At 62.8% G+C, this 56416-nt stretch carries 50 protein-coding genes (1 of these 50 cut by a window edge); 31 read left to right on the forward strand and 19 right to left on the reverse strand.

Annotated elements, in window-relative coordinates:
* Positions 1-53: 53 nt before the first annotated feature.
* The 3 genes from DQ397_RS23030 to DQ397_RS23040 all read left to right on the forward strand — a co-directional run bounded on the left by DQ397_RS23030 (position 54) and on the right by DQ397_RS23040 (position 2204).
* Positions 54-1273, forward strand: a protein-coding gene (locus tag DQ397_RS23030; RefSeq protein WP_148921530.1) for an IS3 family transposase whose coding sequence is annotated in 2 segments (ribosomal slippage) — positions 54-402 and positions 402-1273 — 1221 coding nt in all. Because the reading frame shifts where the segments join, the coding sequence is not laid out codon by codon here.
* Between the two features lie 124 nt (positions 1274-1397).
* A complete protein-coding gene (locus tag DQ397_RS23035) occupies positions 1398-1919 on the forward strand; it encodes a DUF6586 family protein (RefSeq protein ID WP_043215748.1) in 522 nt (173 codons plus the stop codon).
* A gap of 51 nt (positions 1920-1970) precedes the next feature.
* On the forward strand, positions 1971-2204 hold the full coding sequence (locus DQ397_RS23040) for a hypothetical protein (RefSeq protein WP_043215749.1): 234 nt from the start codon (positions 1971-1973) through the stop codon (positions 2202-2204).
* 50 nt (positions 2205-2254) lie between these two features.
* Here the strand turns inward: DQ397_RS23040 and sulA are convergent, their stop codons facing one another.
* Both sulA and lexA read right to left on the reverse strand, forming a co-directional pair.
* Positions 2255-2743, reverse strand: a complete 489-nt coding sequence (gene sulA / locus DQ397_RS23045; RefSeq protein WP_043215751.1) for an SOS-induced cell division inhibitor SulA — start codon at positions 2741-2743, stop codon at positions 2255-2257.
* A gap of 13 nt (positions 2744-2756) precedes the next feature.
* A complete protein-coding gene (gene lexA, locus DQ397_RS23050; RefSeq protein ID WP_043215752.1) occupies positions 2757-3365 on the reverse strand; it encodes a transcriptional repressor LexA in 609 nt (202 codons plus the stop codon).
* Between the two features lie 242 nt (positions 3366-3607).
* On the opposite strand from lexA, the gene DQ397_RS23055 reads away from it, so the two are divergent.
* Genes DQ397_RS23055 through nagZ form a run of 3 tightly spaced genes read left to right on the forward strand, consistent with a single transcriptional unit; the run spans position 3608 to position 5907 of the window.
* A complete protein-coding gene (locus tag DQ397_RS23055; protein WP_043215753.1) occupies positions 3608-4321 on the forward strand; it encodes a TetR/AcrR family transcriptional regulator in 714 nt (237 codons plus the stop codon).
* Between the two features lie 39 nt (positions 4322-4360).
* Entirely contained in the window at positions 4361-4885 is a 525-nt protein-coding gene (locus DQ397_RS23060) for a L,D-transpeptidase (protein WP_043215755.1), read from the forward strand.
* Positions 4886-4908: 23 nt separating this feature from the next.
* Positions 4909-5907 carry a beta-N-acetylhexosaminidase gene (nagZ, locus tag DQ397_RS23065; protein WP_177343680.1) on the forward strand — a complete coding sequence of 333 codons (999 nt, stop codon included), beginning with the start codon at positions 4909-4911 and terminating at the stop codon, positions 5905-5907.
* A 57-nt stretch (positions 5908-5964) separates the two neighbouring features.
* On the opposite strand, the gene DQ397_RS23070 is transcribed toward nagZ, so the two are convergent.
* From DQ397_RS23070 to mfd, 3 genes are read right to left on the reverse strand one after another with little or no spacing between them, the layout of a single operon-like run.
* The gene (locus DQ397_RS23070) at positions 5965-9279 is read right to left on the reverse strand and encodes a DEAD/DEAH box helicase (RefSeq protein ID WP_080642168.1); all 3315 of its coding nucleotides are present in this window, start codon (positions 9277-9279) and stop codon (positions 5965-5967) included.
* 1 nt (position 9280) lies between these two features.
* Positions 9281-9853: a peptidoglycan binding protein CsiV gene (locus DQ397_RS23075; protein ID WP_090343881.1), complete on the reverse strand. Its 573-nt coding sequence runs from the start codon at positions 9851-9853 to the stop codon at positions 9281-9283.
* A 9-nt stretch (positions 9854-9862) separates the two neighbouring features.
* Positions 9863-13312: a transcription-repair coupling factor gene (gene mfd / locus DQ397_RS23080; RefSeq protein WP_043212862.1), complete on the reverse strand. Its 3450-nt coding sequence runs from the start codon at positions 13310-13312 to the stop codon at positions 9863-9865.
* 167 nt (positions 13313-13479) lie between these two features.
* Here mfd and DQ397_RS23085 point away from each other — a divergent pair, with 167 nt between their 5' ends.
* From DQ397_RS23085 to sthA, 3 genes are all read left to right on the forward strand, one after another.
* Positions 13480-14943, forward strand: a complete 1464-nt coding sequence (locus tag DQ397_RS23085) for a glyceraldehyde-3-phosphate dehydrogenase (RefSeq protein ID WP_043212865.1) — start codon at positions 13480-13482, stop codon at positions 14941-14943.
* Positions 14944-15063: 120 nt separating this feature from the next.
* Positions 15064-16062 carry an FAD:protein FMN transferase gene (locus DQ397_RS23090; protein WP_043212939.1) on the forward strand — a complete coding sequence of 333 codons (999 nt, stop codon included), beginning with the start codon at positions 15064-15066 and terminating at the stop codon, positions 16060-16062.
* A 202-nt stretch (positions 16063-16264) separates the two neighbouring features.
* Positions 16265-17659 (forward strand): Si-specific NAD(P)(+) transhydrogenase, encoded by a 1395-nt coding sequence (gene sthA, locus DQ397_RS23095; protein WP_043212867.1) that lies wholly within the window; start codon positions 16265-16267, stop codon positions 17657-17659.
* Positions 17660-17701: 42 nt separating this feature from the next.
* Here sthA and DQ397_RS23100 read toward each other — a convergent pair whose 3' ends face one another.
* Complete coding sequence (locus DQ397_RS23100) at positions 17702-18424, reverse strand: glycerophosphodiester phosphodiesterase (protein WP_043212869.1); 723 nt, start codon at positions 18422-18424, stop codon at positions 17702-17704.
* 31 nt (positions 18425-18455) lie between these two features.
* Positions 18456-19040 carry a PilZ domain-containing protein gene (locus DQ397_RS23105; RefSeq protein WP_043212871.1) on the reverse strand — a complete coding sequence of 195 codons (585 nt, stop codon included), beginning with the start codon at positions 19038-19040 and terminating at the stop codon, positions 18456-18458.
* Between the two features lie 93 nt (positions 19041-19133).
* On the opposite strand from DQ397_RS23105, the gene DQ397_RS23110 reads away from it, so the two are divergent.
* From DQ397_RS23110 to DQ397_RS23120, 3 genes are all read left to right on the forward strand, one after another.
* Positions 19134-20384 (forward strand): lipoprotein-releasing ABC transporter permease subunit, encoded by a 1251-nt coding sequence (locus DQ397_RS23110; protein ID WP_043212874.1) that lies wholly within the window; start codon positions 19134-19136, stop codon positions 20382-20384.
* Positions 20377-21072: a lipoprotein-releasing ABC transporter ATP-binding protein LolD gene (lolD, locus tag DQ397_RS23115; protein ID WP_043212877.1), complete on the forward strand. Its 696-nt coding sequence runs from the start codon at positions 20377-20379 to the stop codon at positions 21070-21072. Before DQ397_RS23110 ends, lolD begins: the two co-directional genes overlap by 8 nt.
* A 61-nt stretch (positions 21073-21133) precedes the next feature.
* Complete coding sequence (locus tag DQ397_RS23120) at positions 21134-22378, forward strand: lipoprotein-releasing ABC transporter permease subunit (protein ID WP_043212881.1); 1245 nt, start codon at positions 21134-21136, stop codon at positions 22376-22378.
* Positions 22379-22402: 24 nt separating this feature from the next.
* Here the strand turns inward: DQ397_RS23120 and DQ397_RS23125 are convergent, their stop codons facing one another.
* Complete coding sequence (locus DQ397_RS23125; protein WP_043212884.1) at positions 22403-23755, reverse strand: heavy metal sensor histidine kinase; 1353 nt, start codon at positions 23753-23755, stop codon at positions 22403-22405.
* Positions 23752-24432, reverse strand: a complete 681-nt coding sequence (locus tag DQ397_RS23130; RefSeq protein WP_043212887.1) for a heavy metal response regulator transcription factor — start codon at positions 24430-24432, stop codon at positions 23752-23754. Before DQ397_RS23130 ends, DQ397_RS23125 begins: the two co-directional genes overlap by 4 nt.
* Positions 24433-24631: 199 nt before the next feature.
* On the opposite strand from DQ397_RS23130, the gene DQ397_RS23135 reads away from it, so the two are divergent.
* Complete coding sequence (locus DQ397_RS23135; protein WP_043212889.1) at positions 24632-25117, forward strand: plastocyanin/azurin family copper-binding protein; 486 nt, start codon at positions 24632-24634, stop codon at positions 25115-25117.
* A 67-nt stretch (positions 25118-25184) separates the two neighbouring features.
* Complete coding sequence (gene queF, locus DQ397_RS23140) at positions 25185-26015, forward strand: NADPH-dependent 7-cyano-7-deazaguanine reductase QueF (RefSeq protein ID WP_043212891.1); 831 nt, start codon at positions 25185-25187, stop codon at positions 26013-26015.
* 118 nt (positions 26016-26133) lie between these two features.
* Here queF and DQ397_RS23145 read toward each other — a convergent pair whose 3' ends face one another.
* Both DQ397_RS23145 and DQ397_RS23150 read right to left on the reverse strand, forming a co-directional pair.
* Positions 26134-26397 carry a DUF4404 family protein gene (locus DQ397_RS23145; protein WP_043212894.1) on the reverse strand — a complete coding sequence of 88 codons (264 nt, stop codon included), beginning with the start codon at positions 26395-26397 and terminating at the stop codon, positions 26134-26136.
* A gap of 123 nt (positions 26398-26520) precedes the next feature.
* Positions 26521-27084, reverse strand: a complete 564-nt coding sequence (locus DQ397_RS23150; protein WP_043212897.1) for a phosphonoacetaldehyde phosphohydrolase-related protein — start codon at positions 27082-27084, stop codon at positions 26521-26523.
* Positions 27085-27276: 192 nt separating this feature from the next.
* Between DQ397_RS23150 and DQ397_RS23155 the strand changes: the two genes are divergently transcribed.
* Positions 27277-27984 (forward strand): VacJ family lipoprotein, encoded by a 708-nt coding sequence (locus DQ397_RS23155; protein WP_043212899.1) that lies wholly within the window; start codon positions 27277-27279, stop codon positions 27982-27984.
* Positions 27985-28038: 54 nt separating this feature from the next.
* Here the strand turns inward: DQ397_RS23155 and DQ397_RS23160 are convergent, their stop codons facing one another.
* Complete coding sequence (locus DQ397_RS23160; protein ID WP_043212901.1) at positions 28039-28338, reverse strand: PilZ domain-containing protein; 300 nt, start codon at positions 28336-28338, stop codon at positions 28039-28041.
* Between the two features lie 269 nt (positions 28339-28607).
* Here DQ397_RS23160 and rssB point away from each other — a divergent pair, with 269 nt between their 5' ends.
* The gene (rssB, locus tag DQ397_RS23165; protein ID WP_043212903.1) at positions 28608-29792 is read left to right on the forward strand and encodes a two-component system response regulator RssB; all 1185 of its coding nucleotides are present in this window, start codon (positions 28608-28610) and stop codon (positions 29790-29792) included.
* Positions 29789-30271 carry an anti-sigma factor antagonist RssC gene (gene rssC, locus DQ397_RS23170; protein WP_008099230.1) on the forward strand — a complete coding sequence of 161 codons (483 nt, stop codon included), beginning with the start codon at positions 29789-29791 and terminating at the stop codon, positions 30269-30271. Before rssB ends, rssC begins: the two co-directional genes overlap by 4 nt.
* Positions 30272-30395: 124 nt before the next feature.
* On the opposite strand, the gene DQ397_RS23175 is transcribed toward rssC, so the two are convergent.
* The 4 genes from DQ397_RS23175 to DQ397_RS23195 all read right to left on the reverse strand — a co-directional run bounded on the left by DQ397_RS23175 (position 30396) and on the right by DQ397_RS23195 (position 35729).
* Positions 30396-32282: an alkaline phosphatase D family protein gene (locus DQ397_RS23175; RefSeq protein ID WP_043212905.1), complete on the reverse strand. Its 1887-nt coding sequence runs from the start codon at positions 32280-32282 to the stop codon at positions 30396-30398.
* A gap of 121 nt (positions 32283-32403) precedes the next feature.
* Positions 32404-33330, reverse strand: a complete 927-nt coding sequence (gene tal / locus DQ397_RS23180; RefSeq protein ID WP_043212907.1) for a transaldolase — start codon at positions 33328-33330, stop codon at positions 32404-32406.
* Between the two features lie 122 nt (positions 33331-33452).
* Positions 33453-34463: a tRNA dihydrouridine(20/20a) synthase DusA gene (dusA, locus tag DQ397_RS23185; RefSeq protein ID WP_043212909.1), complete on the reverse strand. Its 1011-nt coding sequence runs from the start codon at positions 34461-34463 to the stop codon at positions 33453-33455.
* A gap of 351 nt (positions 34464-34814) precedes the next feature.
* On the reverse strand, positions 34815-35729 hold the full coding sequence (locus DQ397_RS23195; protein ID WP_043212912.1) for a LysR family transcriptional regulator: 915 nt from the start codon (positions 35727-35729) through the stop codon (positions 34815-34817).
* A 174-nt stretch (positions 35730-35903) separates the two neighbouring features.
* On the opposite strand from DQ397_RS23195, the gene DQ397_RS23200 reads away from it, so the two are divergent.
* The 9 genes from DQ397_RS23200 (at position 35904) to DQ397_RS23245 (ending at position 47701) form a co-directional block, all read left to right on the forward strand.
* On the forward strand, positions 35904-36872 hold the full coding sequence (locus DQ397_RS23200; protein WP_043212914.1) for an ABC transporter substrate-binding protein: 969 nt from the start codon (positions 35904-35906) through the stop codon (positions 36870-36872).
* A 75-nt stretch (positions 36873-36947) separates the two neighbouring features.
* On the forward strand, positions 36948-37799 hold the full coding sequence (locus DQ397_RS23205) for a proline/glycine betaine ABC transporter permease (RefSeq protein WP_043212916.1): 852 nt from the start codon (positions 36948-36950) through the stop codon (positions 37797-37799).
* Positions 37800-37810: 11 nt separating this feature from the next.
* Entirely contained in the window at positions 37811-38629 is an 819-nt protein-coding gene (locus tag DQ397_RS23210) for a glycine betaine/L-proline ABC transporter ATP-binding protein (RefSeq protein WP_371906654.1), read from the forward strand.
* A 12-nt stretch (positions 38630-38641) separates the two neighbouring features.
* Complete coding sequence (gene hutH, locus DQ397_RS23215) at positions 38642-40165, forward strand: histidine ammonia-lyase (protein WP_043212919.1); 1524 nt, start codon at positions 38642-38644, stop codon at positions 40163-40165.
* A 409-nt stretch (positions 40166-40574) separates the two neighbouring features.
* Positions 40575-41057, forward strand: a complete 483-nt coding sequence (locus tag DQ397_RS23225; RefSeq protein WP_043212943.1) for a formate dehydrogenase subunit gamma — start codon at positions 40575-40577, stop codon at positions 41055-41057.
* On the forward strand, positions 41051-42610 hold the full coding sequence (locus tag DQ397_RS23230; RefSeq protein ID WP_043212921.1) for an NADH-quinone oxidoreductase subunit NuoF: 1560 nt from the start codon (positions 41051-41053) through the stop codon (positions 42608-42610). The genes DQ397_RS23225 and DQ397_RS23230 overlap by 7 nt, the downstream gene beginning before the upstream one ends.
* Entirely contained in the window at positions 42607-45492 is a 2886-nt protein-coding gene (gene fdhF, locus DQ397_RS23235; protein WP_043212923.1) for a formate dehydrogenase subunit alpha, read from the forward strand. Before DQ397_RS23230 ends, fdhF begins: the two co-directional genes overlap by 4 nt.
* Positions 45489-45704: a formate dehydrogenase subunit delta gene (locus DQ397_RS23240; protein ID WP_043212926.1), complete on the forward strand. Its 216-nt coding sequence runs from the start codon at positions 45489-45491 to the stop codon at positions 45702-45704. Before fdhF ends, DQ397_RS23240 begins: the two co-directional genes overlap by 4 nt.
* Before the next feature lie 179 nt (positions 45705-45883).
* Positions 45884-47701 (forward strand): ABC transporter ATP-binding protein/permease, encoded by a 1818-nt coding sequence (locus DQ397_RS23245; RefSeq protein ID WP_043212930.1) that lies wholly within the window; start codon positions 45884-45886, stop codon positions 47699-47701.
* 6 nt (positions 47702-47707) lie between these two features.
* On the opposite strand, the gene DQ397_RS23250 is transcribed toward DQ397_RS23245, so the two are convergent.
* The gene (locus DQ397_RS23250; protein ID WP_043212932.1) at positions 47708-48925 is read right to left on the reverse strand and encodes an MFS transporter; all 1218 of its coding nucleotides are present in this window, start codon (positions 48923-48925) and stop codon (positions 47708-47710) included.
* Between the two features lie 144 nt (positions 48926-49069).
* Positions 49070-50353, reverse strand: coding sequence for an arsenic transporter (locus DQ397_RS23255; protein ID WP_043212935.1), 1284 nt, complete (start codon positions 50351-50353; stop codon positions 49070-49072).
* Positions 50354-50739: 386 nt separating this feature from the next.
* Here DQ397_RS23255 and DQ397_RS23260 point away from each other — a divergent pair, with 386 nt between their 5' ends.
* The 5 genes from DQ397_RS23260 (at position 50740) to DQ397_RS23280 (ending at position 55772) form a co-directional block, all read left to right on the forward strand.
* On the forward strand, positions 50740-52980 hold the full coding sequence (locus tag DQ397_RS23260; protein WP_148921632.1) for a TonB-dependent siderophore receptor: 2241 nt from the start codon (positions 50740-50742) through the stop codon (positions 52978-52980).
* A gap of 76 nt (positions 52981-53056) precedes the next feature.
* A complete protein-coding gene (locus DQ397_RS23265) occupies positions 53057-53344 on the forward strand; it encodes a hypothetical protein (protein WP_043215894.1) in 288 nt (95 codons plus the stop codon).
* Entirely contained in the window at positions 53341-54870 is a 1530-nt protein-coding gene (locus tag DQ397_RS23270; protein ID WP_043215895.1) for a PepSY domain-containing protein, read from the forward strand. The genes DQ397_RS23265 and DQ397_RS23270 overlap by 4 nt, the downstream gene beginning before the upstream one ends.
* The gene (locus DQ397_RS23275) at positions 54867-55199 is read left to right on the forward strand and encodes a DUF3325 domain-containing protein (protein WP_043215896.1); all 333 of its coding nucleotides are present in this window, start codon (positions 54867-54869) and stop codon (positions 55197-55199) included. Before DQ397_RS23270 ends, DQ397_RS23275 begins: the two co-directional genes overlap by 4 nt.
* Before the next feature lie 36 nt (positions 55200-55235).
* On the forward strand, positions 55236-55772 hold the full coding sequence (locus DQ397_RS23280) for a histidine phosphatase family protein (protein ID WP_148921633.1): 537 nt from the start codon (positions 55236-55238) through the stop codon (positions 55770-55772).
* A 74-nt stretch (positions 55773-55846) separates the two neighbouring features.
* Here the strand turns inward: DQ397_RS23280 and DQ397_RS23285 are convergent, their stop codons facing one another.
* Positions 55847-56416: the 3' portion of a sulfite exporter TauE/SafE family protein gene (locus tag DQ397_RS23285; protein WP_043215886.1), read on the reverse strand. Its footprint extends 216 nt past the window's final position; 570 of the gene's 786 nt are visible here — the last part of the coding sequence; its start codon lies off the right edge, out of view; the stop codon is at positions 55847-55849.

The raw sequence follows: 56416 nt of genomic DNA on the forward strand, positions 1-56416 counted from the left end.
TGTCCCGTCCTGAATAAGGTTTACACCTTTCCCCCGAGAATCTGGAGACCTCGATGGTGCATGGTGTGAAGCGAACACAGCGTGATTACTCGCTGACTTTTAAATTGGCTGTAGTGGATCAGGTCGAAAAAGGTGAATTGACCTGTACTCAGGCCCAGGAGCGGTACGGTATCCAGGGCAAATCTACAGTTCTGGTATGGTTGCGTAAGCATGGTCGGCAGGATTGGAGCCAAGGGGCGTCGATCCGGGCCGAGAGGAGCTGCGCGATGTCCGACCCCAAAACGCTCACTCCAGAGCAGCGGATCAAAGAGCTTGAGCAGCAGCTTGAGCTGATGAGCCAGAAGGCTCAGTTCTTTGAGACCGTCGTTGATGTCCTGAAGAATGACTACGGTGTATCGGTCGTAAAAAAGCGATCCGGCAAGTCCTCTCGCAAGGTCAAGTCGCAGGACTGAGCATTGCCAGGGCTTGTCAGTTTCTAGGCATTAGCCGGCAGGCTTATTACAAGCGCAATCGAGCTGCCGACAGTAAAGCTCATCAGGCAGATCGGGTTGTCGAGTTTGTTCAGAAAATCCGGATGCGTCAGCCGCGACTGGGTACACGGAAACTGCACTATCTGCTGCATTGCCAGCCTGATAAACGAGTCCAAGTTGGCCGAGACCGGCTGTTTGAGGTTTTGGGCGAGCGCCGCTTGCTGGTGCTGCCCAAGCGGGCGTATCACAAGACAACCCAAAGCTATCATCGCTTCTACCGTCATCCCAATCTTCTCAAAGCAGGCCCAAATCAGGTAGTTCCGTCAGGGCCAGAGCACGTCTGGGTGGCGGATATTACCTACCTGCCCTCCAGAAGCGGCCCGCTGTACCTGAGCCTGGTAACGGATGCATATTCCAGAAAGATTGTTGGCCATCATGTCCATGAAAGCCTACATGCCGAGTCGGTTGCACAAGCCTTTAGACAGGCCCTGCGCAAGCGGCGGCGCCACCAGCCGTTAGTCCATCACTCCGACCGCGGTATTCAATACTGCTCAGCGCTATACCAGTCGCTGCATACAAGGCACGGAGTTCATTGCTCGATGACTGACGGGTACGACTGCTACCAGAACGCTCTAGCCGAGCGCATCAACGGAATCCTCAAAACAGAGCTGTTGCTGAGTAACCCAGAAGATCTGGAGCAGGCACGGAAGATGGTTGATGAGGCCGTGCAGATCTATAACACGGAGCGGCCTCACATGGCCCTGAAACACAAAACGCCCGATGCGGTGCATCGGGCGTTTTGAGGCCTACCGGCCTACCTGAACAGGTGTAAACCTATTTCAGGACTAGACACATTGAGCTTGCGGCGGGGCAGGTCAATCCCTGACACTGGGATATCGCCTTGCAGCCTCAGGGAGGCCACTGAAGATGGCCCAGGAACTCTACACCCGCACCAATCAGAAACTCTTCTTCGCCGGGCTTGCCCTGGAGTCCATGGCCAAGGCTGAAGGTAGCCAGGCGATGAATGCCCAAGGCCTGATACAGGCCGAGCGCGAGTCCGCGCTGTTCCACTTGTATGGCGCTTTACTAGGGCTGTGCCATGAAATTGCAGGTTTCTACCGCTTGCCTCAGGCTGGGGCGTCGCGGGTCGAGCTATTGCTCAACGACGAGGCGCTGAACAGCATCGCCATTCCTGAGGTGGCCGAGTTGCTTGAACTGGTGCGTCAGCCAGAAACCTGGCTTGCCCAGATGCTGAGTGCTTATGCCGATTTGTTCCGACCGCCGGTCGCCAAAAAAGCCCCTAAATCCGATGTCACCCAGCCGCTGATCCAGGCCGTCAATTTGGACGAGCCCGAGCAACCAGCGCTTTCCCGGCAAGAGCTGGAAAGTTGGCGGACCAACCTCAAGGACGTGGTTCGGCGCTTTCGTGACGCGTTGAGTGAGTGCTGATAGCGCTGGCGGCTGGTACAATAATCGCCTTTCGTGAAAAGCAGGCCCTATATGTCAACGTCCTTTCTAGAAATTGTCGAGTTGCCTGATGGCCGGATCGAACTGCGCCGCGCCGAGGACGAGGGTTCCCTGGTGACCCTGGATTTCTCCGAGGACGCCAAGGCCTTCCTGCAGGGCCAGCATGTTGAAGTGGCCAAGGCCATGTTGAGCGTGGGTGTGCAGATGGCAGGTCGCCTGGTAGAGGGCGATTTCGAGCGTGACGAAGGACCGCGCGTTTTGCACTGAGCACCGCGCTCCGATTCAGGGATTGGATTGAGACAGGCAAAGCCTGAACATCAGCCGAGGCGGATGTTCAGGCTTTGTGCGTTTCCGGTGTTGGCGGCGCGGATCAATTGCTGGCGTGCATTGGCATTGACGTTGCCAAGCCAACTGACGACGGTGTGACTGTGGCCCAGGCGTAGCGCTTCACATGCCAGTTGCAAGGCGCTCTGGTTTGCGCCTGGTTGCAACAGCAGAATACGTTCGCGGTTCAGGCCGGCATCACGCAACCAGGCCTGGGTCAGGCTGGCAGGGGGCGCGATGAGCGTCAGCCAACGGGTTTCGTCCTCTTCGCTCAGCTCGCGCAGGATCGGGGCCAGCAGGCCCTGGCAATGACCTGGAGCGCCGCGCAAAGACAGTTCGCTGAACAACTCCGGCTGGGTGCCCTTGCGCGGCTGCTCACCGGCAGAGTCTCTAGGCTTGAGACCTGGCAGCGCCGGCTGGGCCAGGAAGGCTTCGAACAGCGGCAACTGGGCTTGCTGGGGTGTTTGGATGAACTGCTGCATGACGCCTCCTGGATCAGCGGCGAATGACGCCGACACTCAAGCCCTCGATCACCAGCTCCTGTTCTTTCAGGTCGACTTCGATGGGGGCGAATTCGGGATTCTCGGCGATCAACCAGACCTTGCTGCCTTCGCGCTTGAAACGCTTGACGGTCACTTCGTCACCGATGCGGGCGACCACGACCTGGCCGTTGCGGGCCTCCCGGCAGGTGTGGACCGCCAACAGATCGCCGTCGAAGATGCCGATGTCCTTCATGCTCATGCCGTGGACACGCAGCAGATAGTCGGCGCGAGGATGGAAGAAGGCTGGGTTGATGTTGCAGGATTCTTCGATGTGTTGCTCGGCGAGGATCGGTGCGCCGGCAGCGACCCGGCCGATGATAGGCAGGCTGTTCTCTTCTGCCTTGGTCTCAAGCCCTGGAATGCGAATGCCGCGGGAGGCGCCCGGGGTCATTTCGATCGCTCCTTTGCGAGCGAGCGCCTTGAGATGCTCTTCGGCGGCATTGGGCGATTTGAACCCAAGCTCCTGAGCGATTTCCGCGCGGGTCGGCGGAAAGCCGTTGTCTTCCAGGCAGCGTTTGATGAAGGCCAGGATTTCAGCTTGGCGTGGCGTCAGTTTAAGCATGGCAAGCGCTCTGTCTTTTTATACAGTGACTGGGATTATATACAGTGGCTGGCCAGCTGCAAGCACTGCGGGCCGGGAAAACACGTCACTGTGTCGTGCATATAGGGCGAAGCCTGCGCCAACCGTGGCTTGCAGCGAATGTTTCAATGCTGTGGTTAAATGGCGACTGGCGGGTCACGTGTCTTGACAGATGAAAGCTTGAAACGTATGTTTCAAACAACTGTTTGTCAGGCGGAGTAGTCATGGCCCAATCGGAAACCGTTGAACGCATTCTCGATGCTGCAGAGCAGCTGTTTGCGGAGAGGGGGTTCGCGGAAACCTCGTTGCGGCTGATCACCAGCAAGGCCGGGGTCAACCTGGCGGCGGTCAACTACCATTTCGGCTCCAAGAAAGCCCTGATCCAGGCGGTATTCTCGCGTTTTCTCGGCCCGTTCTGCTCCAGTCTCGAACGTGAGCTGGATCGTCGTCAGGCGCGCCCCGAGCCCAAACCGAGCCTGGAGGAGTTGCTCGAGATGCTGGTCGAGCAAGCGCTGGCCGTGCAGCCTCGCAGCAACAACGATCTGTCGATCTTCATGCGCCTGCTTGGCCTTGCCTTCAGCCAGAGCCAAGGTCACCTACGTCGATACCTCGAAGACATGTACGGCAAGGTGTTCCGCCGCTACATGCTGCTGGTCAACGAAGCCGCGCCACGTATCCCGCCGCTGGAGCTGTTCTGGCGCGTGCACTTCATGCTTGGGGCTGCCGCTTTCAGCATGTCGGGCATCAAGGCGCTGCGTGCCATCGCCGAAACCGACTTCGGCATCAATACCTCGATCGAGCAAGTGATGCGCCTGATGGTGCCGTTTCTCGCCGCTGGCATGCGTGCCGACAGTGGGGTCACCGATCCGGCCATGGCCACCGCACAATTGCGTCCACGCAGCAAAAGCAGCGTCGCGCCAGCGCCTGCCAAGGCCTGACACTGTGCGCTAAGAGGCGCTTGGGCTAAGCTAGCGCCCATGCCTGACCTCGACTACCTACATATCTCTCTTGCCGACCAGCGCCTCTACGGATTCACCCGTGGGGCGCTGCGTGTGCGCCTGGAGGTATCCACGGCGCGAAACGGTGCCGGGGAGCTCAATGGCTCCGGCTGTACGCCGCGAGGCCTTCACCAGGTCCGCGCCAAGATCGGTGCCGGCCTGCCGCAGGGCGCTGTACTGCGCAGCCGGCGCTGGACGGGCGAGGTCTGGTCCCTGAAGCTGCATGAGCAGTTTCCCGGGCGCGACTGGATCCTGAGCCGCATTCTCTGGCTCAGTGGTTGTGAACCTGGGGTCAATCGGCTTGGCAAGGTCGACACCTTTCGCCGCTACATCTACCTGCACGGTACGCCGGACACTGAACCTATGGGCATCCCGTTGTCCCATGGTTGCATACGTCTCAGGAACAGCGAATTGATCGCGTTGTTCGATCGGGTACCGGACCATTGCGCGGTGCGGATCGATGAGTCTGCCTGCCCGCACTGGGGCGTGCTGCCCCTCCCATGAAGGAATCCAATATGACTGCCCGCCTGCAAGGCTCCCTGATGGTGGATATCGCCGGTAAATGGCTGACCGCCGAAGACCGTCATCTCCTGCGCCAGCCCGAAGTGGCCGGCCTGATCATTTTTGCCCGCAACATCGATAGCCCTCGCCAGGTGCGTGAGCTGTGCGCCTCCATCCGCGCGGTGCGCCCCGACCTCATCCTGGCTGTCGACCAAGAGGGTGGACGGGTCCAACGCCTACGCCAGGGGTTCGTACGTCTGCCGGCCATGCGTGCGATCGCCGACAATGCCAACGCCGAATACCTGGCCGAGCAGTGTGGTTGGCTGATGGCGACCGAAGTGCAGGCTGTAGGCCTTGACCTGAGCTTCGCCCCGGTGCTTGACCTGGATCATCAGCGCAGCGCTGTAGTCGGCAGCCGTGCCTTCGAGGGCGACCCAGCGCGCGCCACCCAACTGGCGGGGGCGTTCATCCGCGGTATGAATGCCGCTGGCATGGCTGCTTGTGGCAAGCACTTCCCGGGGCATGGCTGGGCGGAAGCCGACTCTCACGTGGCCATACCTACGGATGAGCGCAGCCTTGAGCAGTTACGCCAGGCGGACCTGCTGCCTTTCATTCAGCTAAGAGGCCAATTGGCGGCTGTGATGCCTGCGCATGTGATCTACCCGCAAATCGATAACCAGCCGGCCGGGTTCTCGCGTCGCTGGCTGCAGGACATCCTGCGCGGTGAGATGGGGTTCGAGGGGGTGATTTTCAGTGACGACTTGTCCATGGCCGGTGCCCATGTGGTGGGTGATGCTGCCAGCCGGATCGAGGCGGCCCTGAGTGCTGGTTGCGACATGGGGTTGGTGTGCAATGACCGGGCAGCGGCGGAGCTGGCATTGAGCGCGGCACAGCGGCTGAAGGTCGAGCCATCGCCGCGGATCGCGAGGATGCGCGGACGTGGCTTCGCCCGCACCGATTACCGCCAACAGCCGCGTTGGCTGGAGGCGCTGGGTGCTTTGAAGGAAGCGCAGTTGGTCGATTGATTTGGGGTGCCTTGATTCGGCGCGATCTGGTGGAGCGACGAAAGCGTCCTCCACAGATCAGCGACTGCGCTTGCCAGGCAGTGGCGCAAACAGTGCCTCGATCTCCTCATCGCCCAAGCGCCATTGGCCAGCCGATCCGCCATCGAGCAGGCCGGCTGCCAGCGCTGCCTTTTCCTGTTGAAGCTGCTGGATCTTTTCTTCTACCGTGCCTCGGGTGATCAGCTTGAACACAAACACCGGCTTGTCCTGGCCTATGCGATAGGCGCGGTCGGTGGCCTGGCTTTCGCTGGCTGGATTCCACCACGGGTCGTAGTGGATCACCGTGTCGGCAGCCGTCAGGTTCAGGCCCGTGCCGCCGGCCTTGAGGCTGATCAGGAATACCTCGCTTTCGCCGGTCTGAAACTGCTGCACAGGGGTGCGTCGGTCACGGGTGTCACCGGTCAGTAGGCTATAGCGGACATTGCGCTTGGCAAGTTCGGTCTCGATCAACGCCAGCATCGAGGTGAATTGCGAAAACAGCAGCACCCGGCGCCCCTCGCTGAGCAACTCCTCAAGCATGTCCATCAAACTGCCGAGCTTGCCCTTGTCGGCCTGGTTGCCCTTGGCCTCCACGCCCTTGACCAGGCGAAGGTCACAGCACACCTGGCGCAGCTTGAGCAAGGCATCGAGGATGACGATCTGACTGCGCGCCGCCCCATTGCGGGCTATCTCGTCACGGACTTTCTTGTCCATGGCCACGCGCACGGCTTCGTAGGTGTCGCGCTGGGCATCGCTGAGCTCGACCCAGTGGATCATCTCGGTTTTGGCCGGCAGCTCGGTGGCCACCTGTTCCTTGGTCCGGCGCAGCAGGAATGGTCGGATGCGACTGGCCAGATGCGCCATGCGTTCGGTATCGCCGTGGCGTTCGATCGGTGTGCGGTAGTCCTGGTTGAAGCGCTTCAGATCGCCCAGCCAGCCAGGCATCAGGAAGTGGAACAGCGACCATAGCTCGCCCAGGTTGTTCTCCATCGGGGTGCCGGTCAGGCACAGGCGCTGGCCTGCCTTCAGATCGCAGACCGCTTGGGCTGCCTTGCTGGTACTGCTCTTGATGTTCTGCGCCTCGTCGAGAATCAGCAGGCTCCAGTGCACTGAACGCAGGTGCTCCAGATCCCGCGGGAGCAGGGCGTAGGTGGTCAGGATCACATCGTAGTCGTGCAGCGCGGTGAAGTGCTTGCTGCGGCCCGGGCCATGCAGTGCCAGGACGCGAAGTGCGGGAGCGAAGCGTTGGGCTTCATCGAGCCAGTTGGGCACAAGGCTCGTGGGCATCACCACCAGGGCCGGTTGCTCCAGGCGTGCGCTTTGTTTCTCAAGCAGCAGGTGGGCAAGGGTCTGCAGGGTCTTGCCCAGGCCCATGTCATCGCCCAGGATGCCGCCGGTGCCCATTTCGCGCAGGGCCTGCAGCCAGTTCAGGCCTTGCTGCTGGTAGGGGCGCAGCTCGGCCTTGAGCTCCTTGGGCGGCTCGATCTGCAAATCACGCGCATCGCGCAGTCGTCGGCCCAGCTCACGCACATGCTCGCCGCCTTCCCAGTGCAGGGGCAGGTGCTCGATATCGTTCAGTCGCGCCGCATCGGCACGCTCCAGGCGCAGGGATGGGCCGACAGCATCTTCATGCAGGTAGAGCTCGCCGAGGGTGCCCATCACCGCTTTGATCCGGCCATAGGGCAGGGCGACACGCAGGGCAGGGCTGTCCTGGCGGCCGCGGTTGAGGTCGATGAGCAGGTGTTCATCGTCGCTACGTCGGGCCAGTTCGCCGGCGCGCAGCAGTTCAGGACTGCTGCGCAACAGCTGCAGCACGATCGGCAGCAGGCTGTGGCGTTGTCCATCGACCACGATACCCAGCTCGAGATCGAACCATTCATGGCCCGGCGCTTCTTGGACGGTGGCGTACCAGTCGTCCACCTCCTGTAGATCGAAGGCGAAATCCCGAGGAATGTCGATCTCCCAGCCGGCCTGACGCAGTTTGGGCAGCCCTTCGCGGGCAAAGCGCAGCCAAGCCTCATCGTCGGGTAGCTGGAGCATCTCGCCTGCGCTGTCCGGCAGAGCTTTGCTCTGTCGGGTGGCAGGCTTGAAGCCCAGTTCGCGCAGGGTTTGGCGAAAGGCTTGCTCGGTCTTGGGCTGGCGACGGATGCGCTGGCTGGTTTCGCCTACCAGGCGGCTCAGGGGCTTTTCATCGGTGCCGCTGGCAAGCAGGCCGTCATAACTGAACGCCAGCGCAGCGCGATGCTGCATCTGACGCTGCATACGCCCGGTCTTGGGCATGTAGGCACTGAATTCCAGGCTGCCCAGGGTCAGGTGCGGACGTGGCTGGATGTCATCGTGCTCTTCGCTACGCACGGCGGTAGGGGTGGGGACTTGGCGGTTCAAGGCATTCAGGCGGTGACTCAAAGGGACAACCAGGTGTTCGGGTACGATGGGCGCGCGCGCCAGTTGGCTGGCGATGAATGGGTCCAGGTTATGTTGCAGCCTGCCGGTTTGGCGGGTCTGCGGATTGACGTAATACAGCGGGTCGAGCGGCAGGACCTGCAGCGGTGTGTCGCTGTCGTGATGCCAGACGCCCCGGTACGCGCCGTCCTCCAGTCGGACCCAGCGAAACTCGGCTGCCTGGTCCGGGCCAGGAGTCAGCGGCTCCTGCTGCTGGTCGAACAGCAGGTGACCGCTTGCCAATGCGTACTCGAGGAGTTCGGAACCCTTTTTCCCCTCCAGGCGGGTTACCGGCGAGACGACGTTGCTGTTCTGGGCGCTGATCAGGCGCAGCAGCCGCGCATCGGCTTCGGTTACATAGCGTGGCGTGTAGTAGATCATTTCCGGCAGCGAGGTGATCCTGCTCAGCTTCAGTGTGCCGTCGTTCTGGCGTGTGCCTTTCACCGCCTCCAGCCGACATTGCGCCTGGTTCAGGCTGATCTGGTAGTAGATGGCTGGCCCTTTGCGTGAAGGGCTTGGATTGGCCGGCGCAGACTCGGGCGTTTCCAGTGCCTTGACCCACTGGCTCAGCTCCGGGGGAAGGGACAGCCCGTCGCTGGCGTCATGGTCATCGAGGGACGCGTGCAAATGGAAAAGTGTCGCAGCGCAATGTTTGCAGTTGACGCCCACAGGACAGCTGCAGCGGCCCAGTACCCGCAGCCTGCCAGCGTTCGGCTCGAGAAGGATCTTCTGAGTGTAGCGCTGGCCTGCCGAGCCCAGGCAGGCAGCCTCTATCGTTCTGTCATGGATCGAAAGCGTTTTTGTCCGGCCCTGCGCCGCGTAGTTCTGTCCACGGGCGAGCGCTCCGTCGTCGAAGTCCGCCTTCCAGCTTTCATCGCGCTGAAGCAGGCGCCGCACATCGCTCTCGCTCACCTCACTGCTCCATCATCTCCGGATCCATCACCGGCATCTTGCGCATGCCAGCGGGTGTCACCTTCAGCAGTACGGCAAGGTGCCCGCCGTCGAGGAAGGTCAGCTGGTTGCCTTTCATGTTGCTGTTGCTCTGCTTGAACTGCTCGCTGCGCACCACGGCACCATTGCCATCGAGCTGGTTCACCCAGAAGTTGGCCTGCACGGCGATGAAGCGGCCATCGGCGATGCTCAGGTTGCCCTCGATGGGGAAATGACCGAACTGCTCCTGGCCTGCACTCAGGGCGATACGGCTCGGTTCGCTGCCCACTTCCTGCTGCCAGGCCTTGTGCATCAGCACGGTGTAGTCGGCGGTGGCTTGCAAGCGGGTGACTTCGTCCTCCAGCGCCAGTGGGCGCTCGGCGCCCTTGTCCAGGCGGGGGGCGCCGGCGCTCCAATCTTCGGGGGCGAACGGGCTGGTTACCGCAGGTACGGCGTTCTGCCGCACCAGGATCATTTCCACCTGATAAAGGCCTTCGGCGAAGGCGGCCGGCGCGAACAGCGTCAGCATCAAGGTCAGGCAACGAATGGCACGCATGGATCTTCCTTAGGCAGGCTGTGGGGTCAGGCGCTCGAACAGCGCCTCCAGGGTGTTGAAACGTTCATCGGGGCGCTCCATCGGCACGAGGAAGCGGAACTGCGTGGCGCCCTCGAATTTGTAGCGCTTGGGCTGGCCCTGGATCAGCTTGATCAGGGTCAGCGGGTCGACCGGGGTTTCGGCCTCGAACTCGAGCTTGCCGCCATTGGGGCCGGCATCGACTTTCTTGATGCCGAGTTTTTCCGCCTGCAGCTTGAGCAGGGTCAGGCGCATCAGGTTCTTGGTCGGTTCAGGCAGCAGGCCGAAGCGGTCGATCATCTCCACTTGCAGGTCCTTGAGGCCCTCTTCGTCGGCGGCCGAGGCGATGCGTTTGTAGAGAATCAGACGGGCATGCACGTCCGGCAGATAGTCCTCGGGAATCAGCGCCGGTAGGCGCAGGTTGATCTCCGGGCCGCCACCAAGCGGTTGCTCGAGGTTCGGCTGGGTGCCTTTGCGGATGGCCTTGACGGCGCGCTCGAGCATTTCCATGTAGAGGGTGAAGCCCACGGCCTGAATCTGCCCGCTCTGGCCTTCGCCGAGCAGCTCGCCGGCACCGCGAATCTCCAGGTCGTTGGTGGCCAGCACGAAACCTGCACCCAGGTCCTGGGTGTTGGCGATGGCCTCGAGGCGTTTTTCGGCATCGGCGCTGATCTGCTGGCGCGGCGGCGTCAGCAGGTAGGCGTAGGCCTGGTGGTGGCTGCGTCCGACCCGGCCGCGCAACTGGTGTAGCTGGGCCAGACCGAACTTGTCTGCGCGTTCGATGACGATGGTGTTGGCGCTCGGCACGTCGATACCCGTCTCGATGATGGTCGAGGCAACCAGCACGTTGAAGCGCTTGTGATAGAAGTCGCTCATCACCTGCTCGAGTTCGCGCTCGCGCATCTGGCCGTGGCCGATGCCGATACGTGCCTCGGGTACCAGTTCGGCCAGCTCGGCGGCGCATTTTTCGATGCTCTTGACGTCGTTGTGCAGGTAGTACACCTGGCCGCCACGCAGCAATTCACGCAGCAGCGCCTCTTTGACCGTGCTCTTGTTCTGCTCCATGACGAAGGTGCGCACCGACAGGCGTCGCGCCGGCGGGGTGGCGATGATCGAGAGGTCCCGCATGCCCGACACGGCCATGTTGAGGGTGCGTGGAATAGGCGTGGCGGTCAGGGTAAGGATGTCCACCTCGCTGCGCAGGGCCTTGAGCTGTTCCTTCTGACGCACACCGAAACGATGCTCCTCATCGATGATCACCAGGCCCAGGTCCTTGAAGCGCACGTCGTCCTGCAGCAGCTTGTGGGTGCCGATGAGGATGTCGATCTTGCCTTCGGCCAGCTCTGCGGCGGCGGCGCTGACTTCCTTGGCCGACTTGAAGCGGCTCATCACCTCGACGGTCACCGGCCAGTCGGCGAAACGGTCGCGGAAACTGTTGTAGTGCTGCTGGGCGAGCAGGGTGGTAGGCACCAGTACTGCCACCTGGCGGCCACTGTGCACGGCAATGAACGCTGCGCGCATGGCCACTTCGGTCTTGCCGAAGCCGACGTCGCCGCACACCAGGCGGTCCATCGGCTTGCCGGCGAGCATGTCGGCGCGCACTGCCTCGATGGCCGATTGCTGGTCCGGGGTTTCCTCGAACGGGAAGCCGGCACTGAAGGTGGCGTAGTCTGCGGCCGGATCGGCGAATGCATGCCCCTTGCGGGCGGCGCGCCGGGCATAGATGTCGAGCAGTTCGGCCGCCACGTCACGGACTTGCTCGGCGGCTTTGCGCTTGGCCTTTTGCCAGGCTTCGGAGCCAAGGCGGTGCAGTGGGGCCAGGGCATCGTCGCTGCCGGTGTAGCGGGCGATCAGGTGCAGGTTGGCCACCGGTACGTAGAGCTTGGCGCCCTCTGCATATTCCAAGGTCAGGAACTCGGCGGCCTGGCCTTCGATTTCCAGGGTGGCCAGGCCCAGGTAACGTCCCACGCCGTGGTCGATATGCACCACGGGTGCACCTTCGCGCAGCTCGGTGAGGTTCTTGATGACGGCATCGTTGGCCGCCTCACCACGTTTTTCGCGACGCCGGCGCTGCATCACGCGCTGGCCGAACAATGGGCTCTCGGCGATCAGGGCCAGGCCTGGGTCATCCAGCAGCAGGCCGTCGTCGAGCGGGGCGATGGTGATCGCCAGGCAGTCCTTGCCGGTGACGAAGTCGGCCCAGCCTTCGACGGTTTGAGGGCGCAGCTTCAAGCGCTCGAGCAGTTCCAGCAGCACTTCGCGGCGGCCGGCCGATTCGGCGGTGAACAGCACGCGTCCGGGGAACTGTTCGAGGAAATTCGACAGCTCCGCCAGTGGCTGGTTGGCCTTGGCTTCGATCGCCAGATTCGGCAAGGCTCGCGCCGGGAACCGTAGGCGACCCGCGCCGGTTTCGATCTCGTCGCTGCTGACCACGACCCGGGGCCACTGCTTGAGCTGGGCGAAGCAGTCCTCGACCGGCAGGAACAGCTCGGCCGGTGGCAGCAGGGGGCGGGACAGGTCGCCGCGGCGCTCTTCGTAGCGTCCGCGCACATCGTTCCAGAAATGCTCGGCTGCCTGTTCGACACCCGGCAGGGAGAACACCTGGGTGTCGGTCGGCAAGTAGTCGAAGAGGGTCGAGGTTTCTTCGAAGAACAGTGGCAGGTAGTACTCGATACCGGCGGGAATGATGCCGCTGGTCAAGTCCTGGAAAATCGCGCTGCGCCGGAAATCCACGTCGAAACGCTCACGAAAGCGCGCCTTGAAGCGGGTGACCTCGTCCTTCTGCATCGGGAACTCGCGGGCCGGCAGCAGGCGAACCGAGTCGACCTTGTCGATCGAGCGCTGGGTCTCGGGATCGAAGGTGCGCAGGGTCTCGATCTCATCGTCGAACAGGTCGATCCGGTAGGGCAGCTTGCTGCCCATGGGGAACAGGTCGATCAGGGCGCCACGCACGGCGAACTCGCCATGCTCGTAGACCGTGTCGACGCAGCGGTAGCCGCTGGCTTCCAGGCGCGTGCGCATTTGTTCGACGTCGATCGTCTGGCCCACATCCAGCACCAGGCTGCTGCCCAGCAGGAAGCGGGTCGGGGCCAGGCGGTGCAGGGCGGTGGTGATCGGCACCACGAGGATGCCGTGATCGAGCTCAGGCAGCCGATAGAGACTGGCGATGCGCTGGGAAATGATGTCCTGGTGGGGCGAGAACAGGTCGTAGGGCAGGGTTTCCCAATCGGGGAACGGCAGCACCGGCAGGTCGGGCGCGAAGAAGCGCAGCTCCTGTTCCAGGCGGTCGGCAGCCTGGCTGTCGGCGGTCAACAGCAGGGTGAAGCGACCGGCGCTGCTGGCGGCTTCGGCGATGGCCAGGCTCAGGGCGGCCCCGGGCAGGTTTCCCCAGGTTTGTTTGCCGGCCGTGGCCGATAATTGCGGTAGGCGCAGAACTGACACGGGAGATTGGACTCCAAGCGTTGCGGCAAAGAGGACAATTGTACCGGTGCTGGTGCGCGCTGTCAGGCTCGGAAGGGCTTGGCGACGGGCTCGAGCGGCGGCGACAGGCGCTCATTGCCCGATACGTCGAGGGGCGTCATAATGTAGCCCCTTTTTTCTCCCCCTACATGTGGAAGGTTCCCGTGACTCAGAAGCCCGACCAGTGTCTTGGTGAGTGGATCGATCGTGAAGCCCTGGCTGAAGCGATGATCCCGCTTATCGGTCAGCTCTACCGCAACAATAACGTGGTGAGCTCGATCTATGGCCGCAGCCTGATCAATCGTTCGGTTATCTCGATCCTCAAAGCCCACCGCTTTGCCCGTCACCGTCAGACCGACGAAACCGAGCTGTCCGTCCACGAGACATTCCCCCTGCTCAAGGCCATGAGCGAGCTGAAACTGGGCGCCGCTTCGGTCGACCTGGGCAAGCTGGCAAACAAGTTCAAGCTCGAAGGCAACGGCCGCAGCGTCGAGCAGTTCGTGCGTGAAGAACTGGCCGATGTCGTCGGTCAGCAGAACCTGTCCGCCCGCAAGGGCACCGACGTCGTCCTGTACGGCTTCGGTCGCATCGGCCGCCTGCTGGCGCGTATCCTGATCGAGAAGACCGGTGGCGGCGACGGCCTGCGCCTGCGTGCAATCGTCGTGCGCAAGGGCGCCGAGAACGACCTGACCAAGCGTGCCAGCCTGCTGCGCCGCGACTCGGTACATGGTCCGTTCGACGGCACCATCGTCATCGACGAAGAGCACAACACCATCACCGCCAACGGCAACCTGATCCAGGTGATCTACTCCAACGATCCGGCCTCGATCGACTACACCCAATACGGCATCGACAACGCCCTGCTGGTGGACAACACCGGTAAATGGCGTGACGCCGAAGGCCTGGGTCAGCATCTCAAGTGCCCTGGCATCAATCGCGTGATCCTCACCGCTCCGGGCAAAGGCGCGCTGAAGAACATCGTTCACGGCATCAACCATGGCGATATCAGCGCCGATGACAAGATCATCTCCGCTGCGTCCTGCACCACCAACGCCATCGTGCCGGTGCTCAAGGCTGTCAATGACCAGTACGGCATCATCAACGGCCACGTCGAAACCGTTCACTCGTTCACCAACGACCAGAACCTGATCGACAACTTCCACAAGGGCAGCCGCCGCGGCCGCGCCGCACCGTTGAACATGGTCATCACCGAGACCGGCGCAGCCACCGCTGCAGCCAAGGCACTGCCTGTGCTCAAGGGCAAGCTGACCGGCAACGCCATTCGCGTGCCGACGCCGAACGTCTCGATGGCCATCCTCAACCTGAACCTGGAAAAGGCCACCAACCGCGACGAGATCAACGAGTACCTGCGCCAGACCGCCATGCACTCGGAACTGCACAAGCAGATCGATTACGTCAGCTCCCAGGAAGTGGTCTCCACCGACTTCGTGGGCTCGCGCCACGCCGGTGTGGTTGACGCCGAAGCGACCATCTGCAACGACAACCGTGTTGTCCTGTACGTCTGGTACGACAACGAGTTCGGTTACAGCTGCCAGGTGGTGCGTGTTATGGAAGAGATGGCTGGTGTGAACCCGCCAGCGTTTCCACGCTGATCCGCTTGTAATGCGTTGAAGAAACGGGAACCTTCGGGTTCCCGTTTTTTTTATGCCGTGTGCGGGCATTCATGGGTAAGCCTGCGAAGAGGTCAGTACGGCCAGTCGAGAAACTTGAAATTGCGTAAAGGTCTTCTGCTCACCCTGATATTCCTGGTTGGCTGCGACCAGGCTCCGAGCCTGGAGCGCTTTGGCGGCCCGACCATGGGCAGCAGCTACAGCATCCAGTATGTCCGCGAGCCGGGCGGACCATCGCGCCTCGAGGTGCAGGAGGCAGTGGAAGCCATCCTGCGTGATGTCGACGAACACTATTCAACCTACCGTGGCGATTCTGCGGTCAGCCGCTTCAACCAGTTGCAGGCAGGCCAATGCCAAGCGCTGGGAAAGGACATGCTGGCGTTGGTCGGGTTTGGTCAGCAGTTGGCCGAACAAAGCCAGGGCGCTTTCGACCTGACCGTCGAGCCATTGCTCGATCTCTGGGGCTTCGGCCCTCAGGCGCGCCAAGAGCAGGTGCCTGACCCGTTGCAGTTGGCCCAGGCCCGTCAGCGCGTCGGCTATCACCACTTGCGCATCGATGGCGACATCCTGTGCAAGGACGCTGCAGTGGAACTGGATTTCAACAGTATCGCCGCAGGCCACGCCGTGGACCTGATCGCCGAGCGCCTAGGGGCGATGGGCGTCGCAAGCTTTCTTGTCGAAGCCACGGGCGAACTCAAGGCTGTGGGTCGCAAGCCCGATGGCGGTCCGTGGCGGGTGGCTCTGGAACTGCCGCGCGAAGACCGTCAGGTCGCGCGCCAAGTCATCGCCGTGGATGGTCTGGCTGTATCGACCTCGGGTGACTATCGGCACTATTTCAAGGACAATGGCCGGCGCTATTCGCACACCTTCGATGCCCGCTTGGGGCGTCCGGTCGAACATGACCTTGCTGCTGTCACCGTGCTCGATGCCTCGGCGCTCCAAGCCGATGGCTACTCGACCCTGTTGTTGATCCTGGGGCCGGAACAAGGCTGGGACTTCGCTGTCGCCCATGGTATTGCCGCGGTGCTGGTGACCCGGGCCGAGGGTGGCTTCGTCTCTCGTGTTACGCCTGCGTTCGAGCGGGCACTGAAAGGCGAGTGAAAGCGCAAACACGGATGATCGTCGCCAGGGAATCGGTGAATGACATGTAGTGCAGGCAAAATTGGCCTACGACGCGACCAAGGGTTAATGTGCGCGGCGTTCACGCTTGATTAGACTGCACCCGAATTTTCTCATGGCGCCCCGGCGACATGATCGTGCCCCGCGGCCATCCGGTCGGCGGGCCAGTTCTGAAGGAGTACGCATGGCTGTCTATAACTACGACGTAGTGGTGCTGGGTTCCGGCCCGGCCGGAGAAGGTGCGGCAATGAATGCCGCCAAAGCAGGACGCAAGGTGGCCATGGTCGACAGCCGTCGCCAGGTCGGCGGCAACTGCACTCACTTGGGCACCATCCCGTCCAAGGCCCTGCGTCACTCGGTGCGCCAGATCATGCAGTTCAACACCAACCCGATGTTCCGCGCCATCGGTGAGCCGCGCTGGTTCTCCTTCCCCGATGTGCTCAAGAGCGCCGAGAAGGTGATCTCCAAGCAAGTGGCCTCGCGCACCGGCTACTACGCGCGCAACCGCGTCGACGTGTTCGTCGGCACCGGCAGCTTCGCCGATGAGCAGACCGTCGAAGTGGTGTGCTCCAACGGTGTGGTCGAGAAACTGGTCGCCAAGCACATCATCATCGCCACCGGCTCGCGTCCGTACCGTCCGGCCGATATCGACTTCCACCACCCGCGCGTCTACGACAGCGACACCATCCTCAGCCTGAGCCATACCCCGCGCAAGCTGATCGTCTATGGCGCTGGCGTGATCGGTTGTGAATACGCCTCCATTTTCAGTGGCCTGGGCGTGCTGGTCGAGCTGGTGGACAACCGCGGCCAACTGCTGAGCTTCCTGGATTCGGAAATCTCCCAGGCGCTGAGCTACCACTTCAGCAACAACAACATCACTGTACGCCACAACGAGGAGTACGAGCGGGTCGAAGGCTTGGACAACGGTGTGATCCTGCACTTGAAGTCGGGCAAGAAGATCAAGGCCGATGCCTTGCTGTGGTGCAACGGCCGTACCGGCAACACTGACAAGCTGGGCCTGGAGAACATCGGAATCAAGGTCAACAGCCGCGGCCAGATCGAGGTCGACGAGGCCTACCGTACCAGCGTGCCGAACGTCTATGGCGCCGGTGACGTGATCGGCTGGCCGAGCCTGGCCAGCGCTGCCCACGACCAGGGGCGTTCCGCCGCTGGCAGCATCGTCGACAATGGCAGCTGGCGTTTCGTCGATGACGTGCCGACCGGCATCTACACCATTCCGGAGATCAGCTCGATCGGCAAGAACGAGCAGGAGCTGACTCAGGCCAAGGTGCCGTATGAAGTGGGTAAGGCCTTCTTCAAGAGCATGGCCCGTGCCCAGATCGCCGGTGAGCCTCAGGGCATGCTGAAGATCCTGTTTCACCGCGAGACCTTGGAAATCCTGGGTGTACACTGCTTCGGCTACCAGGCCTCGGAGATCGTCCACATCGGCCAGGCGATCATGAACCAGCCCGGTGAGCAGAACAATCTGAAGTACTTCGTCAACACCACCTTCAACTACCCGACCATGGCCGAAGCCTATCGGGTAGCGGCCTACGACGGCCTGAACCGGCTTTTTTGAGCGGCTCCGGCCGGTGGCCTGAGCCGGTCGGGGAGTCCGGATTCAGCCCTTCCCAAGGGTGGTCATGGCCAAACCGGGAAAGTCTGTAATCAGGCTGTCTACGCCAAAGTCGGCGAGCCGGCGCATCAGCGCCGGTTCGTTGACCGTCCACACCGATACGTGCAATCCCTGACGCTGTGCCTTGATCAGGCGCTCGGGCGTGCACAGTGTCCAGTTCAAGGCCAGCATCTGGCAGCCATAGTTCTGGGCCACCTTCAGCGGGTCGAGCCAGGCGTACTCGGCGACCAGTCCGCGAGACACATCCGGCACCAGTTCCAGCGCGGCGCCAAGCACCTCCCGGGAGCTCGAGGTAATGGTGATCTTGTCCAGCAGGCCGTACTGCTGCGCCAGCTCGCGAATCGCCAGCACGGTACTGGCGGCGCGGGTACGCGAGGCGCTCTTGACCTCCAGTTGCCAATGCGCGAAAGCGCACTTCTCGAACAGCTCTTCCAGGCGTGGGATGGGGCAGGGCTGCACCCAGCCCGGGCCGCCCTTACGTGCATCGTAGGTGACCAGCTCGGCGGCGGTGTGCTCGACCACCTTGCCGCGCCGACCGGTGGTGCGCTTGAGCGTCGGGTCGTGGATCACCATCAGCTCGTTGTCGGCCGACAGGTGCAGGTCCAGTTCGCAGCGATCGACGCCATGTGACAAGCACTGGCGGAAGCTGTTCAGGGTATTCTCGGGCGCTTCGCCCTTGGCGCCGCGATGGCCATAGATCAGGGTCACGTTCGTTCCTTCAGGTCAAAATGGAAAAGGCTCAAGAGGCGGGGTCGTTCTGTTCCAGCGCCTGGCGTCGTTGTTGTTGCTGGCGCTGCAGGATGTACCGGGCCAGCAGTTGGCGCTGGGCGTCGGTCATGTCGATGAATTCGGTGCCGACCTCGTGATTGCCTTCCGGGCGTGGGTCGCAGTGGGTGACCCGCGCGCGCAGCAGTAGGCCGAGGGCACGGGGCATGAGGATCATCTTCACTGCCAGTCGCGTACCGGGGGCGATGGGCGTTGCGTGGGCGAACTCGATGCCGCCTTCGGAGAGAATCACCCGCCGGGGCTTGCCGATTTCACCCAGCAGGGTCTGGGCGAGCACCGCGCTGAGCAGGTCGATGCGTTTGTTCTGTACCCGCAGGAAGGCCGCGAGGGTGCGGTCCTTCTCGCTCAACTGGCGCATCAGGTGCTGGGACTCGAAGTCGGCCAGGTGCAGTTCGCTGAGCAGATTGAACAGCGGTGAAGCATCCTGCAACAGGTCTGTCTCCTGGCCTTGGGCCGTGTCCAAGGCGTTGATTTCAAGTGCGATACTGTCTTCGATGCGGTAGTATTCGCGGCGATCTTCTTCGTCTAGTGTCGTCATGGCGAACCCATGGTTACGGCGGTGGTCCGAGTGTAAAGCCGCTGCAGGCGCCCTGCCACAAGGACGTTCCCTTTCATCCGAACAAGCCCCGACATGTTCAGACCTCTTTTCGTATTCATTGGCACCCGCTACACCCGTGCCAAGCGTCGCAACCACTTCGTCTCGTTCATTTCGCTGACTTCGATGATCGGCCTCGCCCTTGGCGTGGTGGTGATGATCGTGGTGCTGTCGGTCATGAACGGCTTCGACCACGAGATGCGTACCCGCGTGCTGGGCATGATCCCCCATGCCACGCTCGAAACCGGCCAACCGCTGGACAACTGGTCGGGTCTTGCCCAACAAGTAAAGCAGAATCCACAGGTGCTGGCGGTCGCGCCCTTCACCCAGATGCAGGGGTTGCTGACTCATGACGGCAAGGTGCAGAAGGTGCTGCTCAACGGCATCGACCCTGCGCTGGAGCGGCAGGTATCCATCATCGAGAATTTCGTCCTGGAGGGCAGCCTCGACAAGCTGGCGCCGGGCGAATGGGGCATCATGATCGGTGACAAAGCCGCGGCCAAGCTGGGCGTGGGTATCGGCGACAAGCTGACCTTCGTCGCCCCGGAGGTCAGCGTGACCCCGGCGGGCATGTTCCCGCGCATGAAGCGCTTCACCGTGGTCGGCACCTTCCACGTTGGCGCCGGCGAAATCGACGGTTACCTGGGCCTGACCAACATCAGCGACCTCTCCCGCCTGCACCGCTGGAAGGCCGACCAGGTCCAGGGCCTGCGCCTGAAGTTCGACGACCTGTTCCAGGCCCCGCGTGTGGCCTGGGATATCGCCCAACGCCTGGGCGAGCAGGAGTTCTACACCCGCGACTGGACTCGCAGCCACGGCAACCTGTACCAGGCCATCCGTATGGAGAAGGCCATGATCGGCCTGTTGCTGCTGCTGATCGTGGCGGTGGCGGCGTTCAACATCATTTCCACACTGGTGATGGTGGTCAACGACAAGCGTGGCGACATCGCCATCCTGCGTACCCTCGGCGCCACGCCGGGGCAGATCATGGCCATCTTCATGGTCCAGGGGACGGTGATCGGCGTGGTCGGCACGTTGATCGGTGCCGTCGTCGGCATCGTCGCCGCACTCAATGTCAGTGCGGTGATCGCCGGCATCGAGAAGCTGATCGGGCACAAGTTCCTGAACGCGGATGTGTACTTCATCGATTACCTGCCGTCGCAGATCATGGCCGAGGACGTCTGGATGGTCTGCGGTGCGGCGTTGGTCCTGAGTTTCTTCGCCACCCTGTATCCGGCCTGGCGTGCGGCCCGCACCCAGCCAGCAGAGGCGCTACGTTATGAGTGAGTCGCGCATGAATAAAGCCGTACTGAGCTGCCGCAACCTGGGCAAGTCCTACGAGGAAGGGCCGGAGTCGGTGAAGGTGCTGTCCGGGTTGAACCTGGAGCTGCATGCAGGTGAGCGGGTGGCCATCGTCGGCAGCTCCGGCTCCGGCAAGAGTACCTTGCTGAACCTGCTTGGCGGCCTCGACACTCCCACCCAGGGCAGTGTCTGGCTCGCGGGCGAGGAGCTGTCTGCCCTTGGCGAGCGCGCCCGTGGCCTGCTACGCAACCGTGCGCTGGGCTTCGTCTACCAGTTCCACCACCTGCTGCCGGAGTTCACCGCCCTGGAGAACGCCTGCATGCCGCTGCTGATCGGCCGCACGCCGATCCCCGAAGCGCGTGAGCGCGCCGAGGCCCTGCTCAAGCGGGTGGGCCTGGGTCATCGTCTGAACCACAAGCCGGCCGAACTTTCCGGTGGCGAGCGCCAGCGCGTGGCAATCGCCCGTGCCCTGGTCAACCGCCCGGGCCTGGTGATGCTCGACGAGCCCACCGGCAACCTCGATCACCACACCGCCCTTGGTATCCAGGAATTGATGCAGGAGCTGTCCAGCGCTTCGCAGACGGCGTTCCTGGTGGTCACCCACGACTTGAACCTGGCGCGTCAGATGGACCGCGTGCTGCACCTGGAAGACGGCCGTCTGGTGCCGATCTGAGTCGATTGCACGGCGCGGCACGGGCTGCGCCGTAACCTTTTTTCATTGGGTGTTCTCGTACATGTTCAGACCCTTGCCCTTGTTCATCGGTGCTCGCTACACCCGTGCCAAGCGCCGCAACCAATTCATCTCGTTCATCTCCATGACCTCGATGATCGGCCTGTCCTTGGGCGTGCTGGCGATGATCGTGGTGCTGTCGGTGATGAACGGTTTCCAGCGTGAGATGAGCTCGCGCATCCTGGGGCTGGTGCCACACGCCAGCATCCTGGGGGTGCAGCCGCTGAATGACTGGCGCAAGGTGGCCGATGCGGCGCTGAAGAATCCTGCCGTGGTCGCAGCTGCGCCCATCACGGAAATGGAAGGCATGTTGTCCTATAAGGGGGCGATGCAGCCGATCCAGGTCAGTGGCATCGACCCGGCCGAGGAGGGCAAGGTCTCCATCGTCGGTCAGCATATCGTTCAGGGGCGCCTGCAGGACCTGGTCCCCGGCGAGTATGGCGTGGTCATCGGTGAGCTCACCGCGCGGCGTTTTCGTCTCAATACCGGCGACAAGCTGACGCTTATCGTCCCTGAAATCAGCAAGGCCCCTGGCGGTATCACGCCGCGCATGCAGCGCCTGACCGTGGTCGGTATCTTCAAGGTGGGCGCCGAGCTCGACGGTTCCCAGGCTTACATCCATGTTGCCGATGCCGGCGACATGCAGCGCTGGGCGTCGGGTAGCGTGCAAGGGGTGCGCCTGAAACTGCAGGACCTGTACGCCGCACCCCAGGTATCCAAGGCAATTGCCGCAGGCCTGGGCGATGCCTATCGCGCCGATGACTGGTCCCACACACAAGGCAGCCTGTTCAGTGCCATGAAGATGGAAAAGACCATGATCGGCCTGTTGCTGATGATGATCATCGCGGTGGCCGCATTCAACATCATCGCCACCTTGGTGATGGTGGTGAACGACAAGGGTTCGGACATTGCCATCCTGCGCACCATCGGTGCGACGCCTGCGCAAATCATGGGGACCTTCATGGTCCAAGGCTCGCTGATCGGTATCGTCGGTACCTTGGTCGGTGGTGTGCTAGGCGTGATCGCGGCCCTCAATGTCAGCCAGATCGTGGGCTGGCTGGAGCGGATCAGCGGGCAGCACATCTTCACGTCCGACGTGTACTTCATCAGCAGCCTGCCCTCTGACCTGCAATGGGGAGATGTAGCGATCATCTGCACCGCGGGGCTGGTCATGAGCTTCCTGGCCACCCTTTATCCCGCGTATCGGGCTTCCCAGGTGGAGCCGGCGATGGCGCTGCGTTACGAGTGATCTGAAGGGGCCATGGCGGCCCCTTCACAACGTTTCGGGCAGCTCGATCACGAACCGCGTCCAACCCTGCGCGCACTCGGCGCGGATGCTTCCGCCATGGGCCTGGATGATCGAACGGGTAATCGCCAGACCCAATCCCGCATGTTCGCTGCTGCCTTCCCGTCGGGCGGGGTCTGCCCGATAGAAACGGTCGAAAAGCCTGGGCAGAACAGCCGGTTCAATTGCAGGACCGGTGTTGGCGACGACGATGTGAGCCCCGGGCTGCAGCGACACGCGGATCTCCCCACCTTGCGACGTGAAACGCAGGGCATTGTCCAGCAGATTGGACAATGCCCTGCGTAGCATATGTCGGTCGCCCTCCAGCCGCGCCTCGCCTTCGCGCACCAGGCGCACCTCGGCGTCCTCGGCCAGCGGCGCGTAGTATTCCAGCAAGGCATCCAGCTCCACCGCCAGGTCCAACGCCTCGCGGTTGGGCATCAGCAGGCCGTGATCGGCCTTGGCCAGGTAGAGCATGTCATTGACCAGCTGGGCCATCCATTGCAGTTCCTCCAAATTGCCGTGCAACGCCTCGCGATACTCGTCGAGGCTGCGTGGACGGGTAAGGGTGACCTGGGTGTGGGTCAGCAGGTTGGACAGCGGTGTGCGCAGCTCATGGGCGATGTCGGCGGAAAACGCCGACAGGCGCTGAAAGGCATCATCCAGGCGTTGCAACATGGCATTGACGGTGGTGGCCAGCTCGGCCAGCTCCTCCGGCATTTGGGCCACGGGCAATCGGGTGGTCAGGGAACGGGCATTGACCCTGGCAGCCACTTCGCCCATTTGGCGCAAGGGCCGCAGCCCGCGCCGAGCAGCCCAGGCGCCGAGCAGGGCCGTGGCCAAAGCCGAGAGGCCGACGGTCAGCCAGATCAGACGCTGCATGCCTTGCAGGAAGTGTTGGTGGTGGGTGATGTCCAGCAAGAGGGTCAATTGGGCCGAGTCTGGGCTGCCTTCGTCCAGTTGGATGCACAGGCTGCGGTAGTCAACGCCATCGGCATGCAGGGTGGTAAGCCCGGTGTGGCTGGGGGTATCTGGCAAGTCGTTGCGGCTGTCGAACCACAGCGCGCCATCCGCACCGCGGATGCGCAAGGCCAGATCGGCCTGGTGGCTCAGTTCGTTGCGAAGGGCGGGCAAGCGCGACGCCAGGTCGGCAGGGCGGGTGACGCCTTCGAGCAAGGTGCGCATCAAGGACAGCCGGCCATTGAGCAGTTGCTGGTCCAGTTCGATGAAGTGCCGTTCGCTGGCGCGGCTGAACAGCAGGCCGGCGGTCAGCGAGACGGCCGCCGTGCAGACGGCGAACAGCAAGGCCAGACGCCCGCCTAGGGACACGCGCGGCATCAGTCGTGGCGCTCCTCGAGTACGTAGCCCATGCCGCGCACGGTATGGATCAGCTTGTTGTCATGGTGATCGTCGATCTTCAGGCGCAGGCGGCGGATCGCCACCTCGATGACATTGGTGTCGCTGTCGAAATTCATGTCCCAGACTTGCGAGGCGATCAGCGATTTGGGCAGTACCTCGCCCTGGCGGCGCAACAGCAGTTCGAGCAGGGCGAACTCCTTGGCGGTCAGGTCGATACGTTGGCCGGCGCGTTCGGCGCGGCGGCGGATCAGGTCCAGGCGCAGGTCGGCCAGACCCAGTTGCGTATCCTGGCTGGAATTGGCGCCCCGGCGAAGCAGCGTGCGCACCCTGGCCAGCAGCTCGGAGAAGGCGAAGGGTTTGACCAGATAGTCGTCCGCGCCCAGCTCCAGACCATGGACCCGGTCTTCCACGGCATCGCGGGCGGTGAGGAACAGTACTGGAGTTTCCAGGCCAGCCTGGCGTACTGCCTGGAGGATCTGCCAGCCGTTGCGCCCCGGGAGCATGACATCGAGAATCAGCAGGTCATGATCGCCAGTCAAGGCCAGGTGCTGGCCGGTGTCGCCATCACAGGCGAGTTCGGTGGCAAAGCCGGCTTCGCTGAGCCCTTGGCGCAGGTATTGGCCGGTCTTGACCTGGTCTTCGACGATCAGCAGTTTCATGTCCTGTCCATAATTCGAAAAGTACGCACCTGCCTCGGTGGGGCGGGGAAGCCCGTGTTCGCAGGAGGTGACGGCTGAAATGATACGTGACTCCGGCAAGCGGCAACCAAGCTGACAAAGTTGTAATCCGACTGTCAGCTAAGCGCCAGCGGAGCCTTATAGAGTGAGTCTCATCCTGCTACATCTGTTTGGAGACTTCATGAAGCACCTGTTCATCGCCGCCGCCCTGGCCCTGGTCAGCCTGCCCATATTGGCAAGCGAAGCAAAAACCTTCGCGTTCGGCGAACCAGCCCCGGCATCCAAGGCCACTCGCACCGTGGAAGTCATACTCAAGGACATCGCCTTCGAGCCGGCAGGCCTGGAGGTCAAGGCAGGCGAAACTGTGCGCTTCATCCTGACCAACCAGGGCAAACTGCCCCACGAGTTCAACCTGGGCGACGCGGCCATGCATGCCGCGCATCAGCAACAGATGCTGGCCATGGCCGGCATGAGCATGAACCATGAAGGCATGGACCACGGCGCGATGGGCGGGCATGGTCATGATGGCGGCAACACAGTGTTGGTGCAGCCTGGCCAGCGTGCCGAACTGACCTGGACCTTCCGCAAGTCTGCGCCTATCGAGTTCGCCTGCAACGTGCCGGGCCATTACCAGGCCGGCATGGTCGGGAAACTGACCATCGAGTGACTTCGACCCCAAGGCGGGATGCAAAACCGGTAGAATGAGGGCCATCACGAGTCTTCAGGTCAGGTCCATGCATCCCGCCGCCGAACATTCCCCGCTGGGCAAGTCCAGCGAGTACATCGCCACCTACACCCCTTCGTTGCTGTTCCCCATTCCGCGCGCGGCCAAATGGGCCGAGTTGGGCGTGACCGCCCAAACCCTGCCGTGGCAGGGCGTGGACTACTGGAACTGTTTCGAGCTGTCCTGGTTGCTGCCTTCGGGCAAGCCGGTGGTGGCCATCGGTGAGTTCGCCATTCCGGCCGATTCGCCCAACATCATCGAATCCAAGTCGTTCAAGCTTTACCTCAACTCCTTGAACCAGACTGTCTTCGCCTCCACCCGCGAACTGCAGGCTTGCCTGGAGAGAGACCTGTCCGCCGCCGCGGGCAAGTCTGTCACTGTTCGGGTTCGTACCTTGGCGGATGTCGAGGCCCAGGGCGTGGTAGCGCTGCCAGGCCATTGCATCGATGATCTGGATGTAAGCATCAGCAACTACGAGCAGCCCCGGCCTGAACTGCTGCAATGCGACCCGCAGCGCGTGGTCGAGGAGGCAGTGCACAGCCATTTGCTCAAGTCCAACTGCCCGGTCACCGGGCAACCGGACTGGGGAAGTGTCGTGGTGGCGTACGAAGGCCTGGCGCTGGATCATGCGAGTCTGTTGAGCTACCTGGTGAGCTTCCGCCAGCATTCGGACTTCCATGAGCAGTGCGTCGAACGCATTTATCTGGATCTCTTGCGCCTGCTCAAACCGGAGCACCTGACCGTGTATGCGCGCTATGTGCGTCGTGGTGGCCTGGACATCAACCCTTACCGCAGCACCGGGGCGATCAGCCCAGACAATCAGCGGCTCGTTCGTCAGTAAGTTTGGCGTCGTCTGCGGCGGGCTCTGTTCGCGACACAAGGCCGCTCCTACAGCACGATGTCCGTAGGAGCGGCCTTGTGTCGTGAGAGGGCTGCGCAGCAGCCCCGGATGAGCAGGGTCAGATACCCATGCTGTGGAGATAGTTGGCAATATTGCGCAGTGTGGCGGTCAGGTCGGGGTGGTCGACCTCGAAGCGTTCAATGGCGAGGTTCACACCGTCAACCAGGTTGTTGTCGGGGGTGGCTTCCTCAAGCTTGAGTTGCGCCTCTATCTGCCTCGCTTCCTCGTGCAGACTGGCCAGTTCTTCGTCCGACAGCGGTACATTCCGATCCAGTTGCTCGCGCAGGCTATTGAGTCGCTCTTGCAGTTCGCGGGCGGGCATTGGGTGTTCTCCCTCTATGGCTTGGCAAGGCATGGACCTTCGCGGTGGTGCAAAGGTTCTGGCCTGTTTCCAAGCGTAATCCACCTGCAGGCGCTTTGCATGATCGGTGTCAACGACCCTGTATCAGGGCTTTTCGCCCTTGCGCCGGCGCAGGGCGATGTCCGCCAGGCATGTATCCAGTGCTTCCAGATGGTCGATCACCGAGTGTACGCCGAGTCCGAACAGCTCCAGGGTGGCCTTGCCGCGGGCCAGTTCGCGCGCCTGCTCGGTCATGGCTTGCCACTGGCTGGAGCCGACCTCGCATGATGGGCTGCTGTTGGCCAGGCCTACCGTCCATAGCCCCGCGTTGAGGGCCGATTGCAGCAGGCGCGGCTCCCCGCTGACCAGCACACAGCCGTCCAGGCGGGTGCTGCGCAGGGTCATCAACGCCTGCCAACAGGCGTTCGGCGCGGGCCAGGGGCAATCATTGAGCGCTTGCCCGGGCAGCCAGTCCGGCAACACGTTGGCCAAGCGTTTGCCCTGGCTGGCGCCCAGTTCATCGAGCCACATGCACGGTACCTGGCGTTCACGCAGGACCGACAGGATGTCCAAGGCCCCAGGGGCGGGGTGGGGAGTGCCGTTGACCGCCTGGACCAGGCAGCCACGCAGTCCGAAGAGTACGGCGGTGAAGGCAGATGCAGCTTCCATGGCAGCGTCCCTCAAATACTCCGCAGGCTAGCGGGCGCTTGTTACCGGTGGATGACATCGCAACGGTTGTTCACATAATCTTGATTAAAAATGTGTAAAGCTGCTTATCAGCCGATGAGCCTTTATACTGGCGTCTTAATTTCGCAGCGCACTCATGTGCCTGCTGCCGTCAAATCCGATGGAGAAACATCTATGCGTAGGATCGGTGCCGGAGTGATCGAGCGATTCACCCAGGCCTGTGTCTGCGCCAGCCTGCTGCTGGCGCCCGTGGCAGCCACCCAGGCGGCCACCGAGGAAGATCCCTGGGAATCGGTCAACCGACCGATCTTCAAGTTCAACGATACCCTCGACACCTATGCCCTCAAGCCATTGGCCAAGGGTTATCAGGCCGTCACCCCGCAGTTCCTCGAAGATGGTATCCACAATATCTTCCGCAATCTGGGCGATGTCACCAACCTGGTCAATGATGTGCTGCAGCTCAAGCCCCATGCCGCGGGCGTCGACACAGCGCGCCTGATCGTCAACACCACGTTCGGCCTGGGCGGCTTCTTCGACGTCGGTACCAAGATGGGGCTGCAGCGCAACGACGAAGACTTCGGCCAGACCCTTGGCTATTGGGGCTTGGGCAGCGGTCCTTATGTAGTCATTCCATTCCTCGGTCCAAGCACCGTGCGCGATGGCCTGGCCAAATACCCGGACACCTACACCGAACCCTACCGCTATATCGACCACGTGCCGACCCGCAACTCGATCTTCGCCCTGGACGTGATCGACACCCGGGCCAACCTGTTGTCGGCAGAAAAACTGATCACTGGCGACAAGTACGTGTTCATCCGCAACGCTTACCTGCAGAACCGTGAGTTCAAGGTCAAGGATGGGGAAGTCGAAGACGACTTCTGATTCGTGCGGGTATGTAAAAAGGCGACCTTCGGGTCGCCTTTTTTCGTCTTTGCTTCAATGCAGGGCCAGGATGCGCAAACCGAACTTCTGCTCGCCGCCGGGTTGATCGGCGATCCACACTACCTCGGTGCTGGCTTCCAGGCCCTTGAGGGCAGGGTGGTCGGATTCGATCCGTGCCTGTACTTTGTCACCGACCTCGAAATGTTGCTCGGCCTGTACCTGCATGCCGCCACTGGAGAGGTCGAGGCAGACGGCCGAGATCACCTGACCCGCATGCAGGAGGGTGACGCCGGCATCGATACGCATGCGAATGAAGTCGCGTTTCTCGCTGTGGTTGGTGGGGGTCTGAGGCATGCTGCATCCTTCCCATTGGGTTGCACGGATCGGCTTTCTTATAACTCTCGGTGATTTGCCCTGTAAAGTGCGGGGAACTCGACCGTCGCATGGCTTGAAACGCTTGGCGGATGGGAGTACCGTCTGCGCCTTACAAGGCACCTCTGCCAGTTGCCGGGCCAGTTTTCTTGTCCTACAACTCAAGTAGAGAGTCACCACAGAGTATCCCTGTAGCCGCCGTCTGCCTTGCTGACGTCGCTACGCCAACCAATCCGGCGCCGTTCGCCCACATGCAGAAAACCAGTGCAACGCTGCTGATCATCGATGACGACGACGTGGTCCGTGCCAGCCTCGCCGCCTATCTGGAAGACAGTGGCTTCAGCGTCCTCCAGGCCGGCAATGGCCAGCAGGGGCTCCAGGTCTTCGAAGAACACCAGCCCGACCTCGTGATCTGCGATCTGCGCATGCCGCAGATGGGTGGCCTCGAACTGATCCGTCGGATCAGCGAGCGGGCGCCGCAGTTGCCGGTGATCGTGGTCTCCGGAGCCGGTGTCATGAACGATGCGGTCGAGGCCTTGCGCCTGGGAGCCGCCGACTACCTGATAAAGCCTCTGGAAGACCTGGCCGTGCTCGAACACTCGGTTCGCCGCGCACTTGACCGTTCGCGCCTGGTGCTGGAAAACCAGCGCTACCGCGACAAGCTCGAGGCCGCCAACCGTGAGCTGGAAGCCAGCCTGCACCTGCTCCAGGAGGACCAGAACGCCGGTCGCCAGGTGCAGATGAACATGCTGCCGGAAAGCCCGTGGACAGCTGGCGATTTGTCGTTCGAGCACCAGATCATACCGTCGCTGTACCTGTCGGGTGATTTTGCCGATTACTTCCGGGTCGATGAGCGACGTATCGCCTTCTACCTGGCCGATGTCTCCGGTCACGGCGCGTCTTCGGCGTTCGTCACCGTGCTGCTGAAGTTCATGACCACCCGCTTGCTGTTCGAATTCAAGCGCAGCGGCAAGATGCGCGAATTCAAGCCTTCCGAGGTGCTCAGCCACATCAACCGTGGGCTGATCAACTGCAAGCTGGGCAAGCACGTGACCATGGTGGGTGGGGTGATCGACGAGGAAACCGGGTTGATGACCTACAGTGTTGGCGGCCATCTGCCGCTGCCGGTGCTTTACACCCCGGGACAGGCTCGTTACCTGGAAGGCCGTGGCCTGCCGGTGGGGTTGTTCGAAGAGGCCAGTTACCAGGACCAAGTGCTGGAGCTGCCGTCGCGCTTCAGTCTGACCCTGATGTCCGATGGCATTCTGGACCTTTTGCCAGGGGATACACTCAAAGATAAGGAAGCGACCTTGCCGGAAATCGTCAAGGACGCGGGGGGCAGCCTGGACGGGCTGCGCCAACGATTTGGATTGGCTACGCTTGGGGAGATGCCGGATGATATCGCCCTATTGGTGTTGAGCAGGAACCTTGAATGAGTACCGGTAGAATCCAGTTCGCCGAGCAGAGCGGGACCTTTGTTCTGAAGTTCGTCGGTGAAGTGCGCCTGACCCTGTGTTCGGCGCTGGATGCAACGATCGAAAAGATCTTCACCGCGCTGAACTTCTCGGCCATCGTCATCGATCTGACCGAGACCGAGAGCATCGACAGCACCACGCTTGGCCTGCTGGCCAAACTGTCGATCCTGTCCCGGCAGAAGGTCGGCCTGTTGCCGACCGTGGTCACCACCAACCCGGACATCTCTCGGTTGCTGCAGTCCATGGGCTTCGATCAGGTGTTCAACATCGTCGATCGTCCGGTGCCGTGCCCGGAGTGCCTGACCGACCTGCCATCCCAGGACCAGAACGAAGATGTCGTGCGTTCCAAGGTGCTGGAGGCGCACAAGATCCTCATGGGGCTGAACGATTCCAACCGTGAGGCCTTCCACGATCTGGTCAGCGCTTTGGAGCGCACCTGATTCTTATCCTGTGTCGATCCCTTGGCGGGTGAACCCGTTCCCCTATCCTTCACAAGCTTTGCGGCTCGCGGTATTCCAGTGGGAGCGGGTTTACCCGTGAAGCGCCCAGCGCAGGCCGCCGCTGTCATTTGCGCTGCGTAAATTCCGTAGCTTCGTTCCCCGCGGCGCTCAGCTGGAACACCCGCGTCGGTCGCCCCTGCTCATCGAACCACACCTGCCCCAACCCTGCGCCATTCCACAGTCGCTCACCCGCCTGGCTGCGGCTGGGCGTGCGAGGCACCACTTCCATCTGTCGACGCTTGGTGAACCAGTTGAGTGGCGAACGCGGGGCATAGAGCCAGCGATTGAGGCGGTCCAATACGTCCAGTAGGCGCTTGGGAAACTGGTTCTTGATGCCGCTGCTGGTGATCTGCCACAAGTGCGGGCTGCGCTGACGGTGGCGGATCAACACCTCATAGACGAACGAATAGTGCACGTCGCCCGACAGGACTACATAGTGCCCTGGGGTACGCGAATGGCTGAAGATGTTGAGAATCACCTGTGCCGCGCCCCGATGGGCCATCCAGTTTTCCGCATCCACCAACAACGGATAGCCCAGCCAGCTGAACACGCGCTGGACCGTTTCGATCAGCTTGACCCCGAAGATCGGTGCCGGCGACACGATGATCGCCGAAGGATGATCCAGCAGTGCCTGCTGCAGTTCGCACAAGGCTTCCCAGTCGAGCAGGCCTGAAGGCTTTTTCAGGCTGCTCTCGCTGCGCCAGCGACGGGTGCGGGTGTCCAGCACCAGCAGTGGTGGCTCGGTAGCCAGGCTGAATTGCCAGCCCTGAAAGCGCAGCAACTGGTCGATCAGCGTGTCCTGGGCTTGGGCGTCCAGGCGTTGTTGCAGGCTGCGTTCGCCCAGGGCCTTGCACGGCTCGATCAGCGCCCGGCAGCTGTCCGGATCGTTGCCCCAGCCCTGGCAGAGCAGGTAACCGAGCAGCGCATTGCCGATGATCCGACGCGAGAAGGGATGCCCATAGGCGGTCTCTTCCCATTGCGCCGACAGGTTCCAGTCGTCGGTGATGTCGTGGTCATCGAAGATCATCAGGCAGGGCAGGTGTGCTATCACCCGTGCGACCCGATCGAGGTGGGCGGCGAACGCTTCGATCTGTGGTAATTCCTGCCGGTAGCGCGCCTGGCGCTTGTCGGTCAGGCCCTCGGGCATGTCCAGGCGTACCAGCGCCCAGGGCACGGGGGACCAAACCAGCAGGTACATGGCCATGACCTCGGCGAAGGTCACCAGATGATTGTCGGCGTTGCTGCTGGAGAAGATCGGTTTGCGCTTGCCGCCGAAGAAGCGCTCGCGCAGGGTTTCGTTGCCCTGCTGGGCGGGTAGCAGGTCCGCGCGGTGGTAATAGCTGGCAGGGTGACGATACAGCGCAGCGCTGTCGGCGACCAAAGCACCTTCCAGGGTCTCGCCGAACAGGCCCAGGCGTTCGATCAGCGTGTGGATGGCGCGCAGCATGGGCCCGGCGACATCATCGGCATAGACCTGGTCACCGCTCATCAGCAGCAGCGCCGGGCGTTCCTCGGGCAGCTGGCACTGCTGCAGGAGCCGGTCCGCGCACAGCAAGCCGTCGGCAGCCGGGTAGTGAGGCTTGCGGCAGGAACCATGGAGTAACTGCTCGAGGCGCTCGCGCAGCACGAAGCTTGGGCGTTGGCTGCCGGGGTAGAGCAGGTGAGGAGCCCAGTCGGCGATCCCCTGGCCATCCTCGAGCAACAGGTCATAGGGGATGGCGGCGTTGCGCGGCAGCGGCTGGTCGAAGTGGATATCCAGCAGGTGAACGAAGGCCTGCGTGCCGATGGGGATCACCTCGCAGGTTAGGTTTGCCGTGAGAGATGGCGCATCGAGAACGAACGTGGGGCGAAGCGGCTGCGTTGCGACCAGCCAGATTGCCAGGCGTTGAGGCTCCAGCCGGCGCAGGACGGGGCCTGCAAGAACAAGGGGAAGTGCGGTGTTCAGTGGCATCGATTGGTTTTCAGTCGTGTGTGCCCAGGCGCTTGCGGGCAAGGCAGTTTGAAGGTGCCGCAAATGAAAACGGGCGGAAAATGCTCGGCATCTCCCGCCCGTAGGGCAACCAAAATGTGTATCAGGCTTTTTCAGCCATCAACGCTTCCAGCTTCTCCTGATCACGGGCGAACTGACGGATGCCTTCGGCCAGTTTCTCGGTGCCCATGGCGTCTTCGTTCATCGCCCAGCGGAACTGGCTTTCGCTCAGATGCTGTTTGGCCTCGCCGGCGTTGCCTGGCTTGAGGATTCGCGGTAGTTGGCCTTGGTCATCGCTCAGTTGCTGCAGCAATTCGGGGCTGATGGTCAGGCGGTCGCAGCCGGCCAGTTGCTCGATCTGGCCGATGTTGCGGAAGCTTGCGCCCATCACCACCGTGTCGTAGCCGTTGGCCTTGTAGTAGTTGTAGATCCGCGTCACCGACTGCACGCCTGGGTCTTCGGCGCCGACATACTCCTTGCCGGTGCTTTTCTTGTACCAGTCGTAGATGCGGCCCACGAACGGCGAAATCAGGAACACCCCGGCATCGGCGCAGGCCTGGGCCTGGGCGAAGGAGAACAACAGGGTCAGGTTGGTCTGGATGCCTTCTTTTTCCAGCTTCTCGGCGGCGCGAATACCCTCCCAGGTGGAGGCCAGCTTGATCAGCACGCGATCACGCGGCACGCCAGCCTGCTCGTACAGGCCGATCAGTTGGCGTGCCTTGGCCAGCAGCGCGGGTTCGTCGAACGACAGGCGGGCGTCGACCTCGGTGGAGATACGCCCAGGAATGACCTTGAGGATGCCCGCGCCCACGGCCACGGCAAACTTGTCGCAGGCCAGGTCCACATTGCCCTTGGCATCGCTCTTGACTTGCTTGAGCAGGTCCGCGTAACCCGGGATCGCCGCGGCCTTGAGCAGCAGCGATGGGTTGGTGGTGGCGTCGACCGGCTTGAGGCGGGTGATGGCGTCCAGGTCCCCGGTGTCGGCGACCACGGTGGTGAACTGCTTGAGTTGTTCCAGCTTGGAGGTCATGGGCGTGCTCTGTCCTGTGCAATGACTCGACATTACCCGAGCCCCGACGGCCACTCAAGGGCCGGCGGGGCAGGTCGGGCGAGGGAATGAAGGTTCGAGTCGAAAGCGCGCCGGGGGTTCCCTCAGCGGCCTTGCAGCAGCTCGGCGGCCTGGTCGAAGATCGCCAGGGGCTCCGGGGCTTTGTGGATGTCCGCCGACAGCAGTTGGCGGAAGCGTCGGGCGCCAGGGAAACCCTGGCCCAGGCCGAGGATATGGCGGGTGATGTGATGCATGGCGCCGCCGCTTTGCAGATGCGCGACGATGTACGGGCGCAGCTTCTCCAGCGCCTCGCTGCGGCTTACCACCGGGGCGGTGCTGCCGAACAGCTGCTGGTCCACTTCGGCCAGCAGGTAGGGGTTGTGGTAGGCCTCGCGGCCCAGCATCACGCCGTCGAAGGTCTGCAGGTGCGCATGGCATTCTTCCAACGTCTTGATACCGCCATTGAGCACCAGCTCCAGATCCGGAAAATCGGCCTTCAGTCGCGCAGCCACGTCATAGCGCAGCGGCGGAATTTCGCGGTTCTCCTTGGGCGACAGGCCTTCGAGGATGGCGATACGCGCATGCACGGTGAAGCTGCGGCAACCCGCGTCACGCACCTGACCCACGAAATCGCACAGTTCGGCGTAGCTGTCACGGCCATTGATGCCGATGCGGTGCTTGACCGTGACCGGAATAGCCACCGCATCGCGCATGGCCTTGATGCAATCGGCCACCAACGCCGGATGCCCCATCAGGCAGGCGCCGATCATGTTGTTCTGCACCCGGTCGCTCGGGCAGCCGACGTTGAGGTTGACCTCATCGTAGCCGGCATCCTCGGCCAGCCGCGCGCATGCCGCCAGCTCCGCCGGCACACTGCCGCCCAGCTGCAAGGCCAGCGGATGCTCTGTGTCGTCATGGCGCAGGAAGCGATGGGCATCGTTGTGCAGCAGCGCACCGGTGGTGACCATTTCGGTGTAGAGCAGGGCGTGCTTGGAGAGCAGACGCAGGAAGAACCGGCAATGGCGATCGGTCCAGTCCATCATCGGTGCAACGCTAAATCGCCGAGAGGGCTCGGGGCGTGTGGTTTGTGGTGTTAAGGCTGTTTCTAAGGGCATTCTGGTCTACGCATTTTTGTACCATCTTCCGGGTTTTGAAGGCGTTTTGGGTGTGACAGTGGTGGGATGTACCACTGCCAAACGCGCTCGTACCACCGAAAATAGGGCAACGATCAGAGCAAGGAAAAAGGCCGATGGTACGGTGAGCGATACCGTCCAGATCCGCCTCGAGAAAAACGGTCCTAGTCTACCAAGAAGCCCAGACGTTCGCCCGCAAGCAGGCAGCGCAGGCTTGGGTGAAGCGACGGAAGACCGGGTTGGTGGAGTGTTGTCTCTGAGGTGTCTCTGCAGGTGCCGGTGGACGCGAGCAGTGGTAGGCCATCGACCAATCAGGGCTTGCCCACCCGTTGTTCATTCGGATGCAAACGACGGTCTTTCCGCGAACCAGGCCACCGCCAACTCCTTGAATGCCTCAGCCGAAGGCGTCAGCGGATAGCGCTGATCATGCGCCAGCACGATGCTATGCGTTGGCAGTTTTTCCTCGGTCGGCCGACATACCAGCGCTTGACCGTCATAACTGCGGTCACCAAACGGCCGGGTGTAGATCAGCGCAACGCCAAACCCATTTGCGACGAGGCTACGCTGCAACTCGAACGTGCGCACCCGGTGCACGACCGCGGGTGACAGATCGTAAAAGCTGAACAGGTCTAGCACATGCTGCCAACTTTGGGCCTGATCGGTGACGACCAAGGTGTATTCGGAGAGCGCCTTGAGACTGACACGCGACTGTTTGGCCAGTGGGTGATCGGCCGAGAGCAGTACCTGAGCGGTCAACTGACACAGTTGAGTGCATTGAGTGTTCGGCGGTAAACCCAGGTCGTAGGTGATCGCCAACTCTATCGCCCCCTCAGCCAGCCGCTTGCCAACATAATCGAAGCTGCCATCGCGCATATCGACAGTGACCCTTGGGCAGGACTCCTGCATCCGTCGCACGATTTGTGGCAGGCAGTAGGGCGCCAGGTCTTCAAAGCATCCCACCACCAATTCCCCGACGCACTCGCCTGCATTGGTATTGATCTCGGCAAAGGTCTGAGCTTCTGCCAGAACGCGACGGGCCTGGACCATGACGGTACGACCAAAAGGGGTCAGCGATATGCCAAGGCCACGTTGGCGTATGAAGATGGATTGACCCAGGACCTCCTCCAGTTCGGTGATAGCCGCCGAGATGGAGGGTTGTGAAACATGAAGTTCCATGGCGGCAGTGGTCAGGTTTCCGTGCTTGGCTGCTGCGAGCGCATAGCGAAGTTGCCGCAGTGTGAACTTCATAGGTTTTACCTTTGTGATGCATCAGTACTTATTATTTTATCCTTTTTTTAGGTTATGAAATATTTCGCCCACGCAGTGCTCACCAAGGCAAGGGTCCTCAGCCAGTCTGGCGTCCCTCTTTGGGCCGGATGCCCTCGACTACTGCAATCAATGTTCTTGTTTGGGAGCGTCACAATGACAATTACAAAGGCTCTGCTGACTACGACACTTTCTTTCGGGCTGCTGGCGTCCGCTGGCGTCAGCCAGGCGGCCGGCTGGTGCGAGTCTGGCAAGCCGGTGAAATTCGCCGGTTTGAACTGGGAAAGCGGGATGCTGCTCACCGACGTGATGCAGTTCGTGCTGAAAAATGGTTATGGCTGTGATACCGACAGCCTGCCGGGTAATTCCATTTCCATGGAAAACGCCTTGAGCAGCAACGATATCCAGGTGTTTGCTGAAGAGTGGGTAGGGCGCAGCGAGGTCTGGAACAAGGCTGCGGCGGCCGGCAAGGTCGTCGGCATCGGCTCGCCGGTGGTTGGTGCGGTCGAAGGCTGGTATGTGCCGCGTTATGTGATCGAAGGCGATGCCGGGCGCAATCTCGAAGCCAAGGCGCCAAACCTCAAGAGCATCGCCGATCTCAAGCAATACGCCCAAGTCTTCAAGGACCCGGAAGAGCCGGACAAAGGGCGCTTCTACAATTGCCCGGCTGGTTGGACCTGTGAGCTGGACAACAGCGAAATGCTCAAGCGCTATGGTCTGGAAAACGCCTATACCAACTTCCGCCCGGGCACCGGCCCGGCACTGGATGCCGCCGTTCTGTCGAGCTACAAGCGCGGCGAGCCGATCCTGTTCTATTACTGGTCGCCGACCCCGCTGATGGGCCAGGCCGACCTGGTCAAGCTGGACGAGCAACCCGGTGTGGATAAATCCGTGACCATCAAGGTTGGGGTGTCGAAGGCCTTCCACGAGCAGGCGCCGGAACTGGTGGCGGTGCTCGAAAAGATCAATCTGCCGATCGACCTGCTGAACCAGAACCTGGCGCGCATGAGCAAGGACCGTATCGAGTCGCCCGAGCTGGCCAGGTTGTTCCTCAAGGAACACCCCGAAATCTGGCACAGCTGGGTCAGCGAAGACGCTGCCAAAAAGGTAGGCGCAGCACTCTGAGCCTGTGGGGTCGTCCGGCTCCTGCCGGACAGGCCACGCGACGGTCCGCTCCATGCACTTGCTCGAGACAATTCCATGTTTCCGAAAAACTTCACGTTTTCCATTGCCGACTGGGTCAATGGCTGGGTCGATGCGCTGGTAAGCAACTACGGTGATGTGTTCCGGCACATTTCCGACACCCTGTTATGGGCCATCGTCAACCTCGAAGGCCTGCTACGCGCAACTCCTTGGTGGCTGGTCCTGGCCATCGTCGCGGGCATCGCCTGGCACTCCACCCGTAAAGTCGTGACCACGCTGGTGATCGTCGGCTTGCTGTTCCTGGTCGGTGCGGTAGGCCTGTGGGACAAGCTGATGCAGACCTTGGCGCTGATGCTGGTGGCCACGCTGATCTCGGTCCTGGTCGGTATTCCGCTGGGTGTCCTTTCGGCGCGTAACGATCGGCTGCGGGCGGTGCTGATGCCATTGCTCGACATCATGCAGACCATGCCCAGCTTCGTGTACCTGATTCCGGTCCTGATGCTGTTCGGCCTGGGCAAGGTGCCGGCGATCTTTGCCACCGTCATCTATGCCGCTCCGCCGCTCATTCGCCTGACCGATCTAGGCATTCGCCAGGTGGACGGCGAGGTCATGGAGGCGATCAATGCCTTTGGTGCCAATCGCCTGCAGCAACTGTTCGGCGTGCAGTTGCCACTGGCATTGCCGAGCATCATGGCCGGGATCAACCAGACCACCATGATGGCCCTGTCGATGGTGGTCATCGCCTCGATGATCGGTGCTCGTGGCTTGGGTGAAGATGTGCTGGTCGGCATCCAGACCCTGAACGTGGGCCGCGGCCTCGAAGCGGGCCTGGCCATCGTGATTCTGGCGGTCGTGATCGACCGTATTACCCAGGCCTATGGCCGGCCACGGCATGGGGTGGGCAAATGAGCGACAAGCCGATGATGAACAAGATCGAAGTCAAGCATGTCTTCAAGGTTTTCGGTGCTCGCGCCGAAGATGCCCTGCAAATGATCCGCCAGAAAAAAGCCAAGGATCAGGTGCTGGCTCAAACCGGCTGCGTGGTCGGGGTCAACGATCTCTCGCTGTCCATCGGCAGCGGCGAGATCTTCGTGATCATGGGGCTGTCGGGTTCGGGCAAGTCGACCCTGGTGCGTCATTTCAACCGCCTGATCGAGCCGACCAGCGGCGAGATCCTGGTCGATGGCGAGAACATCCTGCAATACGATATGCAAGCCCTGCGCGAATTCCGCCGGCACAAGATCAGCATGGTGTTCCAGAGCTTCGGCCTGTTGCCGCACCGCACCGTGCTGGACAACGTCGCGTATGGCCTGAAAGTCCGTGGTGAGAGCAAGGCCATGTGCGCTGAGCGAGCGCTGCACTGGATCAACACCGTGGGCCTCAAGGGCTACGAAAAATCGTACCCGCATCAATTGTCGGGTGGCATGCGTCAACGCGTCGGCCTGGCCCGAGCCTTGGCCGCCGATACCGACATCATCCTCATGGACGAAGCCTTCAGTGCGCTCGATCCGCTGATTCGCGCCGAAATGCAGGACCAGTTGCTTGAGCTGCAGAAAACCCTGCACAAGACCATCGTCTTCATCACGCACGATCTGGATGAAGCGGTGCGTATCGGCAACCGCATTGCCATTCTCAAGGACGGTCGCCTGATCCAGGTCGGCACACCGAAGGAAATTCTCTACCAGCCTGCGGACGAATACGTCGATCGTTTCGTGCAACGCCGCGTAGCTTCGCTTTAAGGAACCGCGTGTATGTCGATTGCCGAAAGAATCATCATCGCCGAAGCGCCTATGCGCTGGCAGGATGTGGTAGCCGTGGCGCGGCATGGGGCGAAGCTTGAGCTGGCCCCATCGGCCTGGGCGCGGATCGAGAACGCCCAGGCGATCGTCCAGCGCATCGTTGCCAGCGGTGAGCGCGCCTATGGCGTCAATACCGGGCTTGGCGCCCTGTGCAATGTGTCGTTGCAGGACGAACAACTCAGCCAACTGTCGCGCAACACCTTGCTCAGCCATGCCTGCGGCGTGGGTACAGCGCTGTCGGACGAACAGACCCGGGCGATCATGTGTGCGGCGATCATCAATTTCTGCCAGGGCCGTTCCGGCTTGCAGCGCAAGGTGGTCGAGGCGCTGCTGACGCTGCTCAACGAGCACATCACCCCGCAAGTGCCGAAACAGGGTTCGGTGGGCTACCTGACCCACATGGCCCATATCAGTATCAGTTTGTTGGGCGTCGGCCAGGTCAGTTACCGTGGCCAGATCGTGCCGGCGCAGCAAGCCTTGGCCGAGGTCGGCCTGTCACCGCTGAAACTGGGAGCCAAGGATGGTCTGTGCTTGGTCAACGGCACCCCGTGCATGACCGGCCTGGCCTGCCTGTCCCTGGACGACGCCACGCGCTTGAGCCAATGGGCCGATGTCATCGGCGCCATGAGCTTCGAGGCCCTGCGTGGCCAGTTCGATGCCTTCGACCCTGAAATCATCGCGATGAAACCGCACCCGGGCATGCAGCGTGTGGGCAGCAACTTGCGCCGCCTGCTGGACGGCAGCGAGATCATTGCCAGCAGCCGTGGCATTCGCACCCAGGATGCCTTGAGCATTCGCTCGATTCCGCAGGTGCATGGCGCCGCGCGCGATCAGTTGGCACACGCGGCGCGGCAGATCGAGACCGAACTCAACTCCTCTACCGACAACCCGATGTTGCTGGGTACACCCGAGTCGTACCGGGTGGTTTCCCAGGCCAACCCGCACGGCCAGTCCGTGGCCATGGCGGCCGACTTGCTGGCCATCGCGGTGGCCGAGATCGGGGCCATTGCCGAGCGTCGTCTCGATCGCCTGATCAACCCGTTGGTAAGCGGTTTGCCGGCTTTTCTGGTCAGCCAACCGGGTGTGAATTCGGGCATGATGATTGTTCAGTACGTGGCCGCTTCACTCTGTGCTGAAAACCGTCAGCTGGCACAACCGGCAGTCATCGACAACTACGTCACCTCCGGGCTGCAGGAGGACCACTTGAGCATGGGCACCAATGCCGGGTTGAAGCTGCACCGGGCTCTGGAGAACTGTACGCAGATCCTCGCTATCGAATACCTGTTGGCGGCCCAAGCGTTCGAGTTCCTCAAGCAGCAACGCTTTGGCGCCGGTACCCACATTGCCTGGCGGTTGTTGCGCGAACGGGTCCCGGCCTATGCCCAGGACCGTTGGCTGGCCCCGGATATCGCCAGCAGTGCATCGATCCTGAAGGATCCGGTCCTGCTTGGCGCTGCGTTCCCCGACCTGTTGTGACAGATGTAAGCGCCTGACGCTCCCATGGCTTCGAATCGTGCAGGTCACATGCCGATGCAATATCGGCAAAGTGCCAGCTGAGAGAGCGTTGGGCGTGACAATCGTTCTTCTGCTTGGCGGCGTTGTGCTTTGGCTTTGGAAAACCAAGGCGCCGCAAGACGCCAGGCAGATTCGATCGCAGAGGTACCATCCCCGCGTCGGTTTCAGAATGAGCCCTGTCGCTTGGGCGCAACCTTCCAGCGCCAGGGGTGCCATGCTTGCAGGATGCCTACGGACCCACTGCGCGCAGACGCAGGGCCTAGGTACGGAGGGCGCCCGGTGACCATGTGACCGTGACATGGACGGTGCGCCGCAGCAGAAGACGCCGGACGCTTGCCCTGCAGCGGTCCGTGATGCCGAGGTCCGCTGTATGCCTGAAGAGACGCTTCACCTGCCATTGATCCAGCGCGTGCTGGAGCGCTACAAGGACACCGCCGGTGCCTTGCTGCCGATCCTCCATGCCATCCAGGAAGACGCAGGCTACGTGCCTGACGTCGCCGTCCCTGAAATCGCCCATGCCCTGAACCTCAGCCTGGCTGAGGTGCGCGGGGTGATCAGCTTCTATCACGATTTCCGTACTTCGCCCCCGGCGCGCCATACCTTGCGCCTGTGCCGGGCCGAGTCCTGCCAGAGCCGGGGCGCCGAGGCGCTGGCCGCGCAATTGCGTGAGCAGTTGGCGCTGGACGATCACGGCACCACCGCCGATGGCGCCATCAGTCTGCGGCCGGTGTATTGCCTGGGTGCGTGCGCCTGTTCGCCAGCCCTGGAACTGGACGGGCAACTGCACGCGCGCCTGACCCCTGAGCGCCTGAGCGCCTTGGTCAACGGCTGCCGGGAGGAAGAAGCATGCTGAAGCTATTCGTTCCGTGCGATTCGGTCGCCCGCGCGGTAGGCGCCGACCAGGTCGCCGACGCACTGGCCCGCGAAGCCGAGCGCCGACAGCTGCCGGTGGACATTCAACGCACCAGCTCTCGCGGCCTCTATTGGCTGGAGCCGCTGGTCGAAGTGGAACAAGCCGGCGAGCGCCTGGGCTTTGGCCCGGTTGCCGCCGAAGATGTGCCGAGCCTGCTGGATGCCTTGGTGAGCGAGCCGGCGGGCCATTCGTTGGCCCTTGGGCCGGTGGCCGAGATCCCGTATCTGAAAACCCAGCAGCGCCTGCTGTTCGCCCGTGCCGGTATCACCCGGCCCTTGTCGCTCGAGGACTACCGCGCCCACGGGGGCTTCGAAGGCCTGACCCGGGCCGTGGCGCTCGATGGCGCGGACGTGGTCGCGGCGGTGCTCGACTCTGGCCTGCGTGGCCGGGGTGGTGCGGCATTCCCGGCAGGTATCAAGTGGCGCACCGTACGTGACGCGCAGGCTGCGCAGAAGTACGTGGTGTGCAATGCCGACGAAGGTGACTCCGGCACGTTCGCCGACCGCATGCTGATGGAAGGCGACCCCTTCCTGCTGATCGAGGGCATGGCCATTGCCGGCCTGGCCGTCGGCGCCACCAAGGGCTACATCTATGTGCGTTCGGAGTATCCGGATGCGATCCGTGCACTGAATGCCGCTTTCGACATCGCCCGCGCGGCAGGCTACCTGGGCGATGACGTCGCCGGCAGCGGCCTGGCCTTCGACCTGGAAGTGCGGGTCGGCGCCGGCGCCTATATCTGCGGCGAGGAAACCGCGCTGCTCGAGTCCATCGAGGGCAAGCGGGGGATCGTGCGGGCCAAGCCACCGTTGCCAGCCCTCGAAGGCCTGTTCGGCCTGCCAACCTTGGTGCACAACGTGCTTACCCTGGCCTCGGTGCCGGTGATCCTGGCTAAGGGTTCGGCGTTCTATCGCGACTTTGGCATGGGCCGCTCGCTGGGCACCATGCCGTTCCAACTGGCTGGCAACATTCGCCACGGTGGGCTGGTGGAGCGTGCCTTCGGTCTTACCCTGCGTGAGTTGGTGGAAGGCTACGGTGGCGGCACGGCCAGTGGCCGGCCGCTCAAGGCCGCACAGGTGGGCGGGCCGTTGGGCGCCTGGGTGCCGCCCAGTGGCTTCGACACGCCGCTGGACTACGAGGCCTTCGCTGCCATGGGCGCGATGCTGGGCCACGGTGGTGTGGTGGTAGCTGACGACACGCTGAACATGGCCAGCATGGCCCGCTTTGCCTTGCAGTTCTGCGCCGAGGAATCCTGCGGCAAATGCACCCCTTGCCGGATCGGCTCGACCCGCGGCATGGAAGTGGTGGATCGGCTGATCGCCAGCACCGACATGGCCGAGCGTGAAGACCAGGCGCTATTGCTGCGCGACCTGTGCGACACCCTGCAGTACGGCTCTCTCTGCGCCATGGGCGGGATGACCTCGTATCCGGTGGCCAGTGCCCTCAAGTATTTCCCTGCTGACTTCGGTCTGACCACCACGGAGGCCGCCCAGTGATCAATTTCTTCGACCCCACCAACGACCTCGACCTGGGAACCCCCGCCCGCGAAAGCGACGTGCAGGTCAGCCTGGTCATCGATGGCCGTGAGATCAGCGTGCCTGCCGGCACCTCGGTGATGCGCGCCGCGGCCTTGCTTGGCACCACCATTCCCAAACTGTGCGCCACCGACAGCCTGGAAGCCTTCGGCTCCTGCCGCATGTGCATGGTCGAAATCGAGGGCATGCGCGGCTACCCGGCTTCGTGTACGACGCCGGTGAGCGAAGGCATGGTGGTGCGGACCCAGACCTCGCGCCTGGCCGATCTGCGGCGCAATGTCATGGAGCTGTACATCTCCGACCACCCGCTGGACTGCCTGACCTGTTCGGCCAACGGCAACTGCGAATTGCAGACGGGCGCGGGCCAGGTCGGCCTGCGCGAGGTGCGCTACGGCTACGACGGTGCCAACCACCTGAAGGAGAAGAAGGACGTCTCCAACCCGTACTTCGACTACGAGCCGAGCAAGTGCATCGTCTGCAGCCGCTGCGTGCGCGCCTGCGAAGATATCCAGGGCACCTTCGCCCTGACCATCACCGGTCGTGGTTTCGAGTCCCGCGTGGCGGCGGCCGGTGGTGACGACTTCCTGAGCTCCGAGTGTGTATCCTGCGGCGCCTGCGTGCAGGCCTGCCCGACCGCGACCCTGAGCGAGAAGAGCCTGATCCAGCTGGGCCAGCCCGAGCGCGCGGTGATCACCACCTGCGCCTACTGCGGCGTGGGCTGTTCGTTCCGCGCCGAGATGAAGGGCGACCAACTGGTGCGCATGGTCCCGGACAAGAACGGCGGCGCCAACCACGGCCACGCCTGCGTCAAGGGCCGCTTCGCCTGGGGCTATGCGACCCACCCGGATCGCGTCACCAAGCCGATGATCCGCAAGCACATCAACGACCCGTGGCAAGAGGTCAGCTGGGACGAGGCGGTCAACTATGCCGCCAGCGAGTTCCGGCGTATCCAGCTCAAGCATGGACGTGACTCCATCGGCGGCATCACCTCCAGCCGTTGCACCAACGAAGAAGCGTACCTGGTGCAGAAGCTGGTACGCGCCGCCTTCGGCAACAACAACGTCGATACCTGCGCGCGGGTGTGCCATTCGCCGACCGGTTATGGCCTCAAGCAGACCCTGGGCGAATCCGCCGGTACCCAGAGCTTCGACTCGGTGATGCAGGCCGATGTGATCCTGGTGATCGGCGCCAACCCCACCGACGCCCACCCGGTGTTCGGCTCTCAACTCAAGCGCCGGCTGCGCCAGGGCGCGCGGCTGATCGTCATCGACCCACGGCGCATCGACCTGGTGGATTCGCCCCACGCCCGCGCCGAGTTGCACCTGCAACTGCGTCCGGGTACCAACGTGGCCATGCTCAACGCCCTGGCCCATGTGATCGTCACTGAAGGCTTGGTGGACCAGCCGTTCGTCGATGCTCGCTGCGAGGCGCAAGACTTCGCCCGCTGGCGTGATTTCGTCAGCCTGCCGGAAAACGCTCCGGAGACGCTTGGCCCGGTGTGCGGCGTGCCTGCCGAGCAGATCCGTGAAGCCGCCCGCTTGTACGCCACCGGCGGCAATGCGGCGATCTACTACGGCCTGGGGGTCACCGAGCACAGCCAGGGCAGTACCGCGGTGATGGGCATCGCCAACCTGGCCATGGCCACCGGCAACGTCGGCCGTGAAGGCGTGGGCGTGAACCCGCTGCGGGGACAGAACAACGTGCAGGGCTCCTGCGACATGGGCTCGTTCCCTCACGAGCTGCCGGGCTACCGGCACATCTCCAACGAAACCGTGCGCGCCGAGTTCGAACAGGCCTGGGGCGTGACCCTGCAGCCTGATCCGGGCCTGCGCATCCCCAACATGTTCGAGGCGGCCCTCGATGGCAGCTTCAAGGCGCTCTACTGCCAGGGCGAAGACATCGCCCAGAGCGACCCCAACACCCAGCACGTCACCGCGGCCTTGATGGCCATGGAGTGCGTGGTGGTGCAGGACATCTTCCTCAACGAGACGGCCAAGTTCGCCCACGTGTTCCTGCCGGGCAGCTCCTTCCTGGAGAAGGACGGCACCTTCACCAACGCCGAGCGCCGCATCTCGCGGGTGCGCAAGGTCATGGACCCGCTGGCCGGCAAGGCCGACTGGGAAGCCACCGTCGCCCTGGCCAACGCCCTGGGCTATCGGATGGACTACCGTCATCCGTCCGAGATCATGGACGAAATCGCGCGCCTGACGCCGACTTTCCACCGGGTCAGCTATGCCGAGATCGACCGCCATGGCAGCTTGCAATGGCCGTGCAACGACGCAGCGCCCGACGGCACCCCGACCATGCACATCGACCAGTTCGTGCGTGGCAAGGGGCGCTTCATGCTCACCGGCTACGTGCCTACCGACGAGAAGGTCAACAGCCGCTTCCCGCTGCTGCTGACCACTGGCCGTATCCTCAGCCAGTACAACGTCGGCGCCCAGACCCGACGTACCGGCAACGTCGCCTGGCACGCCGAAGACCGCCTGGAGATCCACCCCAACGACGCCGAGGCTCGTGGTATCAGCGATGGCGATTGGGTGGGCGTGGGCAGCCGGGCAGGGCAGACCGTACTGCGCGCCAAGGTCAGTTCCCGCGTAGCACCGGGGGTGGTGTACACCACCTTCCACTTCCCCGAATCCGGCGCCAACGTGATCACCACCGACAACTCCGACTGGGCCACCAATTGCCCTGAGTACAAAGTGACGGCGGTAGAGGTGGTCAAGGTGTTCCAGCCCTCGGAATGGCAGAAGCGTTACCAGGCGTTCAGTGACGAGCAACAGCGCCTGCTCAAGGAGCGTCGCCAGGCCGAGAAATCCGAGAAAGTCGAGGTGCGTCGATGAGCGGTCATGACAGTCTGGTCAAGATGGCCAACCAGATCGCCCAGTACTTTGCCAGCGAGCCTGACCGGGCGCTGGCAGTGCAGGGCGTGAGGCAGCATATGCAAAGCTTCTGGACGCCGGCGATGCGTCGGCAGTTGGGGGAGCGACTGCAGGCTGATGGCGGGGAGGGGGTGGATCCGTTGGTGAAGGAGGCGCTGCAGCAGGCGGCGTGACGCCTCAGGCGAGCAGGGCTGCTTTGCAGTCCGATCGCGGGGCAAGTCGGGGCGCAGGTTAGGCGCTTCGACGTGTCCCGCGATTGGCGCCTGGCAAACATGAAAAGTCCGTCATGGATGCCAGATAAATCGTCGGGGAATGCTACGCTCGCAAAAACCTCGCAAATGGATACCCCGCTATGGACATGAACTGGCACCAGGCCCTGCAAGAAAGCCTGAGCTGGCTCGCAATCGCCTCCATCATCACCCTCATCGGTTTCACCGCCGCTGGCGCTTTGGCGGTGCGTTTTACGCGTTGGGGGCGTCAATTCTGGTCCCTCGCCGGGCCTTACTTCAGTTTCAGACGCAGTTGGCGCCCGCTGTTGGTGTTTGCCCTGTTGCTGGTGCTGACGCTGTTCTCGGTGCGCCTGAACGTGCTGTTCTCGTTCTGGTACAACGGCTTCTACAGCGCCTTGCAGGCCCTGGACCAGACAGCCTTCTGGTACCTGCTGGGCGTGTTCGCGGTGCTGGCCACCATCCATGTGCTGCGCTCGCTGTTCACCTATTACGTCACCCAGGCGTTCAACATTGATTGGCGTGTCTGGCTCACCGAGCGCCTGACCGCAGACTGGATGAAGGGCGATGCCTATTACCGCGGGCGGTTTCTCGCCGAGCCGGTGGACAACCCTGACCAGCGTATCGAACTGGACGTCAACGCGTTCGTCACAGGTTCGGTGTCCTTGGCCTTGGGCGCCGTCAGTGCGCTGGTCTCGCTGGTGGCGTTCACCGCGATCCTGTGGGGGCTGTCGGCGCCCTTGACGCTGGGTGGGGTGGAAATCCCCCGGGCGATGGTATTTGCGGTGTACCTGTATGTGATCGTCGCCACGTGGATCGCATTTCGCCTCGGGCGGCCGCTGATCCGCCTGAATTTCTTGAATGAAAAACTCACCGCGAACTTCCGTTATGCCCTGATGCGCCTGCGTGAAAACGCCGAGAACATCGCTTTCTACCAGGGTGCTCAGGTCGAGCGGGGGACCTTGCTGGGACGCTTTGGCGCACTGATCGTCAACGTCTGGGCGCTGGTCTATCGGAGCCTGAAGTTCAACGGCTTCAACCTGGGCATCAGCCAGGTCGCCGTGGTGTTTCCGTTCATTCTCCAAGCGCCGCGGTTCTTCAGTGGGGCGATCAAGCTTGGGGATGTGATGCAGACCTCCCAGGCGTTCGGCCAGGTTCAGGATTCGCTGTCGTTCTTCCGTGAGTCCTACGACACGTTTGCTCAATATCGCGCCACTCTTGACCGTCTCACCGGGTTTCTCGACGCCAACCAACAGGCCAGCACGCTTCCTCGGGTCACCACCCAGGAGCAGGCGCAGGGGCTGGAGATCGCCGGCTTGCAGGTATTGCGCCCGGACGGCCATACGCTGATCGCCGACTTGGACCTGCGTCTGCGTGCCGGCCAGGCGCTGTTGATCAAAGGGCCTTCGGGCAGCGGCAAAACCACCTTGCTGCGCGCCCTGGCTGGCCTGTGGCCTTACGCCGAGGGTGAGGTCAGACGGCCGCTGGGCAACCAGGCGTTGTTCCTGTCGCAGCGCCCATACGTGCCGTTGGGTGACTTGCGGACCGCTATTGCTTATCCCGCGCCTGCGACAGCCGCAGACGATACGCGCATGCAACAGGCCCTGCGTCAAGTCAACCTGGCCCACCTGGCCGAGCGCCTGGAGGTCAGCAACGATTGGTCGAACATTCTCTCGGTGGGCGAGCAGCAGCGCCTGGCCTTCGCACGGTTGTTGTTCAACCGGCCACAGGTCGTGTTCCTCGACGAGTCCACCTCAGCGATGGATGAAGGGCTGGAGCATGCGTTGTATTCATTGCTGCGCTCCGAAATGCCTGACACCTTGCTGGTCAGTGTCGGACACCGCAGCACGCTGGCGACGTTCCACACTCACCGCCTGGAAATGGATGGGCAGGGGGCTTGGTCGTTGCTTGAACAGCAGCCGACCCAAGACGTGCTGGCTTAGCGGGGCTCAGCCCGCGCTCGCGCCACGCAGCAGCGCCACCCCGGCGAGGGTGGCGCTGGCGAACGCGGCGCCGACCAGAAACGTCGCCTGGTAGCCGACCCCATCCCACAGCAGGCCGGCCATCACGCTGGCAATCAGCAGGGCCACACCCGACAGCAGATTGAACAGGCCAAATGCTGTGCCGCGTAGGTTCGCCGGTGCGCTGTCGGCGATCAAGGCACTGAAGATGCCTTGGGTGAAGCCCAGATGCAGCCCCCACACCACCACCCCCAATGCCAGCCCGGCCCAACCCGGCAACAAGGCCAGCGCCAGGTCGGCGGCAATCAGCAAGCCCAGCCCCATCATCAGCACGCCCCGGCGGCCGACGCGGTCCGACAGCGCACCCGCGGGGTAGGCCGACAGCGAATAGGCCAAGGCCATCAGCACCAGCACCGCCGGTGCCCAGAGTGGCGCCAGGCCCATGTCCTGGGCGCGCAGGAGCAAGAAGGCCTCGCTGAAACGCGCCAGGGTGAACACCATGACCAGACCGATCAGCCGCCAGTACGCCGGGCCCAGTCGCGCCAGTTCGTCCAGTGCCAATGGCGAGCGCACCGCCCGCCCAGGGGTAGGGGCGTCGGGCTCGTGGACGCAGGCGATCAGCACGAAGACGGCGAGCAACGCTGGAATCACCGCCACCCAGAACACTGTCTGGAAGTGGCTGGCGGTCAGCCACATCAGCGCGATCGCCAGCAGCGGCCCGACAAAGGCGCCCACGGTGTCCAGCGCCTGGCGCAGGCCGAAAGCCGCGCCGCGCAGCCCAATCGGCGTGATATCGGCGATCAGTGCATCACGCGGTGCTCCGCGGATTCCCTTGCCGATACGGTCGACAAAACGCGCTGCGGTCAGCCATTCCAGCCCTGAGGCCAATGGAAAGACCGGTTTGGTCAAGGCCGCCAGGCCATAGCCGAGCACAGTGAGCAGCTTGCGTTTGCCCAGCCAGTCGCTGAGCGCGCCGGAAAACACCTTGGTGATCGACGCCGTCGCCTCGGCCACGCCCTCGATTAACCCCACCGCCACCACCGATGTGCCCAGCACCGACACCATGTACAGCGGCAGCAAGGCGTGGATCATCTCCGACGAGATGTCCATGAACATCGAGACGAAGCCCAATGCCCAGACGCTGCGGGGGATGGAGGGGAGTGCCCGGCTGGGCGGTGATGAATCGAAGTTGTCAGCGCCACGCATCGCAGACCTCGGAATCCGTGCCGCGTCCGAATGGACGCGACCGTATTCACTGTAGGACATGGGGACTGGCGATTGAGATAACGTGAGTGGCCAAGGCGCAGGTGTGCTGCCACGTGAGCCGGCGGCATCGCAGGACTTTCGGGCTCAGAGGCTTAGCCGCAAGGCCAATGCCGAGAGGGTGACAAGCAGCACCGGCAGGGTCAGCAGGATGCCGACCTTGAAGTAGTAGCCCCAGGTGATACGCACGCCTTTGCGCGCCAGCACATGTAGCCACAGCAGGGTTGCCAGACTGCCGATCGGTGTGATCTTCGGGCCCAGGTCGCAGCCGATGACGTTGGCGTAGATCATCGCCTCGCGCACTACGCCTTGAGCGTCGCTGGCATGGATCGACAGGGCGCCGATCAGTACGCTGGGCATGTTGTTCATCACCGAAGACAGCAGCGCTGCGACCAACCCGGTGCCCAGAGTGGCAGCCCACAGGCCTTGGGCGGCCAGGCGATCGAGCAGGGCGGTGAGCGAGTCGGTCAGCCCGGCGTTACGCAGGCCGTAGACCACCAGGTACATCCCCAGGGAAAACACCACGATCTGCCAGGGCGCTTCGCGCAGCACGCGGCGGGTGGCGATCACATGACCGCGGGCGGCCACGATGAACAGCACGGCGGCGCAGGCTGCCGCCACGGCACTGATGGGGATACCCAGCGGCTCCAGGACGAACAGGCCTGCCAGCAGTGCGACCAATACCCACACGCCGACGCGGAAGGTGGCGCGGTCGCGGATGGCCATGGCCGGGGACTTGAGGTCGTCGAGCGCATAGTGCGCCGGGATGTCTCGCCGAAAGTACAGAAACAGCACCAGCAAGGTGGCGAGCACCGCAGCCAAGTTGACCGGAAGCATCACCGAGGCATAGGTCGAGAAGCCCAGGCCGAAATAGTCGGCCGAGACGATGTTCACCAGGTTCGACACCACCAGTGGCAGGCTCGCCGTATCGGCAATGAAACCTGCGGCCATCACGAAGGCCAGGGTGGCCGCGCCGGAGAAGCGCAAGGCCATCAGCATGGACATGACGATCGGGGTGAGGATCAAGGCGGCCCCATCGTTGGCGAACAGCGCCGATACCGCCGCTCCCAGCAGCACGATGAACATGAACAGGCGTCGCCCGTCGCCGCGCGCCCAGCGCGCCACGTGCAAGGCAGCCCATTCGAAGAAGCCCGCTTCGTCCAGCAACAGGCTGACGATGATGATGGCAATGAAGGTGGCAGTGGCGTTCCAGATGATCGCCCAGACCGTGGGGATATCCTGCAGCGATACAGCACCCACCAGCAAGGCGAGCAACGCGCCGAGGCTGGCGCTCCAGCCAACACCCAAGCCTTTGGGTTGCCAGATGACCAGAATCAAGGTGAACAGAAAGACAGCGGCGGCAGCTAGCATCGTGCGCGCTCCTTGGCAGCAGGTGACGCACTGGCGGTTTCGTCTGCCAGGCGCTGGGGGAAATAGGACGGCGTGAGCATGCAACAACGATCGCTTCAAAATATGCGGAAAAACAAATATATGGAATTTCATATATTCGGACAACGGCCTTGCCGCCGCGACGCCTCTTAGGAGAGTGGATTACCCCGTCGTAGAGCCATCGGCTGAGGCGTTTGAAAGTTCCTCGGCAATCTGTAAATTTCGTAAATAAGATTTAAACACATTTGAGAATCATTATATTCAGCCTCCCTGTGGACCCGGCAATTTGCCTGCAAGGTCGGTGGGCGAGGGCTCGTCGGCTGGCGGGCCGGGTCGTGCCTTTGCCCATGAACCGCAGGAGATGCCCCATGCAACCCAGAACTTCACCCAACAGCCTGGCCCTGGCCTTCGTCGCGCTGGCCTCGCCAGCCATGGTGGCGACCGCGGCCCAGGCCGAGGAGAGGCCGGCCGGTGAAGTACTGGAAGTGCCGATCGACAGCAATGCGCTGGTGATCCAGGACACCCTGGTCACCGCCGAGCGCGAGGCTCGTCAGGCGCTGGGTTCGTCGATCATCACTGAGGAGGACATCAAGCGTCATCCGCCGGCCAATGACCTGTCCGAGCTCATCCGCCGCGAGCCTGGGGTCAACCTGACCGGCAACAGCGCCAGCGGCGCGCGTGGCAACAACCGCCAGATCGACCTGCGCGGCATGGGCCCGGAAAACACCCTCATCCTCATCGACGGCAAGCCCTCCAGCGCCCGCAACTCGGTGCGTTACGGCTGGAACGGCGACCGTGACACCCGTGGCGAGACCAACTGGGTGCCGGCAGAGGCCGTCGAGCGCATCGAAATTCTTCGTGGCCCGGCCGCAGCACGTTATGGCTCCGGTGCCATGGGCGGTGTGGTGAACATCATCACCAAGCGCCCCACCGAAGCATTCAAGGGCAACGTCAGCCTGTTCACCCAGTTGCCTGAGGACAGTGCAGAAGGCGCTAGCCGACGGGCCAACTTCAACCTCAGCGGCGGCCTGACCGAGAACCTGGGTTTTCGCCTCTATGGCGGCCTGGCCAAGACCGATGCCGACGACCTGGACATCAACGCCGATCACGCCAACAGTGCCTTGGTGGCCGGCCGGGAAGGGGTGCGCAACAAAGACATCAACGGCCTGTTGAGCTGGAGGCTCAACGACGAGCACCGCCTTGAAGTCAGCGCCGGCTACAGCCGCCAGGGCAACCTCTTTGCCGGCGATACCATGAACAGTAACGGGGGTGGCAACCTGGAGCTTATGTCCGAGCTGTATGGCCATGAAACCAACGTCATGCAGCGCGGCACCTATGACCTGACCCACCTGGGCGACTTCACCTGGGGGACCAGCAAGACCGTGCTGGCCTACGAGTACGTGCGCAACTGGCGCCTGAACGAAGGCCTGGCCGGCAGCGTCGAGGGGGCGCCCAACGATGCCGGCTCGGCCATGTCGCGCCTGCGCAACACACGCTTGAGCAGCGAAGTGAACCTGCCGTTCGCCCTGGGCAGCACCGAGCATGTGCTGACCCTCGGTGGCGAGTACCTCTATGAGTCGCTCAACGACCAAGGCTCGTTCCGTCCGCAGAGCTTCGACCCCAGCGGCGGCGGCGACGACACGATCATTGGCTTCGACCGCAGCGACACCAAGATGACCGCCCGCAGCTATGCGTTGTTCGTCGAAGACAACATCATCGTCGGCGATACCACCATCACCCCGGGCCTGCGCTTCGACCATCACGAGCGCTTCGGTGACAACTTCAGCCCGAGCCTGAACCTGTCGCACAAGCTCACCGATGCGCTGAGTGTCAAAGGCGGTATCGCCCGGGCGTACAAGACCCCGAACCTGTACCAGTCCAACCCGAACTACTTGCTCTACAGCCGCGGCAACGGTTGCAGCACGCAGCAGAGCAACTCCGGTGGCTGCTACCTGCAGGGCAACGACGACCTCAAGCCCGAGATCAGCGTCAACAAGGAAATCGGCCTGCTGTACGACCGTGGCACCTGGCGCACCAGCGCGACCTACTTCCGTAACGACTACCAGAACAAGATTATCGGTGGCACCGACGTGGTCTACGACATCAATGGCGGGCGCCGCGTGACCCAGTGGGAGAACGCGGGCAAGGCGCGGGTGGAAGGGATCGAGGGCAACTTCTTCATGGCACTGACGCCGAGCCTGGACTGGAACACCAACCTGACCTGGATGCTCGACAACGACAACCGTGACACCGGCGAGCCGCTGTCGGTGATTCCCGAGTACACCGTCAACAGCACCCTCGACTGGCGCGCGACCGACAAGCTGTCGTTCCAGGTGGCGGGTACCTACTTTGGCAAGCAGAAGTCGCCGACTTACAACTACCGCACTCAACAGGACTACGACAAAACTGCCCAGCAGGACGTGGACGCCTACGGCCTGGTGGATGTGAGCGCAGGCTACAAGTTCAACGCCAACTACGACGTGCGCGTGGGCGTGAACAACGTCTTCGACAAGCAGATCCTGCGCGGCGGCAACGCCAGCAGCTCGGGGGCCAACACCTACAACCAGCCAGGGCGTGCGGTGTTCGCGGCGCTGAACATCTCGTTCTGATACGCAAGAGGGCCGCTGTGCGGCCCCTCGCGGCGCGTCAGTCCCATTTCGACCTGAGCGGCGTTAGGAGCTATCGATGAACACCTACCCCACCTGGCTGGCCATTCTCTCGCGCAGCGCCGCTGCACTGCTTGGCGGCTACGCCTTCACCTATGCCGCCACGGCCTGCCTGGCGCGGTTGCTACCGCTGGCGCCGGGCGATGCGGTAATCGTCGCCACGCTGGCGTCGTTCATGTTCTACACCGCTGCGATCCTGTGGGCCTTCGCCAGCCGCGACGCCCTGCATGCCTGGGCGCCGCTGGGGCTGGCCGCGCCTCTGGCGCTGGTGGGCTTCTGGCCCCAGGCGATGGAGTGGCTGGCATGAAGAACAGCTTCACCCAATCCATGTCCTGGCTGCACACCTGGGCCGGGCTGGTCTTCGGCTGGTTGCTGTTCGCCATTTTCCTCACCGGCACCTTGGCGGTGTTCGACAAGGAGCTCAACCACTGGATGCAGCCGGAGATCGCTGCCAGTGGGGTGCCCCAAACCGATGCCGCCGAGCGGGCCATTGCCTACCTGCAGGCCCATGAGCCGAAGGCCGACAACTGGGGGATCAGCCTGCCGACCGAGCGCTCGCCGGGCCTGCGTGTGTCCACCGGCGACCGGCGCCATGGCGTCGGCGTGCAACTGGACCCGCAGACAGGCGAGCCGATCAACGTGCGTGACAGCGTCGGCGGCAACTTCTTCTTCCGCTTTCACTTCACGCTGGATTTGCCGCGCAACTGGGGCATCTTCGTGGTCGGTGCGCTGGCCCTGGTGATGCTGGCGGCGTTGGTCACTGGCATCGTCATCCACAAGAAGCTCTTCAAGGAGTTCTTCACCTTCCGCCCGAACAAGGGACAACGGTCCTGGCTGGATTTCCACAACGCCAGTGCGGTGCTGTTGCTGCCTTTCCACCTGATGATCACCTACACCGGGTTGGTGATCTTCATGCTGATCTACATCCCGGCCGGGATCGATGCCTTGTTCGAAGGCGACCCTCGTGCCTACTTCCAGGCCCAGGGCAGCGGCCGCCAGGAGGCGCCGCAGCGCGCGGCCAGGCAGCCGGCAGAGCTGGTCGAGATCGCCCCGTTGCTGGCCCAGGCCCAGGCGCGTTTGGGGCCGATCGGGGGGCTGAACATCCGCCATCCGAACACCACCGGTGCTCGGATCGAGATCCGTCCCGAGCTTGGCAACCGCATTGCCCTGACCAAGGGCCAGGCCATGGTTTTCGACGGGGTGAGCGGCCAACTGCTCAGCGATGTCCCTGAGCTGCGTCCGGCGCCTTTGACCCAGCGGGTAATGATCGGCCTGCACTTCGCCCAGTTCGGCGGCTACCCCATGCGCTGGTTGTACTTCGTTTGTGGCCTGGTCAGTTGCGCGATGATTGCCAGCGGCCTGGTGCTGTTTTGCATCAAGCGTGGGCGCAAATACACCAATGCGACGGCCGAGGCCTCAGCGCGCCGGTGGTATCGGCTGGCCGAGGTGTGCAATGTCGGGTTCATCAGCGGCTTGTTGCTAGCCTGCGCCGGTTTGTTGTGGGCCAGTCGCCTGTTGCCGGTCGAACTGCCCCAGCGCGAAGCCTGGGAGGTGCGGGTGTTCTTTGCCGGCTGGTTGCTGGCCCTGCTGCATGCTGGCTTGCGCCCGGCCAAGCGCGCCTGGGTCGAGCAGTTGAGCGCGGCGGCGCTGTTGTGCATGGGGCTCGGTGCGCTGGGGGCATCTGCCGGCACGGCGGATCATCTGCGGCTGGGCGTGGAGGTGACCGGCATGGTGCTGGGCGTAGGGCTGGCCCTGGCGGCCTTGCGCGTTGCGCGGGCCACGCCGGCACCGGTCAAGGCGAAGGCAGGAAGGGCCATGGAGGCCGAGGGATGATGAGCATGATTCTCGGCGCGATGCTGTTCGCCTACGCGGGCATGACAGGCCTGTGCCAGGGGCTGGAGCGACATTACAAGCAGGTATGGGGGCGCACGTGTCCCCGCGTGCTGCGCCTGGGCTTGCGAGGGGGCGGTTGGGCAGGGTTGTCAGCCAGCCTGTTGTTGTGCGCACAGACATGGGGATGGGCCATGGGGCCGGTGGCTTGGTTCGGGATGATCTCCCTGGCGGCGGTGTTGCTGGTGATGCTGCTGCCTTACTGGCCACGCATGTCGGTCTGTCTGGTGGGGCTGCTGCCGCTGTGGGGGCTGGGGCAGGCATTTGTCTGATAGGCTAGCTGGCCCACCTCATGTCGAGAGCCCTTGGTGAAAGCCGCGCGCCTGACCCTCATCTGCCATGCCCTGACCTCAGCCCAGAAGGTCGGGTGTTTCCCCAGCCCTGACGAGCACATTTTGCCGGTAGCTCAATGGCCCTCGCTTCCAGCCTGCACCGGCTTTCTGAGTGCGCCGGAGCGCCGGGCACAAGAAACCTGTGCAGGCCTGGGGGCGCGCCCGATGGTCGAGCCCGCCCTGGCGGACTGCGACATGGGGGCCTGGCAAGGCGTGGCGCTCAAGGCATTGCAGGCCGAGCAGCCGCAGGCGCTGGCTCAATGGCTGCAAGACCCCCATTGCGCGCCCCCTGGCGGTGAGTCCGTCGCGCATCTGTGCCAGCGCGTCGCGAGCTGGCTGGAGGCGTTCGATACGCCGGGAGAGTGGCTGGCGGTGACGCATCCGCTGGTGATGCGGGCAGCGATGGTGCATGTGCTTGGCGGTCCGCTGGCGGCCTTTGCGCTTATCGACGTGCCAGCGCTTTCACGCATTCACTTGAGCCGGGCGGGGAAGTGGCGGTTGCGTTTGGGTTGAACGCTTGCCGGTGCCTACGAATATCGCCGGTGTCTGAGGATCCTGCGAAACGGGCGCGACGCGCGCCCATCCTTTCAAAACGCGAGCTTGTAGCCGATCAGCAGCAGCATCCCCGCCAGGCACGGGCGTAGCAAACGGTCGGAAATACGCCCGGTGAGATGGCTGCCCAGGTAGATGCCTGGCAGCGAGCCGAGCAGCAGGTAGCCCAGCAGCGACCAGTCCATATTGCCCATGCCCGCATGGCCAAGGCCGGCCACCAGCGTGAGCGGTACGGCATGGGCGATCTCGGTGCCCACCAGGCGGCGAGTGACCAGGAAGGGATACAGCAGGAACAGCGCCACGGTACCCAGGGCGCCGGCGCCGATGGACGTCAGAGTGACCATCACGCCCAGCACCACGCCCGTGAGCACGGTAAGGGTATTGAGGCTGCGGTCGCTGAGGTGGTAGTGATCGCCCGCGTGGCGGCTGGCGAAGGCCTGCAGGCGTGATTTGAACAGGATGGCCAGGGCGGTGAGGATCAACACCACGGCCAGGCCTTGCTTGATCACCGCGTTGAGCGCGGAGGTGTCGGCATGCAAGGTGTGGAGGAACCACAGCGTCAACGCCGCCGCGGGCACGCTGCCCAGGCTCAGCAGGCCGGTGAT

This window comes from Pseudomonas sp. CK-NBRI-02, assembly GCF_008124495.1.
GTDB classification, from domain to species: Bacteria; Pseudomonadota; Gammaproteobacteria; order Pseudomonadales; family Pseudomonadaceae; genus Aquipseudomonas; species Aquipseudomonas guariconensis.

What these genes read in the sequence shown, in the direction of transcription:
- DQ397_RS23105 (WP_043212871.1), bottom strand. Translation starts at nt 19,040, where the DNA reads ATGACGACACTAGACGAAGAAGATCGCCGCGAATACTACCGCATCGAA.
- DQ397_RS23260 (WP_148921632.1), top strand. Translation starts at nt 50,740, where the DNA reads ATGCAACCCAGAACTTCACCCAACAGCCTGGCCCTGGCCTTCGTCGCG.
- DQ397_RS23275 (WP_043215896.1), top strand. Translation starts at nt 54,867, where the DNA reads ATGATGAGCATGATTCTCGGCGCGATGCTGTTCGCCTACGCGGGCATG.
- DQ397_RS23055 (WP_043215753.1), top strand. Translation starts at nt 3,608, where the DNA reads ATGGCCCAATCGGAAACCGTTGAACGCATTCTCGATGCTGCAGAGCAG.
- DQ397_RS23240 (WP_043212926.1), top strand. Translation starts at nt 45,489, where the DNA reads ATGAGCGGTCATGACAGTCTGGTCAAGATGGCCAACCAGATCGCCCAG.
- DQ397_RS23160 (WP_043212901.1), bottom strand. Translation starts at nt 28,338, where the DNA reads ATGCCTCAGACCCCCACCAACCACAGCGAGAAACGCGACTTCATTCGC.
- DQ397_RS23135 (WP_043212889.1), top strand. Translation starts at nt 24,632, where the DNA reads ATGAAGCACCTGTTCATCGCCGCCGCCCTGGCCCTGGTCAGCCTGCCC.
- DQ397_RS23225 (WP_043212943.1), top strand. Translation starts at nt 40,575, where the DNA reads ATGCCTGAAGAGACGCTTCACCTGCCATTGATCCAGCGCGTGCTGGAG.
- dusA (WP_043212909.1), bottom strand. Translation starts at nt 34,463, where the DNA reads ATGCCCTTAGAAACAGCCTTAACACCACAAACCACACGCCCCGAGCCC.
- tal (WP_043212907.1), bottom strand. Translation starts at nt 33,330, where the DNA reads ATGACCTCCAAGCTGGAACAACTCAAGCAGTTCACCACCGTGGTCGCC.
- sthA (WP_043212867.1), top strand. Translation starts at nt 16,265, where the DNA reads ATGGCTGTCTATAACTACGACGTAGTGGTGCTGGGTTCCGGCCCGGCC.
- DQ397_RS23200 (WP_043212914.1), top strand. Translation starts at nt 35,904, where the DNA reads ATGACAATTACAAAGGCTCTGCTGACTACGACACTTTCTTTCGGGCTG.
- DQ397_RS23145 (WP_043212894.1), bottom strand. Translation starts at nt 26,397, where the DNA reads ATGCCCGCCCGCGAACTGCAAGAGCGACTCAATAGCCTGCGCGAGCAA.
- DQ397_RS23085 (WP_043212865.1), top strand. Translation starts at nt 13,480, where the DNA reads ATGTGGAAGGTTCCCGTGACTCAGAAGCCCGACCAGTGTCTTGGTGAG.
- DQ397_RS23210 (WP_371906654.1), top strand. Translation starts at nt 37,811, where the DNA reads ATGATGAACAAGATCGAAGTCAAGCATGTCTTCAAGGTTTTCGGTGCT.
- rssC (WP_008099230.1), top strand. Translation starts at nt 29,789, where the DNA reads ATGAGTACCGGTAGAATCCAGTTCGCCGAGCAGAGCGGGACCTTTGTT.
- queF (WP_043212891.1), top strand. Translation starts at nt 25,185, where the DNA reads ATGCATCCCGCCGCCGAACATTCCCCGCTGGGCAAGTCCAGCGAGTAC.
- DQ397_RS23270 (WP_043215895.1), top strand. Translation starts at nt 53,341, where the DNA reads ATGAAGAACAGCTTCACCCAATCCATGTCCTGGCTGCACACCTGGGCC.
- lexA (WP_043215752.1), bottom strand. Translation starts at nt 3,365, where the DNA reads ATGCTTAAACTGACGCCACGCCAAGCTGAAATCCTGGCCTTCATCAAA.
- DQ397_RS23130 (WP_043212887.1), bottom strand. Translation starts at nt 24,432, where the DNA reads ATGAAACTGCTGATCGTCGAAGACCAGGTCAAGACCGGCCAATACCTG.
- DQ397_RS23205 (WP_043212916.1), top strand. Translation starts at nt 36,948, where the DNA reads ATGTTTCCGAAAAACTTCACGTTTTCCATTGCCGACTGGGTCAATGGC.
- DQ397_RS23255 (WP_043212935.1), bottom strand. Translation starts at nt 50,353, where the DNA reads ATGCTAGCTGCCGCCGCTGTCTTTCTGTTCACCTTGATTCTGGTCATC.
- DQ397_RS23110 (WP_043212874.1), top strand. Translation starts at nt 19,134, where the DNA reads ATGTTCAGACCTCTTTTCGTATTCATTGGCACCCGCTACACCCGTGCC.
- DQ397_RS23250 (WP_043212932.1), bottom strand. Translation starts at nt 48,925, where the DNA reads ATGCGTGGCGCTGACAACTTCGATTCATCACCGCCCAGCCGGGCACTC.
- hutH (WP_043212919.1), top strand. Translation starts at nt 38,642, where the DNA reads ATGTCGATTGCCGAAAGAATCATCATCGCCGAAGCGCCTATGCGCTGG.
- lolD (WP_043212877.1), top strand. Translation starts at nt 20,377, where the DNA reads ATGAGTGAGTCGCGCATGAATAAAGCCGTACTGAGCTGCCGCAACCTG.
- rssB (WP_043212903.1), top strand. Translation starts at nt 28,608, where the DNA reads ATGCAGAAAACCAGTGCAACGCTGCTGATCATCGATGACGACGACGTG.
- DQ397_RS23195 (WP_043212912.1), bottom strand. Translation starts at nt 35,729, where the DNA reads ATGAAGTTCACACTGCGGCAACTTCGCTATGCGCTCGCAGCAGCCAAG.
- DQ397_RS23120 (WP_043212881.1), top strand. Translation starts at nt 21,134, where the DNA reads ATGTTCAGACCCTTGCCCTTGTTCATCGGTGCTCGCTACACCCGTGCC.
- sulA (WP_043215751.1), bottom strand. Translation starts at nt 2,743, where the DNA reads ATGCAGCAGTTCATCCAAACACCCCAGCAAGCCCAGTTGCCGCTGTTC.
- DQ397_RS23230 (WP_043212921.1), top strand. Translation starts at nt 41,051, where the DNA reads ATGCTGAAGCTATTCGTTCCGTGCGATTCGGTCGCCCGCGCGGTAGGC.
- DQ397_RS23245 (WP_043212930.1), top strand. Translation starts at nt 45,884, where the DNA reads ATGGACATGAACTGGCACCAGGCCCTGCAAGAAAGCCTGAGCTGGCTC.
- DQ397_RS23155 (WP_043212899.1), top strand. Translation starts at nt 27,277, where the DNA reads ATGCGTAGGATCGGTGCCGGAGTGATCGAGCGATTCACCCAGGCCTGT.
- DQ397_RS23150 (WP_043212897.1), bottom strand. Translation starts at nt 27,084, where the DNA reads ATGGAAGCTGCATCTGCCTTCACCGCCGTACTCTTCGGACTGCGTGGC.
- DQ397_RS23075 (WP_090343881.1), bottom strand. Translation starts at nt 9,853, where the DNA reads ATGCGTGCCATTCGTTGCCTGACCTTGATGCTGACGCTGTTCGCGCCG.
- DQ397_RS23035 (WP_043215748.1), top strand. Translation starts at nt 1,398, where the DNA reads ATGGCCCAGGAACTCTACACCCGCACCAATCAGAAACTCTTCTTCGCC.
- DQ397_RS23175 (WP_043212905.1), bottom strand. Translation starts at nt 32,282, where the DNA reads ATGCCACTGAACACCGCACTTCCCCTTGTTCTTGCAGGCCCCGTCCTG.
- DQ397_RS23265 (WP_043215894.1), top strand. Translation starts at nt 53,057, where the DNA reads ATGAACACCTACCCCACCTGGCTGGCCATTCTCTCGCGCAGCGCCGCT.
- DQ397_RS23040 (WP_043215749.1), top strand. Translation starts at nt 1,971, where the DNA reads ATGTCAACGTCCTTTCTAGAAATTGTCGAGTTGCCTGATGGCCGGATC.
- DQ397_RS23060 (WP_043215755.1), top strand. Translation starts at nt 4,361, where the DNA reads ATGCCTGACCTCGACTACCTACATATCTCTCTTGCCGACCAGCGCCTC.